The 50456-nt window shown below is 45.4% G+C and carries 51 protein-coding genes and 5 tRNA genes; 22 read left to right on the top strand and 34 right to left on the bottom strand.

Annotation, left to right across the window (positions count from 1 at the left end; translation table 11 throughout):
* From ACO1NU_RS08180 to ACO1NU_RS08090, 19 genes are all read right to left on the bottom strand, one after another.
* Nucleotides 1-485, bottom strand: a 485-nt coding sequence (locus tag ACO1NU_RS08180; RefSeq protein ID WP_448817986.1) for a GTP-binding protein, incomplete at its 3' end; no start/stop codon positions are given.
* A 158-nt stretch (nucleotides 486-643) separates the two neighbouring features.
* Nucleotides 644-715: transfer RNA gene (locus tag ACO1NU_RS08175), tRNA-Thr, on the bottom strand.
* Between the two features lie 82 nt (nucleotides 716-797).
* Nucleotides 798-873: transfer RNA gene (locus ACO1NU_RS08170), tRNA-Gly, on the bottom strand.
* 87 nt (nucleotides 874-960) lie between these two features.
* Nucleotides 961-1041: transfer RNA gene (locus tag ACO1NU_RS08165), tRNA-Tyr, on the bottom strand.
* 32 nt (nucleotides 1042-1073) lie between these two features.
* Nucleotides 1074-1149: transfer RNA gene (locus ACO1NU_RS08160), tRNA-Thr, on the bottom strand.
* A gap of 254 nt (nucleotides 1150-1403) precedes the next feature.
* A complete protein-coding gene (hpf, locus tag ACO1NU_RS08155) occupies nucleotides 1404-1754 on the bottom strand; it encodes a ribosome hibernation-promoting factor, HPF/YfiA family (protein ID WP_448817985.1) in 351 nt (116 codons plus the stop codon).
* Nucleotides 1755-1768: 14 nt separating this feature from the next.
* On the bottom strand, nucleotides 1769-2647 hold the full coding sequence (locus tag ACO1NU_RS08150; protein WP_448817984.1) for a tyrosine-type recombinase/integrase: 879 nt from the start codon (nucleotides 2645-2647) through the stop codon (nucleotides 1769-1771).
* A gap of 68 nt (nucleotides 2648-2715) precedes the next feature.
* On the bottom strand, nucleotides 2716-2907 hold the full coding sequence (rpsU, locus tag ACO1NU_RS08145; RefSeq protein WP_448817983.1) for a 30S ribosomal protein S21: 192 nt from the start codon (nucleotides 2905-2907) through the stop codon (nucleotides 2716-2718).
* A 422-nt stretch (nucleotides 2908-3329) separates the two neighbouring features.
* Entirely contained in the window at nucleotides 3330-4010 is a 681-nt protein-coding gene (locus ACO1NU_RS08140; protein WP_448817982.1) for an ABC transporter ATP-binding protein, read from the bottom strand.
* Nucleotides 4007-4612: a hypothetical protein gene (locus ACO1NU_RS08135; RefSeq protein WP_448817981.1), complete on the bottom strand. Its 606-nt coding sequence runs from the start codon at nucleotides 4610-4612 to the stop codon at nucleotides 4007-4009. Before ACO1NU_RS08135 ends, ACO1NU_RS08140 begins: the two co-directional genes overlap by 4 nt.
* Nucleotides 4613-4618: 6 nt before the next feature.
* The gene (locus ACO1NU_RS08130; protein WP_448817980.1) at nucleotides 4619-4891 is read right to left on the bottom strand and encodes a hypothetical protein; all 273 of its coding nucleotides are present in this window, start codon (nucleotides 4889-4891) and stop codon (nucleotides 4619-4621) included.
* A 135-nt stretch (nucleotides 4892-5026) separates the two neighbouring features.
* Nucleotides 5027-5554 (bottom strand): adenine phosphoribosyltransferase, encoded by a 528-nt coding sequence (locus ACO1NU_RS08125; protein WP_448817979.1) that lies wholly within the window; start codon nucleotides 5552-5554, stop codon nucleotides 5027-5029.
* Nucleotides 5547-6485: a ComEA family DNA-binding protein gene (locus tag ACO1NU_RS08120; protein ID WP_448817978.1), complete on the bottom strand. Its 939-nt coding sequence runs from the start codon at nucleotides 6483-6485 to the stop codon at nucleotides 5547-5549. Before ACO1NU_RS08120 ends, ACO1NU_RS08125 begins: the two co-directional genes overlap by 8 nt.
* 175 nt (nucleotides 6486-6660) lie before the next feature.
* Nucleotides 6661-7656, bottom strand: coding sequence for a GTPase ObgE (obgE, locus tag ACO1NU_RS08115; protein WP_448817977.1), 996 nt, complete (start codon nucleotides 7654-7656; stop codon nucleotides 6661-6663).
* 20 nt (nucleotides 7657-7676) lie between these two features.
* Entirely contained in the window at nucleotides 7677-8255 is a 579-nt protein-coding gene (locus ACO1NU_RS08110; protein ID WP_448817976.1) for an adenylate kinase, read from the bottom strand.
* A gap of 56 nt (nucleotides 8256-8311) precedes the next feature.
* Nucleotides 8312-8388 (bottom strand) — tRNA-Arg (locus ACO1NU_RS08105).
* Between the two features lie 142 nt (nucleotides 8389-8530).
* A complete protein-coding gene (gene floA / locus ACO1NU_RS08100) occupies nucleotides 8531-9514 on the bottom strand; it encodes a flotillin-like protein FloA (protein ID WP_448817975.1) in 984 nt (327 codons plus the stop codon).
* A 10-nt stretch (nucleotides 9515-9524) separates the two neighbouring features.
* On the bottom strand, nucleotides 9525-9986 hold the full coding sequence (locus ACO1NU_RS08095; protein WP_448817974.1) for a redoxin domain-containing protein: 462 nt from the start codon (nucleotides 9984-9986) through the stop codon (nucleotides 9525-9527).
* Nucleotides 9987-10104: 118 nt separating this feature from the next.
* Complete coding sequence (locus ACO1NU_RS08090) at nucleotides 10105-10356, bottom strand: hypothetical protein (RefSeq protein WP_448817973.1); 252 nt, start codon at nucleotides 10354-10356, stop codon at nucleotides 10105-10107.
* 204 nt (nucleotides 10357-10560) lie between these two features.
* On the opposite strand from ACO1NU_RS08090, the gene atpD reads away from it, so the two are divergent.
* The 12 genes from atpD (at nucleotide 10561) to ilvA (ending at nucleotide 26109) form a co-directional block, all read left to right on the top strand.
* A complete protein-coding gene (gene atpD / locus ACO1NU_RS08085) occupies nucleotides 10561-12066 on the top strand; it encodes a F0F1 ATP synthase subunit beta (RefSeq protein WP_448817972.1) in 1506 nt (501 codons plus the stop codon).
* A 6-nt stretch (nucleotides 12067-12072) separates the two neighbouring features.
* Complete coding sequence (gene atpC, locus ACO1NU_RS08080; protein ID WP_448817971.1) at nucleotides 12073-12318, top strand: ATP synthase F1 subunit epsilon; 246 nt, start codon at nucleotides 12073-12075, stop codon at nucleotides 12316-12318.
* A gap of 692 nt (nucleotides 12319-13010) precedes the next feature.
* Nucleotides 13011-14729, top strand: a complete 1719-nt coding sequence (ilvD, locus tag ACO1NU_RS08075) for a dihydroxy-acid dehydratase (RefSeq protein WP_448817970.1) — start codon at nucleotides 13011-13013, stop codon at nucleotides 14727-14729.
* A 64-nt stretch (nucleotides 14730-14793) separates the two neighbouring features.
* Nucleotides 14794-16533 carry a biosynthetic-type acetolactate synthase large subunit gene (gene ilvB, locus ACO1NU_RS08070; protein WP_448817969.1) on the top strand — a complete coding sequence of 580 codons (1740 nt, stop codon included), beginning with the start codon at nucleotides 14794-14796 and terminating at the stop codon, nucleotides 16531-16533.
* An 8-nt stretch (nucleotides 16534-16541) separates the two neighbouring features.
* Nucleotides 16542-17162, top strand: a complete 621-nt coding sequence (ilvN, locus tag ACO1NU_RS08065; protein ID WP_448817968.1) for an acetolactate synthase small subunit — start codon at nucleotides 16542-16544, stop codon at nucleotides 17160-17162.
* 57 nt (nucleotides 17163-17219) lie between these two features.
* A complete protein-coding gene (gene ilvC / locus ACO1NU_RS08060) occupies nucleotides 17220-18278 on the top strand; it encodes a ketol-acid reductoisomerase (RefSeq protein WP_448817967.1) in 1059 nt (352 codons plus the stop codon).
* A 145-nt stretch (nucleotides 18279-18423) separates the two neighbouring features.
* A complete protein-coding gene (locus ACO1NU_RS08055; protein ID WP_448817966.1) occupies nucleotides 18424-19932 on the top strand; it encodes a 2-isopropylmalate synthase in 1509 nt (502 codons plus the stop codon).
* 70 nt (nucleotides 19933-20002) lie between these two features.
* Complete coding sequence (gene leuC, locus ACO1NU_RS08050) at nucleotides 20003-21400, top strand: 3-isopropylmalate dehydratase large subunit (RefSeq protein ID WP_448817965.1); 1398 nt, start codon at nucleotides 20003-20005, stop codon at nucleotides 21398-21400.
* Nucleotides 21401-21439: 39 nt separating this feature from the next.
* Nucleotides 21440-22036: a 3-isopropylmalate dehydratase small subunit gene (gene leuD, locus ACO1NU_RS08045; protein ID WP_448817964.1), complete on the top strand. Its 597-nt coding sequence runs from the start codon at nucleotides 21440-21442 to the stop codon at nucleotides 22034-22036.
* A 102-nt stretch (nucleotides 22037-22138) separates the two neighbouring features.
* Nucleotides 22139-23656 carry an alpha-isopropylmalate synthase regulatory domain-containing protein gene (locus ACO1NU_RS08040; RefSeq protein ID WP_448817963.1) on the top strand — a complete coding sequence of 506 codons (1518 nt, stop codon included), beginning with the start codon at nucleotides 22139-22141 and terminating at the stop codon, nucleotides 23654-23656.
* Between the two features lie 36 nt (nucleotides 23657-23692).
* A complete protein-coding gene (gene leuB, locus ACO1NU_RS08035) occupies nucleotides 23693-24754 on the top strand; it encodes a 3-isopropylmalate dehydrogenase (RefSeq protein WP_448817962.1) in 1062 nt (353 codons plus the stop codon).
* 107 nt (nucleotides 24755-24861) lie between these two features.
* Nucleotides 24862-26109 carry a threonine ammonia-lyase IlvA gene (ilvA, locus tag ACO1NU_RS08030; RefSeq protein WP_448817961.1) on the top strand — a complete coding sequence of 416 codons (1248 nt, stop codon included), beginning with the start codon at nucleotides 24862-24864 and terminating at the stop codon, nucleotides 26107-26109.
* A 154-nt stretch (nucleotides 26110-26263) separates the two neighbouring features.
* Here ilvA and ACO1NU_RS08025 read toward each other — a convergent pair whose 3' ends face one another.
* The 14 genes from ACO1NU_RS08025 to hemA form a co-directional block, all read right to left on the bottom strand.
* Complete coding sequence (locus ACO1NU_RS08025) at nucleotides 26264-27253, bottom strand: ABC transporter ATP-binding protein (protein ID WP_448817960.1); 990 nt, start codon at nucleotides 27251-27253, stop codon at nucleotides 26264-26266.
* A gap of 112 nt (nucleotides 27254-27365) precedes the next feature.
* Entirely contained in the window at nucleotides 27366-28187 is an 822-nt protein-coding gene (locus ACO1NU_RS08020; RefSeq protein WP_448817959.1) for an outer membrane beta-barrel protein, read from the bottom strand.
* A gap of 12 nt (nucleotides 28188-28199) precedes the next feature.
* A complete protein-coding gene (locus ACO1NU_RS08015; RefSeq protein WP_448817958.1) occupies nucleotides 28200-28943 on the bottom strand; it encodes a hypothetical protein in 744 nt (247 codons plus the stop codon).
* Nucleotides 28933-29502 carry an RNA polymerase sigma factor gene (locus ACO1NU_RS08010; protein ID WP_448817957.1) on the bottom strand — a complete coding sequence of 190 codons (570 nt, stop codon included), beginning with the start codon at nucleotides 29500-29502 and terminating at the stop codon, nucleotides 28933-28935. Before ACO1NU_RS08010 ends, ACO1NU_RS08015 begins: the two co-directional genes overlap by 11 nt.
* A gap of 49 nt (nucleotides 29503-29551) precedes the next feature.
* The gene (locus tag ACO1NU_RS08005; protein WP_448817956.1) at nucleotides 29552-30679 is read right to left on the bottom strand and encodes a hypothetical protein; all 1128 of its coding nucleotides are present in this window, start codon (nucleotides 30677-30679) and stop codon (nucleotides 29552-29554) included.
* A 106-nt stretch (nucleotides 30680-30785) separates the two neighbouring features.
* The gene (locus ACO1NU_RS08000) at nucleotides 30786-31334 is read right to left on the bottom strand and encodes a CopD family protein (RefSeq protein ID WP_448817955.1); all 549 of its coding nucleotides are present in this window, start codon (nucleotides 31332-31334) and stop codon (nucleotides 30786-30788) included.
* A 10-nt stretch (nucleotides 31335-31344) separates the two neighbouring features.
* The gene (gene hemE / locus ACO1NU_RS07995; protein WP_448817954.1) at nucleotides 31345-32388 is read right to left on the bottom strand and encodes a uroporphyrinogen decarboxylase; all 1044 of its coding nucleotides are present in this window, start codon (nucleotides 32386-32388) and stop codon (nucleotides 31345-31347) included.
* A complete protein-coding gene (locus ACO1NU_RS07990; RefSeq protein WP_448817953.1) occupies nucleotides 32388-32903 on the bottom strand; it encodes a hypothetical protein in 516 nt (171 codons plus the stop codon). The genes hemE and ACO1NU_RS07990 overlap by 1 nt, the downstream gene beginning before the upstream one ends.
* A gap of 2 nt (nucleotides 32904-32905) precedes the next feature.
* The gene (locus ACO1NU_RS07985) at nucleotides 32906-33610 is read right to left on the bottom strand and encodes a response regulator transcription factor (protein WP_448817952.1); all 705 of its coding nucleotides are present in this window, start codon (nucleotides 33608-33610) and stop codon (nucleotides 32906-32908) included.
* Nucleotides 33600-34475 carry a sensor histidine kinase gene (locus tag ACO1NU_RS07980; RefSeq protein ID WP_448817951.1) on the bottom strand — a complete coding sequence of 292 codons (876 nt, stop codon included), beginning with the start codon at nucleotides 34473-34475 and terminating at the stop codon, nucleotides 33600-33602. The genes ACO1NU_RS07985 and ACO1NU_RS07980 overlap by 11 nt, the downstream gene beginning before the upstream one ends.
* Nucleotides 34468-35826, bottom strand: coding sequence for a glutamate-1-semialdehyde 2,1-aminomutase (gene hemL, locus ACO1NU_RS07975; RefSeq protein ID WP_448817950.1), 1359 nt, complete (start codon nucleotides 35824-35826; stop codon nucleotides 34468-34470). The genes ACO1NU_RS07980 and hemL overlap by 8 nt, the downstream gene beginning before the upstream one ends.
* Nucleotides 35827-35850: 24 nt before the next feature.
* A complete protein-coding gene (gene hemB, locus ACO1NU_RS07970; protein WP_448817949.1) occupies nucleotides 35851-36822 on the bottom strand; it encodes a porphobilinogen synthase in 972 nt (323 codons plus the stop codon).
* Between the two features lie 10 nt (nucleotides 36823-36832).
* Complete coding sequence (hemC, locus tag ACO1NU_RS07965) at nucleotides 36833-38413, bottom strand: hydroxymethylbilane synthase (protein ID WP_448817948.1); 1581 nt, start codon at nucleotides 38411-38413, stop codon at nucleotides 36833-36835.
* A gap of 63 nt (nucleotides 38414-38476) precedes the next feature.
* Nucleotides 38477-39703, bottom strand: coding sequence for a glutamyl-tRNA reductase (hemA, locus tag ACO1NU_RS07960; protein ID WP_448817947.1), 1227 nt, complete (start codon nucleotides 39701-39703; stop codon nucleotides 38477-38479).
* Between the two features lie 244 nt (nucleotides 39704-39947).
* Here hemA and ACO1NU_RS07955 point away from each other — a divergent pair, with 244 nt between their 5' ends.
* The 8 genes from ACO1NU_RS07955 to ACO1NU_RS07920 all read left to right on the top strand — a co-directional run bounded on the left by ACO1NU_RS07955 (nucleotide 39948) and on the right by ACO1NU_RS07920 (nucleotide 47266).
* Nucleotides 39948-40772 (top strand): alpha/beta hydrolase family protein, encoded by an 825-nt coding sequence (locus ACO1NU_RS07955; RefSeq protein ID WP_448817946.1) that lies wholly within the window; start codon nucleotides 39948-39950, stop codon nucleotides 40770-40772.
* Nucleotides 40773-40878: 106 nt separating this feature from the next.
* Complete coding sequence (locus tag ACO1NU_RS07950; RefSeq protein WP_448817987.1) at nucleotides 40879-41421, top strand: RNA polymerase sigma factor; 543 nt, start codon at nucleotides 40879-40881, stop codon at nucleotides 41419-41421.
* Nucleotides 41422-41453: 32 nt separating this feature from the next.
* Entirely contained in the window at nucleotides 41454-42083 is a 630-nt protein-coding gene (locus ACO1NU_RS07945; RefSeq protein WP_448817945.1) for a hypothetical protein, read from the top strand.
* A 7-nt stretch (nucleotides 42084-42090) separates the two neighbouring features.
* A complete protein-coding gene (locus ACO1NU_RS07940; protein WP_448817944.1) occupies nucleotides 42091-42519 on the top strand; it encodes a hypothetical protein in 429 nt (142 codons plus the stop codon).
* A 72-nt stretch (nucleotides 42520-42591) separates the two neighbouring features.
* Nucleotides 42592-43791, top strand: coding sequence for an aspartate aminotransferase family protein (locus tag ACO1NU_RS07935; RefSeq protein ID WP_448817943.1), 1200 nt, complete (start codon nucleotides 42592-42594; stop codon nucleotides 43789-43791).
* A 159-nt stretch (nucleotides 43792-43950) separates the two neighbouring features.
* The gene (locus ACO1NU_RS07930) at nucleotides 43951-45345 is read left to right on the top strand and encodes a circularly permuted type 2 ATP-grasp protein (protein ID WP_448817942.1); all 1395 of its coding nucleotides are present in this window, start codon (nucleotides 43951-43953) and stop codon (nucleotides 45343-45345) included.
* Nucleotides 45346-45360: 15 nt separating this feature from the next.
* Nucleotides 45361-46296 carry an alpha-E domain-containing protein gene (locus ACO1NU_RS07925; protein ID WP_448817941.1) on the top strand — a complete coding sequence of 312 codons (936 nt, stop codon included), beginning with the start codon at nucleotides 45361-45363 and terminating at the stop codon, nucleotides 46294-46296.
* A 16-nt stretch (nucleotides 46297-46312) separates the two neighbouring features.
* Entirely contained in the window at nucleotides 46313-47266 is a 954-nt protein-coding gene (locus ACO1NU_RS07920) for a transglutaminase family protein (protein WP_448817940.1), read from the top strand.
* A gap of 19 nt (nucleotides 47267-47285) precedes the next feature.
* Here ACO1NU_RS07920 and ACO1NU_RS07915 read toward each other — a convergent pair whose 3' ends face one another.
* Nucleotides 47286-48269 carry an acyl-ACP desaturase gene (locus ACO1NU_RS07915; protein WP_448817939.1) on the bottom strand — a complete coding sequence of 328 codons (984 nt, stop codon included), beginning with the start codon at nucleotides 48267-48269 and terminating at the stop codon, nucleotides 47286-47288.
* 308 nt (nucleotides 48270-48577) lie between these two features.
* Here ACO1NU_RS07915 and ACO1NU_RS07910 point away from each other — a divergent pair, with 308 nt between their 5' ends.
* Together ACO1NU_RS07910 and ACO1NU_RS07905 are read left to right on the top strand one after the other, a co-directional pair.
* The gene (locus ACO1NU_RS07910) at nucleotides 48578-49708 is read left to right on the top strand and encodes a hypothetical protein (protein WP_448817938.1); all 1131 of its coding nucleotides are present in this window, start codon (nucleotides 48578-48580) and stop codon (nucleotides 49706-49708) included.
* A 10-nt stretch (nucleotides 49709-49718) separates the two neighbouring features.
* Nucleotides 49719-50261 (top strand): acyltransferase, encoded by a 543-nt coding sequence (locus ACO1NU_RS07905; RefSeq protein WP_448817937.1) that lies wholly within the window; start codon nucleotides 49719-49721, stop codon nucleotides 50259-50261.
* The last annotated feature ends 195 nt before the right edge of the window (nucleotides 50262-50456 follow it).

The raw sequence follows: 50456 nt of genomic DNA, 5'->3' as shown, positions 1-50456 counted from the left end.
TTGTACTTCGAGAGCAGCTCGCGGACCTCGAGCTCGACGAGGTCGAGGAGCTCCGGGTCGTCGACGAGGTCGCACTTGTTCAGGAACACCACCAGCGCCGGCACGCCGACCTGGCGGGCGAGCAGGATGTGCTCGCGCGTCTGCGGCATCGGGCCGTCCGCCGCCGACACGGCGAGGATCGCCCCGTCCATCTGCGCCGCACCCGTGATCATGTTCTTCACGTAGTCCGCGTGGCCCGGGCAGTCCACGTGCGCGTAGTGGCGGTTGTCGCTCTGGTATTCCACGTGCGACGTCGCGATCGTGATGCCGCGCTCGCGCTCTTCCGGGGCGTTGTCAATCGAGGAGAAGTCCCGAATTGCGGCCAGACCCTTTTCGGCCAGCACTTTCGTAATGGCAGCCGTCAGCGTCGTTTTACCGTGGTCAACGTGACCAATCGTACCGATGTTTACGTGCGGTTTCGAGCGGTCAAAATTCTCTTTTGCCATGTTTTTTTAAAACGCTATTGTGAACTGTTGTTAGTTATTGAATGAATTCGCTGAACAAAATTAAACCCAGCGAAATCATACCATTTGAGGTCTGACGCCATTTGGGCTTAAAACCGCTTGGGCGGTCCCATCAAAAAGGTTTCCCGAAGGAAGCCTTGAGCCGTTACGGGGACTTGAACCCCGGACCTCTTCCTTACCAAGGAAGTGCTCTACCGCTGAGCTACATCGCCTTATCAGTCAGTCCGCAGCCTGTTCCGTAACCCTGAAACACAAAACTGCAAACGGCATACTGCCGACTGCTTATTTTTAAAATGGAGCGGAAGACGAGGTTCGAACTCGCGACCTATAGCTTGGAAGGCTATCGCTCTACCAACTGAGCTACTTCCGCTTATTTTAATTTTCCAAATTTTCCCTCTTTCGATTTTAAAGTTCCGATTCCCGAAAGAAACGCAAACTTCAAAATCTAAGATTTCGGTGGGGGGAGAAGGATTCGAACCTTCGTAGCCGAAGCAACGGATTTACAGTCCGTCCCATTTGACCGCTCTGGTATCCCCCCAGCCTGATCGGCGATCGTTACAATCTCCAACCTGGAGCCTCCTATCGGGATCGAACCAATGACCTACTGATTACAAGTCAGTTGCTCTACCAGCTGAGCTAAGGAGGCTTATTTTATTCTTGTTCTTCACAAGCATTAACTTCAATCGTTAATGGGCTGCAAAGATATGAATACTTTTTAAATTCAAAAATAAAATTTAAACTTTTAAAGAACTACCTTTTCGTGTGTGATTCTCTACGTTTAGAGCCTCTCGGAAAGGTTTGCAAATCTACATAAAATACACACGCGTCAAAATTTTTTTGAAAAAAAAATCCGGCAATTTTATAACTGCCGGATCCTTACTAATTTAGCTCTCACCAAATCTATTCCTCTTCAATCTCAAGGATCTCTTTCTCCGATTTCCTGTTATGTAAATGCGGTTTTAACTTGACTTTATTTTTATCGATTTGGCGTTTTAAGGACTCTATTGCCAGATCTGTTGCCTCCTCAAATGTCTTACACTGCTCCTTCGCAAATAGCTGCGCACCCGGTATAATCAGTTTAATCTCTGTAATCTTATTCTCTTCTCCAACCGAATTCTTCTCAAGCTTCAAATAAATTTCGCCACTGATGATCTGGTCGGACATCTGGTCGAGCTTGTCTGCTTTCTTCTGAATAAAATCCAATAACTTCTTGTCTGCGTCAAAGTGGATTGACTGAATACTGATTTTCATTTGACCTCCTTTTTTTAAGCCTTTGGATGGGCCTGTTTATAAATTGTTTTTAACTTCTCAACTGAGTTATGGGTGTAAACCTGCGTAGACGCGAGACTGGAGTGGCCAAGCAACTCTTTAACCGCGTTTAGATCGGCTCCATTATCAAGCAGATTGGTAGCAAACGAGTGACGCAAAATATGCGGGCTCTTTTTCTCCCTACTGGTGATATAGGATAAGTGTTTGGTAACAATCCTATAAATTAACCCCGGATACGCTTGCTTTCCCTTTTCAGTTAAGATCAACATATCAGAACTACAATTGAAATCCTGGTTCTGTTTTTCTTTCTGATATCGTTTTATTAACTCAACCAATATCTTATTTAACGGAATCAGTCGTTGTTTATTTCTTTTTCCGCAAACTAAGATTGTTTCTTCGTACAGGTTAATATCCTTCTCTCTGATACCCAGCAACTCCGATAACCGGATTCCAGTACCAAAAAGAAGTTCGATGACGAGCTTATCCCGCAGCCCCCCAAAATCGCTCGAAAAATAGTCGCACTGGTCAAGCAGTTTGTTCAGATCATTCTGATGCAAGGCTACCGGCAGGCGCTTGGGAGTTTTTAATGCTTTTATCTGAATCAGGGGATTGACCGAAGAAAGGCCTTCCCTATTGAGGAATTTATAAAAAGCCCGTAATGACGAAAGCTTTCTGTTGACGGTACGCGGCCCTGAGCTGGCCATCAAATCAACCAACCAGGCTCTTATATCATGATGGCCGACCGAACCAAAATCCAGATCTCTTGAAGAAAGGAAAGATTCGAATTGCGCCAGGTCCTGCAAATAAGCCGAGATGGTGTGTTTGGAGAACCTCTTTTCGTATTCGATATGATGGCTAAACCTGGTTATAAACATCAAAAACTATTTGCGTATTACAAAAATGCAATATACAAATAGTTTCTGGGTTAAAATTTATAAAGAAATTAAACTACATCCTGGTTAAGGGTTTGCTTGTATACTGCACGTTTAACGGTAGTACGACGGGTAATTGATTTCTTCTCGAATGCCTGACGGCTACGTAGTTCTCTTAAAACTCCGGTCTTCTCGAATTTCTTCTTGAATCGTTTTAGGGCTTTATCCAAAGACTCGCCATCTTTTACGTTGATAATAATCATCTGCTAATATACCTCCTTTCGCTTTTTAAAGGATTGCAAAGTTAAGGAAATTATTAAAAACTAAAACCTTGAAGTTAAATAAATGAGTATTCGGTTTATCTCATTAAAATTTACAATGTGATTTCAATCGTGGGCAATCATGACGGGAGTCATTCCTCGCATCCAAAAACCGCCGTACCTTTGATGTACAATCAGAGAGAGAGATAGTATCTTATAGATCAGCCAGCAATCTGACTATAAGTTTTAAAAAGTTTGTTTTGAGTTTGAGTTTGTTGATAAGGGGCCGATACTGTACAGTAGCGGCTTTCCTTTTTATACCCCCTGCTCATTCAATCCGGATCACATCTGATAAGGTGAGTAATCCGAAATCCCTGTTGTGCCACCTGCTTTAAGCAATCAACCATCTGAATACTTGATATTGATTATCTGAGGCCCAGCCTTTCTATTTTTCCCTCCACAAATCCTTCTTTCATTTCTGTCTCTAACGCTGAAAAGCACCCCTTCAGCGCCGATTGGACAAAGCAGCCATGCCTTAACAGATGTATTTCATCACAGGTTTCCCTCAAAGTGGAAAAAATATGAGATGAGATAATAATCGTTTTGCCCAGTTCACACAGTTTATGTATTATCTCAGTAATTATAATATTACTTTGGATATCCACGCCATTAAACGGCTCATCTAAAATAAGGTACTCGTTGTTCTGCAAAAGGATGGCAGTAAGAGCCAATTTCTTTTTCATCCCGGTGGAATATACAGAAGCATATGTATCCAGAGGTAGATCAAAAATGTTTTTACCCTCTACGTCAGCACATGTTACGTTTCTTGCATTGCATAGTAACTGAATGTATTCCCTGCCTGTAATCTTTTGAAAGAAGTAAGGTTCAGTAAACAAGAAGCCCAGATAATTTTTGATCGGATTAAACCCCGCATTTATCTCACCTTCATAGCTCTCCAAGCCTGCTATGCATCTGAATAAGGTCGTCTTTCCTGCTCCGTTCTCTCCGATAATCCCATACACCTTCCCGCGCCCGAATTGTATGTTAACATTTTTCAGAACTTCGTTAGTTCCATATTTCTTGCATACGTTGTTGAGGGTTATCATTTCAATAATGAGCTAAGACGATTCTGTGATTTATCGAAAAAATAAGGTATTAACAGAATAAGCAGGAAGGGGAACAAGAGACATAGCGCGGATAGAACTACATGAGCAACACTCAACTCTGCAGGATATACCGCATACTTACTGAGGATCATATAGACTAAAAACGCCCAGCCTGCCAGAAAAAGAAGTAATACTATACCAATATGTGAAGGAAAAACAACCGCAGTCAGGAAGGCTATCGGAAATGTGAGATAAAAAGATAGCAACAATGCTGTCCTTAATTTGCCAAATAGAAATTGCTTAACATTTAGATTGTATACCCATACGTAATATTCGTTTTCCTGTTTAATGTAATAGCTGAGTGTAACGGCGAAAACCAGCAGTATCGCAAAAACACAGAGATTAAAATTCCCCACCGCAACGCCGGCAAAAGCCAGGCAGTATGCCGGTAAAATCAAATAGTACGTATTTCTGAAACCTTCACTAAATTCAAATGGCCTTTTCGAGAATGGGGTCCACAGGGCAAAATTTGAAGACGTCTTAAACTTAAGCACAGCTAAGATCATCGTCCCTGTAAGCAGCAGGATGGCTGGCAAAAACATTTGCTTTTAAAGCAGAAAAGCAAAGAATGGAACAGATGCTAAAATATTCTCCGCAACGCGAACTTTCCTGAGTTGACCCTGCCCAAAACACAGTCCCAGAAAATCATTTCTCCGCATTTCTGAAAGCCCACCTACAATCGTCAACGCAAAGGCAGTATAGATATATTCTGCATATCCCACCTTGTTAAATAAGATAACAGATAGTCCAAAAAACAGAAATGACAAAACACTATATGCGAGCAAAGGGTAAACTCCTCCATCCCTGAATTTTCGGTTCACAAGTCTATATTGGAGCTTGAAATAGTAGTTCACCCTTTGTCTTATGTGCTTAGATTTCGGCTTTATCGTAAATATAGAACATATCCTTATCTATTACAAGGAAGTTAAATCCATAGCTTCTATCCCCGGGAAGCACTAATAATCTGCCAAACTCACGATATTTGGAGAGAAGGTCCTTAGTCGCTCACTTCCCTTCAAAAAGTCGAGGTTGATCACAAAGGCATATCCCGCAACGATACCGCCCAGCTCCTGAATCAACTCAGATGCCGCAGCTGCTGTTCCTCCCGTGGCAAGCAGATCATCATGCACCAACACCCTGTTACCCGGCTTGATGGCATCCGTGTGCATTTCAATTGTGGCCGAACCATATTCGAGTTCATACGACTTCTTTACAATGCTGAAGGGCAGCTTTCCTGGCTTCCTTACCGGTACAAACGGAATATTCATCCTGGCAGCAAGCATCAGTCCGAATAAAAACCCTCTGCTTTCCACACCCGCAATTACATCAATCTCCAAACCCGAAAGCCTCTCCGCAAACGCATCCACAATCTCCACGCATAATCCGGCATCTTTGAAAATCGGAGTAACATCCTTAAAAATAATACCGGGCTTTGGGAAGTCGTGAATATCCCTTATAACAGACTGTATCTTTGTGCTAATCATCAAAAACTAAATAAGGTGCAATTTTACGCAAAATTTCAGTATCCAGGATATTGATCTTCGTCAGGTCTTCCACACAAGCGTATCTCCCGTGCTGCTTGCGGTACTGAACAATAGCATTTATCTGCTTATACCGAAGGTAGGGAAACTGCTTTAACTCGTCAAAACCGACACGGTTGATATAGATTTTTTTCGATAGAGTGCTGTCTACTCTCAGTTGCCCACTGATCTCCACATACCTCGACGAGTCAATCCCATATACTTCGCGCAACTGGGCAACATTCATGAACCCGCCGAGCCTGCTCCGGTACTGTAGAATTCTTAATGCAAGAACAGGGCCGATCCCCCTCACTTCTACCAGTGCAGCCGAGTCCGCGGTATTCAACTCAACAGAAGGACGCGCCTTCCTAACCGACCGCAAGATTTCGGCTGATCGCCGCTCCTGCTCTTTCTCGAAAAAGGGTTTGCTTGGTTCGGGTATCTGGACATAGGGAGCCAGTTCCTGATATTTCGATTCACTAATGGAGTACATCTTTTGCAAATCTTCTTTTCGCCTGAATGTACCGCCCTTGTCTTCATAGTGATGAATGACTTGAATCTGCCTGTCCGACAAACCCAGCCTTCTCCATTCAGATGCGGGAAGGCGGTTCGGATTAAAAGGGAAAAGCTCGGACACTATGGCAGAAGCCGGGCGCCTACCCCGATCATCTTTCCGGCTATCCTCCAGGCTTCTGTAATTCCTCTCCTGCAATACATACTCCTCTTGCTGAAGAGCCCCGCCTGCAGGCAGCTCAACCACATAAACATCCGGCGGATAACACACCTTATATATAGCAGGTAGAAATACCACAATACAGATCAGAATGCATAAAACGATTAACCCATTCTGCTCTTTTTTTCTGAAGGCAAATATCCGGTTTAACCAATTGTTCATGACATCGTGCGGTTTGCCGGTGCATACCCCGGTTACTCAAACATATAAACAATATAGCACGAGGAAAAAAAGCGCGAAAATATTTCACGCCCATCCTTTCACAAGACAGAAGTCTTATAGGCATCAGCACATGGGGTGCTGCTGCTTCAAAACGTTAGAAAAAATCAGCAGACTTTTATACGATCGATTTCCACAGAAGGTCTTTCAACTCCTGCAAACCTTTTTGGGCTACAGAAGATATGAAAACATAAGGTACTCCCGCAGGAAGCTCCTGTTTCATTTCCTCTGTTAACTCTTCATCAAGCACATCCGACTTACTGATCGCCAGGATGCGTGGCTTGTGCATTAGTTCCGGATTGTAGTCTTCCAGCTCTGAAAGCAGAATGTTGTACTCCTGCTCAATCGTCCTGTTTGTATCTGCAGGAACCATAAAAAGCAGAACAGAGTTACGCTCAATGTGACGCAGGAAGCGAAGTCCAAGCCCTTTTCCCTGTGATGCACCTTCGATGATACCCGGAATATCGGCCATCACAAAAGAGCGGTTATCACGGTAAGAAACAATCCCCAGATTGGGGACAAGTGTCGTAAATGCGTAGTCGGCAATTTCAGGCTTAGCAGCCGAAACAACAGACAGGAGTGTCGACTTTCCAGCATTAGGGAATCCAACCAGACCCACATCTGCCAGCACCTTCAGCTCCAGCACCATCCAATGCTCCTGCCCTGACTCACCCGGCTGTGCAAACCTCGGGGTTTGCTGCGTGGATGATTTGAAATGCCAGTTGCCCAGGCCACCGCGACCGCCACTCGTCAGGATTTCGGTTTGTCCGTCGTCTGTAATCTCAAACAAAACCTCACCGGTTTCCCCATCTTTGGCGATAGTTCCCAGAGGAACCTCCAGGATCTCATCCCTTCCGGTCTTCCCGCTACGCAGTGAGCTTCCGCCCGACTCGCCGTCGCCGGCAATAACATGCTTACGGTATTTCAAATGCAGCAAGGTCCAGAGCTGACTGTTACCTTTCAGGATAACATGTCCGCCCCGTCCGCCGTCTCCTCCATCCGGACCACCTTTAGAGGTCAGGATGTCACGGTGTAAATGAGCAGAACCTGCACCACCACGACCAGAGCGACAACATATCTTCACATAATCAACAAAGTTGGAACCCTGGGACATACCGAATTATTTGAGTAAAATTATTTGCTAAAGCTATCGGTCACCTGGCTGATAGAGGCAAAAATGTCCTCAATGCTTCCGATACCGTTAACACTCTGATATTTATTCTGAGCCTTGTAGAAATTAGCTACAGGAGCAGTCTTGTCATTATATTCCTGAATACGTTTGCTGATAATTTCAGGGTTCGCATCATCAGGTCTGCCAGAATCTTTTCCACGAAGCAATAAACGCTTCTGAAGCTCATCGTTATCCACGATCAATGCAATCATTCCGGAAATGGCTGTATTTTTAGATTCCAGTAAGCTATCCAAAGCCTCTGCCTGTGCTACTGTACGCGGAAAACCGTCGAAGATAAAGCCATTCGCATCCTTATTTGAATCCAGCTTGTTGCTGATCATTCCGATAACGACTGCATCAGGCACAAGTAAACCCTGGTCCATCAGCTTCTTCGCCTCTGTTCCAAGTTCGGTACCATTTGAAATTTCATTTCTGAGAATGTCTCCTGTGGAGAGGTGTACAAGCTTGTATTTTTCAATTAGCTTTTGGGATTGGGTCCCTTTACCGGCTCCCGGAGGGCCAAATAGAACGAGATTTAGCATCTGGGTTATTTTTAAATTTTAAAAGCCTTCCCGTTTGTCGGGAAGGCTTTTTAAGATGGTGGACTTAGAGGGAGTCGAACCCCCAACCTCCTGATCCGTAGTCAGGTGCTCTATCCAATTAAGCTATAAGTCCCTTCGCTAATGGAATGCAAAGATAGAAAGTGTTTCGATATTTTCTAAATAAAATCGAAAAAAAACGGCCAAAAATCAATAATGGCCGCTATTTCATTAACTATCAATAATTTAAAATTACGCTATTTTTCACCCTAAGGGCTTTATGGATTATTAGAAGGTCCCTTACCCGGTTTAGATATCGATTCTCTCATATCCGTATCTGATTTCAGGTTCTCCATTTTATAATAATCCATTATTCCAAGGTTTCCCGAGCGGAATGCCTCTGCCATAGCAAGCGGAAGCTGCGCTTCTGCCTCGATCACCTTGGCACGTGCTTCCTGGGCCTTAGATCTCATCTCCTGCTCAGAAGCTACAGCCATTGCCCGTCTTTCTTCTGCTCTGGCATTCGCCACTTTCAGATCTGCCTCGGCCTGATCTGTCTGTAGTTTCGCACCGATGTTTTCGCCGATATCGATATCCGCAATATCAATAGATAAGATCTCGAACGCCGTACCACTATCCAGACCTTTCTCCAGAACGGTCTTCGATATTCTGTCCGGATTCTCCAGCACTTCCTTATGATTTACTGCAGAACCGATTGTGGTTACGATACCCTCCCCTACACGGGCCAGGATCGTTTCTTCTCCGGCACCACCTACCAGCTGGTTGATATTGGCACGTACGGTTACTCTCGCCTTTGCGATCAACTGAATACCATCTTTTGCTACAGCAGCAACAGGCGGCGTATTGATCACGCGGGGATTTACCGATAGCTGGACAGCGTCAAACACGTCACGTCCAGCCAGGTCAATAGCCGTCGCCAGTTTAAACGTGAGCGGAATGTTCGCTTTGTCGGCGGAAATAAGCGCCTTAATTACATTATTAACATTACCTCCTGCCAGGTAGTGTGTTTCTATGTCGTTCGATGTTATATTCAGACCTGCCTTCGTAGAAGTGATCATCGCGTTGGTCACCAAAGATGGCGGAACCTTCCGCAGTCGCATCAGAAACAGGTTCAACAGCGAAATCCTCACTCCCGAGAGCTGAGCGGTGAACCAAAGGTTAACCGGCAGCAGGTACAGGAAGAAGAACAGGGCAATGATCGCACCTACTACGATCAAAATTAATTGTACATTGTTATCCATTCGTTTGTATTTATTTTAAACTGTTTTTAATCGCATCAAAATCCGGCAGATCGGAAGCATTTTCAAGGACCTGTGAATAGCGGATACGCTGATCCTCGCCGATCACAAACGCAGCGCGCTTTGACACGCCCTTCAAGCCGAATACGAAATCCTCGTAAAACGCGCCATATAACTGCGATACTTCCTTATTAAAGTCGGATAAAAGTTGAAAAGGGTAATGATGCTCTTCCCGGAATTTTGCAAGTGTAAAGGGCGAATCGACAGATATACCCAATACATCCGTATTCAGACCTGAATAAAAGGAAAATTCATCACGGGTGCTGCACAGCTGTTCGGTACAGACCACGGTAAAGGCCATCGGAAAAAAGTGAATAACAAGCTTCCTGGATTTGAAGTCGCTTAGCGACACCTCCTTCAACTCAGAGCTGTATAAGGTAAAATCCGGGGCTTTTTGTCCTGGAAGTAAAGCCATAAATGATTCTTAATGTTAATAACTTAGGATCACTGGCTAATATAGGTAATAATAATATCGGTTTAGTTAAAAACAGAAATCTGTCTAAAAAGATACACAGGAAAAAAACCGTAAAGAATTAGTTGCTCTTCACGCGTCCGGGTTCTTTCACCCTGCCGTTAAGCGCTACAAGCAAGATCAGCACGGCGGTAAGAACGGCCCAGATCCAGGGTTCATTGTACCACTGATTGTTCTTGGGAGACATCATTCCGTAATCAACCTCAGGGGACTTGGAATATGCTTCCAGATGGAAGATCACGATGCCTAAAAACAGGTAAAAACAAGTTATCAACCGGAAGGACTTGTCTCTTAAAATATCTCTGATTTTCATTGAGCGAACAATTTCACATTGCTCCAATAACATTGTCCCTTTAGATTAGTTTTAAGAATATACTATTTCTATGTTATTTTATTGAAAATCTTTTGAATTAACCCATTTTTTTTTCAAAGATAAAGCGTATTATTGCAGACCCAAAAAAGTGACCTAAAATGGGGCTTAAACATTGATTAATATCGCATTTTATTTCAAGATCATATGCCAAGCACTGGAAAAATAACGCAGATCATCGGAGCCGTAGTTGACGTCAGCTTCTCCAATGATGCTAAACTCCCACAAATTTACAATGCACTGGAAATCACAAGGGAGAACGGAAAGAAAATCATTCTTGAAGTTCAACAACACCTTGGAGAGGATCGTGTACGTGCCATCGCGATGGATTCCACAGACGGATTATTGCGTGGTATGCCTGTTGTTGATACAGGATTCCCAATCAGAATGCCAATCGGCGAAAGCGTAAAAGGTAGAGTATTCAACGTTGTTGGCGACGCTATCGACGGTATCGCTGACCTGGACAAATCAACTGGTCGCCCTATCCACGCACACCCTCCCCGTTTCGAAGATCTTTCTACTGAAACTGAGGTTCTTTTCACAGGTATCAAAGTAATCGACTTACTTGAGCCATATTCAAAAGGTGGAAAGATCGGTTTGTTCGGTGGTGCCGGTGTAGGTAAAACCGTATTGATCCAGGAGCTGATCAACAACATCGCGAAAGCGTATGAAGGTCTATCTGTGTTTGCAGGTGTAGGAGAGCGTACCCGTGAAGGAAATGACTTACTTCGTGAAATGCTTGAATCAGGTATCATCAAATACGGTGAAGAATTCATGCATGGAATGGAAAAAGGCGAATGGCCTTTAGATAAGGTAGATCACAACGAATTGAAAGATTCTAAGTGTACTTTCGTATTCGGACAGATGAACGAGCCTCCAGGTGCACGTGCGCGTGTTGCCTTGTCAGGTCTTACTGTTGCTGAGTACTTCCGTGACGGTGATGGTCAGGGTCAGGGACGTGATATCCTTTTCTTCATTGACAACATCTTCCGTTTCACTCAGGCAGGTTCTGAGGTATCCGCTCTTTTAGGCCGTATGCCTTCAGCGGTAGGTTACCAGCCAACCCTGGCTACTGAGATGGGTCTGATGCAGGAGCGTATTACATCTACTAAACGTGGATCAATCACATCTGTACAGGCTGTATATGTACCTGCGGATGACTTGACTGACCCGGCGCCGGCTACAACTTTCGCCCACTTAGATGCAACAACCGTATTATCACGTAAAATCGCTGAGCTCGGTATATACCCTGCGGTGGATCCTCTGGATTCTACTTCCAGAATTCTGAGCCCAATGATCCTTGGTGATGAGCACTACAATACTGCACAACGTGTTAAGGAGATCCTTCAACGTTATAAAGAACTTCAGGATATCATCGCCATCTTAGGTATGGACGAGCTTTCTGAAGAAGATAAGTTAGTTGTAGCGCGCGCTCGTCGTGTTCAACGTTTCTTATCTCAGCCATTCCACGTAGCAGAGCAGTTCACTGGCCTTAAAGGCGTATTGGTTGACATTAAAGATACCATCAAAGGATTCAATATGATCATGGACGGAGAAGTGGATGAGTATCCTGAAGCTGCTTTCAACCTTGTTGGTAATATTGAAGATGCCATCGCAAAAGGCAAGAAAATATTAGCTGAAGCAAGTAACTAATTCACTATGACGTTAGAAATCTTAACACCCGATAAAACCGTGTACCAGGGAGAGGTTACTTCGGTAACAGTACCCGGTGTGCTTGGTTCTTTCGAAGTACTGAACAATCACGCTCCTATCATTTCTATTCTGGATGATGGAAAGGTAATTATCCGCAAGGACAAGGTCGAAGAAAGCATCCTGATCAAGGGCGGCGTGGTCGAAGTTTTAAACAACAAGATCACCGTTCTGGCTGAAGGAGTGGTAAGCTAAGTTTTCTTCAAAAATATTAAAAGGGGCTGTCTCAGGTAACACTGAGTACAGCCTCTTTTTTTTTAGCCCGGCCCCCTCCCTCTCCCGATCAGGAAGGTCCAAGGGCAAAGAATCACCAGGTTCTCATCCTGTTACCTGAGAAAGCATATACATTCCATGTTGAGTCCATGTCGAGTCCATGTTTCTCTTAAAATACATGGACTCAACATGGAGAAACTACGTACTGAAACCGGATTCTTAAGTACGCAGGGGGGGCGACTTGTAGCGTCATTTTGGTAAACAAAAGCAAGTGCAATTTTCAAGGATGCTGTGCGTGTTGAAACTACATTGTAGCCGGAGAAAAAGGGAGTACGAACACACCTCCCGAAAGGCAGGTTTTCCACAATATTTTAGTGAGTTGGAGCGATTTTGCGAAGAAATTCACGAATTCCTGGCCCGAAGACAAAACCGAAAACCGTATACCAAAAACAGTTTTGGTATATCGACTCCAAATTATTGTAACTACGAATAGTAATATTATAGTTTTTTATTCCGTTAAAATACATTTTTCCGATTTTTATTCTTATTTCAAAATACACCATAGTCCTATTGACTATCATTCAAGTTGTTCTTACCTTAAAGAAATACAAATATTCGGGCATTTGCAGGTAGTCCTTGAGATGACTTCCGTTGCTCCGGATTGAATAAAGATTATGACGACTTTAACAAATACAACTGAGAACGCAACCGAGACTGGAGAATTAAACCGCTACAGTAAAACTCTTACACAGGACCCTACCCAGCCTGCAGCGCAGGCGATGCTATACGGAATAGGCCTGACAGAAGAGGATATGCAAAAGGCGCAGGTTGGTATTGTCAGCATGGGCTATGACGGCAATACCTGCAATATGCACCTGAACGGACTAGCTGCTGTTGTGAAAGAGGGTGTCTGGAAAGAAGACCTGGTGGGTTTGATCTTCCATACCATTGGTGTGAGTGACGGAATGAGCAACGGTACTGAAGGCATGCGCTATTCGCTGGTAAGCCGTGATGTAATCGCGGACTCGATCGAAGCGGTATGCGGAGCACAATACTATGACGGACTGATCGCTTTACCTGGGTGCGACAAAAACATGCCGGGTTCAGTGATGGCTATGGGTCGTTTAAACAGACCAGCTATCATGGTCTATGGAGGAACCATCCATCCGGGACATTATAAAGGAGAAGACCTGAACATCGTTTCGGCGTTTGAGGCATTGGGCAAAAAGATTGCCGGCCAGATCGACGAGATCGACTTTAAAGAGATTATCAAAAATGCCTGCCCTTCTGCAGGTGCCTGCGGCGGGATATATACAGCTAATACGATGGCTGCTGCCATCGAGGCTTTAGGAATGAGCTTGCCTTATTCTTCGTCAAACCCTGCATTGAGCGAAGCGAAGAACCAGGAGTGCCGAGATGCGGGCAAAGCGATCAAGCTTTTGCTTGAACGGGATATTAAGCCGAAGGACATCATGACGAAAGAGGCATTCGAAAATGCCATTGTCACGCTGATGGTTCTGGGTGGTTCTACCAATGCGGTTCTGCACCTGATCGCGATGGCGAAGAGTGTAGACGTAGAACTTACGCAGGATGACTTCCAGGCAGTAAGTAACAGAATTCCGGTATTGGCGGATATGAAGCCAAGCGGACGCTATATGATGGAAGACCTGCACAACATCGGTGGGGTTCCTGCAGTAATGAAGTACCTGCTCGAAAAGGGTTGGCTGCATGGCGAGTGCCTGACTTGCACAGGTAATACACTTGCTGAAAACCTGGCTGATGTTCCATCTCTGGACTTCGAAGCGCAAAAAGTGATCCTTCCTGTGGAGACGCCGGTGAAAGCAACTGGTCACCTGCAGATCCTGTACGGAAACCTGGCGGAAGGCGGAAGCGTGGCGAAGATCAGCGGCAAGGAAGGAGAGCGTTTTGAGGGACCTGCCCGTGTATTCGACGGAGAGTTTGAACTCATCAACGGAATCAGCACGGGACGTGTACAACATGGCGACGTGGTTGTGATCCGTAACGTAGGTCCGAAAGGCGCGCCGGGTATGCCGGAAATGCTGAAACCAACATCGGCACTAATCGGCGCAGGCCTGGGCAAGACAATCGCACTGATCACCGACGGACGTTTCAGTGGTGGTACGCACGGTTTCGTGGTAGGCCACATCACTCCAGAAGCCTTTGAAGGTGGTTTGATTGGTCTGGTACAGGACAACGACACCATCGAGGTGAATGCCATTACCAACAGCATCACATTGAAAGTATCTGAAGAAGAGATTGCAAAAAGGAAGGCAGCATGGAAGCAGCCTGAATTAAGAGTAAAAAAGGGCTTGTTATATAAATACGCCAAGCAGGTAAGCAATGCTGCTGAAGGTTGCGTAACGGATTTATAAAGCAAAAAACACAATAGATTATCAACAACACTGAAATGTCCTAAGGACCTGAAAGGATTTAACTATGGAAACAGCACAACAGGAAGTATTGACCGAGCAGGAAGCCAGTTCGGGAATTGAAATGACGGGGTCAGCTGCTTTACTTGAGGGCCTTCTTGTAGAAGGAGTAGATACCATCTTTGGTTATCCGGGAGGTGCCATCATGCCCATTTATGATGCCCTTTACGATTATAAAGAGAAGTTGAACCATATCCTGGTCCGCCATGAGCAGGGTGGCATTCACGCTGGTCAGGGCTACGCCCGTACTTCCGGCAAGGTGGGTGTTGTATTTGCAACAAGCGGCCCGGGTGCAACCAACCTGGTTACCGGATTAGCAGATGCACAAATCGACAGCACTCCCCTGGTATGTATCACGGGACAGGTTTTTGCACACCTGCTGGGTACTGATGCGTTCCAGGAAATTGACGTGATCAATATCACTGCGCCCGTAACCAAATGGAACTATCAGGTGACCGATGCAACGGAGATCCCGGAAATACTGGCCAAAGCGTTTTATATTGCCATAAGCGGCAGACCAGGCCCGGTATTAATAGACATTACCAAAAACGCGCAAATACAGAAATTCAACTTCCAGGGTTATAAGCCCTGCAATCATATCAGAAGCTACAGACCAAAGCCAATCGTTAGAAAAGAATTCATCGAGCAGGCTGCGGAACTGATCAATGCGGCTAAGAAACCGTTTGTATTATGGGGACAGGGTGTTTTGCTCGGAAGCGCTGAGCAGGAGTTCAGAACGTTCATCGAGAAAACAGGGATACCATCTGCCTGGACTATCCTGGGTGCAGGTGCAATCGAGAGCGACCACGAACTGAATGTGGGTATGTTGGGTATGCATGGAAACTACGGACCTAACGTACTGACAAACGAGTGCGATGTATTGATCGCTATCGGAATGCGCTTTGATGACCGGGTAACCGGACGTCTGGATAAGTACGCCAAACAGGCGAAGGTGATCCACCTGGATATTGACCCTGCAGAAATCGATAAGAACGTACAAACAACGGTTCCGGTATGGGGCGACTGTAAGGAAACCTTACCTATCCTGACCGAGCTTTGCGAAGCTAAGCAGCATACAGAATGGCTGGAGAAATTCAGAAGCTATCAGAAAGAAGAGCAGACGCAGCTGATCACGAATGAACTGTTCCCAACCAGCGAAGAGTTGACCATGGGAGAAGTAATCCAGATCCTGAATGAAATGACCAAAGGTGAAGCGGTTATGGTGACTGACGTAGGTCAGCACCAGATGGTTACCTGCAGGTATGCGAAGTTCAACAAAACGCGCAGCAATGTAACGAGCGGCGGATTAGGTACCATGGGTTTTGCCCTGCCCGCAGCCATCGGAGCTAAATATGGCGCACCCGATCGGACGGTATTTGCCATCATCGGAGACGGTGGGGTGCAGATGACGATTCAGGAGTTGGGTACGATCATGCAGTTCGGTGTTGACGTGAAGATCATTGTGCTGAACAACCAGTTCCTTGGAATGGTTCGCCAATGGCAGGAGCTGTTCAATGACAGAAGATATTCTTTCGTTGATATCACCAGTCCGAATTTCGTTAAAGTAGCCGAAGCATACGGCATTCCGGGAACATCCGTATCGAAAAGAGAAGATCTGCGTACCGCTATAGAGAGCATGCTGAACACGCAGGGATCTTTCTTCCTTGAAGTGATGGTAACGAAGGAAAATAATGTATTCCCGATGGTACCACAGGGTTGCAGCGTAAGTGAAATCAGACTTAAATAATGAGCATCATGAGTGATCAGAATCAAAAAGAAACAACTCCTGAAAAGCAGGAATATAATATCACTGTATATACGGAGAACCAGATCGGTCTTTTAAGTCGCATAGCTATTATATTTACGCGCAGAAAGATCAATATAGACAGCCTGAACACCTCTCCTTCTGAGATCGAGAGCATCCATCGCTTCAATATCGTAATTAACGAAACCGAAGATGTAGTAAGAAAGGTGACTCGTCAGATCGAGAAGCAGGTAGAGGTGTTAAAGGTGTACTACCATACCAACGAAGATGTTATCTGGCAGGAAATGGCCTTGTATAAAGTGCCTACCGATACTATTGCCGAGAAAGCACTTGTAGAACGCCTGCTGAGAGAGAACGGCGCACGTGCCGTACTGATCCGCAAAGATTACACGGTGTTTGAAACCACAGGTCACCGTTCGGAGACAGACAGCCTGATTGCTGCGCTGCAGCCTTTTGGCCTGATCGAGTTCGTGCGCAGTGCGAGGATCGCCATCATTAAAGACAGCGATGGATTTAACCGTAAGCTGAGAGAGTTCGAGCGGATAGAGCCGGGACAGGAACCGGTAGAGAACGAGTACCTGAATGACAGGGACAAAGTTTTCAGCATGTAATAACTATAGTTAACAATCACTTATCATATAATAAGCTTTAAGCTAAACAACAAAATCATGGCAAAATTAAATTTCGGCGGTGTAGAAGAAAATGTAGTAACCCGCGAAGAGTTTCCATTATCTAAAGCACAGGAAGTACTCAAAAATGAAACAGTAGCTGTAATCGGTTACGGAGTACAAGGTCCGGGACAAGCACTTAACCAGAAAGACAACGGAATCAACGTGATCGTTGGTCAACGTAAGAATTCAAAATCATGGGATAAAGCGGTAAGCGATGGCTTCGTACCGGGTGAGACGCTTTTCGAAATCGAAGAAGCACTTGAAAAAGGTACTATCATCTGTTACCTTTTGAGTGATGCTGCTCAGATTGAGCTTTGGCCAACTGTTAAAAAGAATCTTACTGCAGGTAAAGCATTGTATTTCTCTCATGGTTTCGGTATCACGTTCAACGAGCAGACCGGCATCATCCCTCCTGCTGATGTAGACGTATTCCTGGTAGCTCCAAAAGGTTCAGGCACTTCTTTACGCAGAATGTTCCTTGAAGGCCGTGGATTAAACTCCAGCTATGCAATCTTCCAGGATGCTACGGGAAAAGCTTTCGAGCGTGTTGTTGCTTTAGGTATTGCTGTAGGTAGTGGTTACCTGTTTGAAACAGATTTCAAAAAAGAAGTATTCAGTGACCTTACAGGTGAGCGTGGTACTTTGATGGGATGTATCCAGGGAATCTTCGCTGCTCAGTACGAAGTATTAAGAAAGAACGGTCACAGCCCTTCTGAAGCTTTCAACGAAACTGTTGAAGAGCTGACTCAGTCTCTGATGCCTTTGGTTGCAGAGAACGGAATGGACTGGATGTATGCAAACTGCTCTACAACTGCTCAGCGTGGTGCGCTTGACTGGTGGAAGAAGTTCAGAGATGCTACTAAGCCTGTTTTCGAAGAATTATATGACAGCGTAGCTACAGGTAAAGAATCTCAGCGTTCTATCGACCTGAACAGCCAGCCTGATTACCGTGTGAAGTTAGATGCTGAACTGACCGAACTTCGCGAAAGCGAATTATGGCAGGCAGGTAAAACTGTAAGAAGCCTACGTCCGGAAAACCAGTCTGTAGAAGCTTAATCTATATTTTTTTAAAGCATTAGCTGCTCCTGAGGGGCAGCTAATGCTTTCATTTTAGGTTTATCCAAGCGGATAAACAATTTAACCACAAAACATACAAAGCACTCAAAGCCAACGCTCAAGCGCTGGTCATAAAGCAAAACTAATGTTACACGATCCTAACCGCATATTTATTTTTGACACCACGCTTCGTGATGGAGAACAGGTACCCGGTTCACAATTAACAACTCCTGAGAAGATTATTATCGGTGAGGCCCTTCAGTCTCTGGGTGTTGATGTGATCGAAGCAGGCTTCCCTATTTCAAGTCCTGGTGACTTTCAAAGTGTGGTAGAACTCTCAAAGGCTATTCGTGAACCGATTATTTGTGCATTAACCCGCGCAAACAAAGGGGATATCGATTGTGCTGTAGAGGCATTAAAATACGCCAAGCATCCGCGTATCCATACCGGTATTGGCGCTTCAGACATGCATATTAAATATAAATTCAACAGTACCCGCGAAGCTATTGTGGAGCGTGCGGTTGAAGCCGTTAAGTATGCGAAAAAGTTTGTTGAAGACATTGAATTCTATGCAGAGGATGCAGGCAGGGCTGACAATCAGTTCCTGGCTCAGATGATCGAAGCGGTAATCGCGGCAGGTGCGACAGTAGTTAATATCCCGGACACGAACGGATATTGCCTTCCCGAGCAATACGGAGCTAAGATCCTTTATCTGAAAGAAAACGTAAAGAATATAGATCAGGCAATCATTTCGGTGCATTGCCACAATGACCTGGGTCTGGCTACGGCTAATTCTATCGCGGGACTGCAAAATGGCGCCCGTCAGGTTGAGTGTACCATCAACGGGATTGGTGAGCGCGCAGGTAACACTTCTCTGGAAGAAGTGGTCATGATCCTGAAGACCCACCACTCGCTGGGCTTTCACAATAACATCAACACCAAACACATATACGAGCTTTCAGGCATGGTTAGCCGCATGATGCGCATGCCGGTCCAGCCGAATAAAGCAATTGTAGGAAAAAATGCATTTGCGCATAGTTCAGGTATTCACCAGGATGGTGTATTGAAGCACCGTGAGAACTACGAGATCATCAATCCTGAAGATGTAGGCATTGATCAGTCGGAAATTATCCTGACTGCACGCAGCGGCCGGGCTGCACTTAAGCATCACCTGGCACGATTGGGTTATGCCGACGAGCGACTGGATCTGGATCAGGTCTATGAGCGCTTCCTGACGCTGGCTGACTCCAAGAAGGAGATCAAAGACGATGACTTGCTATTGTTAATGGGTAATGAGGCAGAGACCAACTTTAAGAACGGCGTTAAGATCAACTCACTGGAAGTAGTTTGCGGCGACGAGAAAGATCCGTCTGCTTCTATCCACCTGAACTATAAAGGTGAAGATCATCACGCCACTGCTCAGGGAAATGGGCCTGTAAGTGCGACCATCAACGCGATTCAGCGGATCATTACAAAGCCTGTGGAAATTAAGGAATTCAACATCCATTCCATACATGGTGGCAGTGATGATGTGAGCAAGGTAGATATGAGAGTGATGTTTGAAGAGAAATCATACATGGGATATGGATTCAGCACAGACATTGTAAGAGCATCTGCGAATGCATATCTCGACGCTCTGAACAAATTTGTATAATAGCAGGGCTGCGGCCCAGATGATATAGAAGAGCCCGACAAGGGTTTAAAGAGTATAAAAGATCAAAAAGATGAGTAAGACGTTATTTGACAAAGTGTGGGATGCACACGTTGTACGTAAGATTGAAGGCGGGCCGGATGTATTGTTCATAGACCGCCACCTGATCCACGAAGTGACCAGTCCGGTTGCATTCCTCGGATTGAAGAGCCGTGGTATTAAAGTGCTGTATCCGGAGCGTACCTTCGCTACGGCTGACCATAATACCCCAACAATAAATCAGCACCTTCCGGTTGCGGATCCCCTTTCAGCTAATCAGCTGAAGGCTCTGGAAACCAACTCCAACGAATATGGCATCAGCCACTGGGGCTTGGGTCACCAGAAAAACGGAATCGTACACGTAGTAGGTCCTGAATATGGAATTACACAGCCAGGTTCTACAATCGTATGTGGAGACTCACATACCTCTACTCACGGAGCTTTTGGTGCCATCGCGTTCGGTATCGGTACGTCTGAAGTAGAGATGGTTCTTTCTACGCAGTGTATCATGCAGCCTAAGCCAAAGAAAATGAGGATCAACGTTAACGGAAGCCTTGGAAGAGGTGTTACGCCTAAAGACGTTGCTCTGTTCATCATTTCCAAGCTGACGACTTCAGGTGCTACAGGATACTTTGTGGAGTATGCCGGCGAAGTATTCGAGAACATGACCATGGAAGGCCGTATGACGGTTTGTAACCTGAGTATTGAAATGGGTGCCCGCGGAGGGATGATCGCTCCAGACGAAACCACTTTCAACTATGTTGAGGGCCGTGAGTTCAGTCCGAAAGGTGAAGCATGGGATAAAGCCATGGAATACTGGAAGACGCTGAAGACAGATGAGGATGCAGTATTTGATAAAGAACTGACTTTTGACGGGTCGAGCATCGAGCCAATGATCACCTACGGTACCAACCCAGGTATGGGTATGGGTATCTCTAACCCTATTCCAGATGCGGAGCAGGTAGAAGGTGGCGCGGCGACTTACGAAAAGTCACTGAAATATATGGGCTTTTCTGAGGGCCAGACCATGGTTGGCAAGAAGGTGGACTATGTGTTTGTAGGTAGCTGTACCAACGGCCGCATAGAAGATTTCCGTGCATTTGCATCTGTAGTTAAAGGAAAGAAAAAAGCGGATGATGTAACGGTATGGCTGGTTCCTGGATCACATATCGTTGAAGCGCAGATAAAGGAAGAAGGCTTACTGGATATCTTCACAGATGCAGGCTTTACGCTACGTCAGCCTGGATGTTCTGCTTGTCTGGCAATGAACGACGATAAGATCCCTGCAGGTAAGTATGCTGTTAGTACCTCTAACAGAAACTTCGAAGGACGCCAGGGCCCTGGTGCAAGAACCATGCTGGCGAGTCCTCTTGTTGCGGCAGCTGCTGCCGTTACAGGTGTGGTAACAGATCCAAGAACATTATTACAATAAGAAATTCAAAAGATTTCTTCATACATCAGAATAAATAAAATGGCATACGATAAATTCAACATATTAACCAGTACTGCGGTTCCTCTACCCATTGAGAACGTGGATACTGACCAGCTAATCCCTGCCCGCTTTTTGAAAGCCACTGAGCGTGTAGGATTTGGAGACAATCTTTTCCGCGACTGGAGATACAATCCGGATAATACGCCGAAAGAAGACTTCGTACTGAACAATCCCGTTTATACCGGTAAAATACTGGTAGGTGGAAAGAACTTCGGTTCAGGCTCGTCAAGAGAGCATGCTGCCTGGGCAGTTTACGATTATGGATTCAGATGCGTAGTATCCAGCTTCTTTGCAGATATTTTCAGGAACAACTGTCTGAACATTGGTGTACTGCCGGTTCAGGTGAGCCCTGAGTTCCTGGAGAAGATCTTCGCAGCTGTGTTTGCAGATCCGAAGGCTGAGCTGGAGGTTAACCTTCCTGAGCAAACGATCACTCTTCTGGCAACCGGAGAGAAAGAAAGCTTCGATATCAGCAGCTACAAGAAAGACAATATGATGAATGGCTTTGATGATATTGACTATCTTCAGAACATTAAGTCAGAGATACAGGAGTTTGCTTTGCAGCTTCCTCTATAAATCGATACGCACAAATCATACATAGTTTTAAAAGCGTTTCGCATTCTTTGCTGAAACGCTTTTTATGCATTCAAAGGTCTGCATGACCGAACGAGCTATCACATGGAAAAAAGGAAAATAGAAATAATGGACACGACGCTGAGGGATGGCGAACAGACCTCCGGCGTGTCGTTTTCTACTTCAGAAAAGCTAACGATCTGTCAGCTGCTGCTGGAGGAACTCGCCGTTGACCGCGTGGAGGTAGCATCGGCGCGTGTATCTGCCGGCGAGCTGGATGCCGTAAAGGCAATATCCAGATGGGCCAGAGAGAACAACTACCTCGAAAAGGTGGAGGTTTTAACCTTCGTAGATAAGGGCGCTTCGATCAGATGGATGCTGGAAGCCGGTGTAAAGGTGCAGAACCTGCTGACAAAAGGATCGTTAAACCACCTCACGCATCAGCTGAAGAAGACTCCGGAGCAACATTTTTCGGAGATCTCCGACGTTATTAACATGGGACTGGAGAACGATATCACGACCAACGTTTACCTGGAAGACTGGAGCAACGGGATGCGCAACTCGAAGGAGTATGTGCTGCAGTTCCTCGACTTCCTGTCGACGCAGGAGATTAGCAGGGTGTTGCTGCCCGATACGCTGGGCATCTTATCGCCCGCCGAGTCGTACAGCTTCATCTCCGAGTTGCGCTTGCGATATCCACAGTTTCACATCGACTTCCATGCGCATAACGACTACGACCTCGGAAATGCGAACGTGCTGGAAGCGTTGAAAGCAGGGGCCGATGGATTGCACCTGACAGTAAACGGGATGGGTGAGCGTGCCGGCAATGCTTCTATTGCGAGTGCAGTAGCGGTGATCAAGGACTTCCTGCCGGGGATTGAAACTTCCATTCAGGAGGCTTCGATATACAAGGTGAGCAAGCTGGTGGAGACATTCTCAGGCATCCGGATCCCTGCTAACAAGCCTATCGTTGGAGAAAACGTATTTACGCAGACCGCGGGAATCCATGCCGACGGCGACAATAAGAATAACCTGTATTGCAGTGACCTGATCCCCGAGCGCTTCGGCAGAAAGCGCAAGTACGCGCTTGGAAAGACTTCCGGCAAGGCCAATATCGCCAAGAACCTGCAGGAGTTGGGTTTGAAGCTGAATGATGAAGACCTGAAGAAGGTGACGCAACGCGTGATCGAGTTAGGTGACCGCAAGGAAACGGTTACTACGGAAGATCTACCGTATATCATCTCTGACGTGTTGGATAGCAATACGTATCAGGATAAGGTAGTTGTCGAGTCGTACGTGCTGACCAACTCAAAAGGCCTGAGGCCTTCGGCCACTATCTCTGTCAGAATAGATGGAGAAAGCTATGAAGAACATGCGCAAGGTGACGGGCAGTTTGATGCGTTCATGACCGCCCTGACCAAAGTGTATGAGAGCAAGGGTCTCAGCCTTCCGGCACTGGTGGATTACGCGGTACGGATTGCTCCAGGCAGCGACTCGGATGCCTTGTGCGAAACCATCATCACCTGGGAGATGCCACACAAGACATTCATCACGAGGGGGCTTGATTCCGACCAAACGGTATGCGCTATCAAGGCTACTCAAAAAATGTTAAACATTATCTGATCATATAATCAATCAATAACACATAGTACAAAAAGCATGAAATTAAATATCGCTCTTTTAGCAGGAGATGGAATAGGCCCGGAGGTAATAGACCAGGCAGTTAAAGTTGTTAACGCTGTTGCAAGTAAGTTCAATCACGAGGTAAACTGGACATCTGCCCTTACCGGTGCTGCTGCAATTGATGCAGTGGGTGAGCCTTATCCTGACGAGACGCATGAAGTTTGCATGGCTGCTGATGCGGTATTGTTTGGCGCTATCGGTCATCCGCGCTTTGATAATGACCCCAAGGCGAAGGTGCGTCCGGAGCAGGGCCTGTTGAAGATGCGTCAGAAGCTGGGTCTGTTTGCTAACGTAAGACCTACTTTTACATTCCCATCCCTGATCGACAACTCTCCATTAAAAAGAGAGCGTATTGAAGGAACAGACCTGGTCATCCTACGTGAGCTAACCGGCGGTATTTACTTCGGTGAAAGAGGGCGCAAGGATGATGGCAATACCGCTTTCGATACCTGTACCTACACCCGCGCAGAAATACAACGTCTGGCTAAGCTTGGCTTTGAAATGGCAAGAACCCGCAGCAAGAAGCTTTGCTGTGTGGATAAAGCAAACGTTCTTGAATCTTCACGCTTGTGGAGAGAAACGGTTCAGGATATGGAAAAAGACTATCCGGATGTGCAGGTGAGCTACGAGTTCGTGGATGCTGTTGCCATGCGTCTGGTACAATGGCCAAGCTCTTATGATGTGATCATCACCGAGAACTTGTTCGGAGATATCCTGACTGATGAAGCTTCAGTTATTTCAGGCTCTATGGGTCTGATGCCTTCATCATCTATCGGTTTGCATACTTCATTGTTTGAACCTATCCACGGTTCTTATCCGCAGGCTGCAGGTAAGGATATCGCGAATCCACTGGCGACTGTTTTATCTGCTGCCATGATGTTTGAGGATGGATTCGGACTAAAAGACGAGGCTGAGTTGATCAGATCTGTTGTTAACAAATCGTTGGCAGAGGGCGTAGTTACAGAAGATCTTGCCGGAAAAGACAAAAAAGCTTACAAGACGAGTGAAGTAGGCGATTGGTTAGCCGCAAACATTTAATATAAGCATAGCATTTAGTGGAGGGCTGCATCAGATACTGGTGCAGCCCTTCTTTTTTAATCAGCCTGAGAGTCTTAGATTTGTATTGACTCACATATTATTGATCCATGTCGTATACTGAAGAATCCCTCAACCCGCAGGCTGCTGCTGAACGTTTAAAGTTAGTTATCAACCGTACTCCTCTGCAATATAACGCGCGGCTTTCTGCCAAATACGATGCGGAGATCTACCTGAAGCGTGAAGACCTGCAGGTGGTGCGTTCGTATAAGCTTCGCGGGGCCTACAATATGATCGTTCAGCTGACTGAAGCGCAGCTGTTGCGCGGAGTTGTTTGTGCCAGCGCGGGGAACCATGCTCAGGGTGTTGCTTTCTCATGCCGCAAGCTGAATACCCGTGGGGTGATCTTCATGCCAGAGATTACGCCTAAGCAGAAGATTGACCAGACGAGAATGTTTGGCGACGGGATGGTGGATATCATCCTGGTCGGTGACACCTTCGACGATTGTTTGCGGGAGGCGCTTCTGTACACCGAGAAGAACAACATGACTTTCATTCCTCCTTTCGACAATCAGCATGTTATTGAGGGACAGGGAACCGTGGGCGTAGAGATCATGGAGGACTTACCGGAGTTGGATGTGATCATTGTGCCCATGGGTGGCGGTGGACTGGCAGCCGGTGCGGGCAGCTACCTGAAGAAGGCGAGGCAGGGTTTGAACATCATCGGGGTGGAGCCCCTGGGTGCGCCTTCTATGACAAAGGCAATCGAGAACGGCGGTCCCGTTACACTTGAGACGGTCAATTCATTTATTGATGGTGCCGCAGTAAAGCGCATGGGAGAGCTCACCTTTTCGATATGCAAAGATATCGTGGACAGGGTTGTGCTGGTTCCGGAGGGGAAGGTATGTACCAGCATCCTTCAGTTGTATAATCAGGAAGCGATAGTGGCAGAGCCGGCGGGTGCACTGTCTGTAGCTGCGCTGGACTTCTGCATGGATGAGATCAGAGGTAAGAAGGTGGTTTTAGTGATCAGCGGCGGCAATAATGATATCGAGCGTATGCAGGAGATCAAGGAACTCTCCTTATTATATGAAAATCTGAAGCACTATTTCGTGGTTCGCTTTCCGCAAAGACCCGGTGCATTAAAGATGTTTGTGAATAATGTGCTGGGACCGACGGATGATATTACCCGCTTCGAGTTTATTAAGAAGACGCAGCGGGAGTATGGACCGGCGCTGGTAGGTATCGAATTGAAGTCTGCTGATGATTATGCATCGCTGATCCAGCGGATGGAAGCTCATCGCTTTGACTACAAGGAGATCAACCGGGATAAGACATTATTCGAGTACCTGGTTTAATTGTACATGTGCCCATGTAAACTCCTCCGGAAATAGCGGGCATCATGTATGCGCCTAAAGCGGCACGGATGAGTGATTGATTGCTGCAGTTACAGCGCAGAATGAGGACTCATCTAACAGACAGCAGATCTTCCTGAGAATATCTTGATGGTGCTTAGTATTCCCTGAACTGACGGATTTCTGCCCGTATAGCAACGCCCTTTTTGTAGGCCCCTGGTTTAATATTTAATGCGCGAAGCTGTACATCACCATGTTCTAACAGGAGTTCTTCGTAGAAGCCTTTGAACAGGCACTCCTTAACACGCCACTCCTGCCCTTTTTCGCCTATTTCAACCCACTCAGGATAGATTGCAACGCTTTCCTTGTAGGTATGGATCTGCAGGGTAAGTGCCTCTTCTCTGCTCAATACATTACAGTTGGTTAACAGTGTGGCTGTGTACAGATCCTTAGGATGGTGATAGAGCGATTCCGGACTCCCCTCTTCTACCAGCCGACCATCTTTGATAATCATCATCTTATCGGCCATAGAAAGCCCATCTACAGGATCATGGGATACGAGAATGACAGTAATACCCAGATAGGTCGCCATGCGGCGGATATCCGCTCTGAGTTCATTCTTGAACATGGCATCCACCTGACTAAAAGGCTCATCAAGCAGGAGTACCTTGGGACCGGTGATAATGGCCCTGGCTATAGCTACCCGCTGTTGCTCACCGCCACTCAGGTCTACCGCACGTTTCTGTGCGAGATGGTCTATCCGCAAGAACTCCATTACTTCGAGAGTCTTGCGTTGTTTACCTTTTAGATCGGTATTGGAAAGAAGTCCGGCTATATTATCATAAACCTTGGCATAAATGTTTAGGTTGAAATCCTGGGCGACCACCTTCATCGCTTCATGTCCCGGAATAAGTTTCTCCGAAGGACCTAAGATGCGTTTCCCTGCATAGCGTACTTCGCCTGAATCGGGACTAAGTAATCCGGCTATAAGCTTCAGCAGGGTACTCTTGCCGCTTCCGCTTGCACCGGCAATAACGGTTATGGTTCCCTTCTCAATGTTAAAAGAAATGGAATCCACACCTGAGCGCGGTTGCGTTTGGTATATTCGGGTTACTTGCTCGAGTTCTATAACAGGAGGGTTGTTCATGCACAATATTAAATAAAAAACCCTGCAGTTCCATATAAGAGAAAAGCAGGGTTAGGTTAACCGGAATTTATCTAGTGTGTAATTAATAGATAACAAATTAAAAAAGGTGTACTTAAAACCCGAAGGATACACCGAAAGACATATTCTGCAGACCTTCCTGGGCAGGGCTGTTTTCAAACATGTCGTTGAGATAATACTTAGCGAACAGACCCGTAGAACCGTAGCCCAGACGAACAAATCCTCCGTATCTGAACTTGGTAAAATGGTAGTTGTCATTGAACTTCTGCTTGCCATTCTCATCACTCTTTTGCTTTACCTTGCCGTTGATCAGAAAGCCAAAGTCAGGTCCTGCAATGATCCGGAACTTCTTACCATTATCGTCGTCCTTTGACCGCCACTCAAAAGAAAGAGGGAGACGGATATAAGTAGAGGAGAATCTATTTTTGTCAAAATCTATATCCGATTCATCATACTGCAATGTCGGAGCATCTTTACGGATGGTGATATCTCTTCTGAGACGGATGTGCGTCCAGTCGAACCCTCCAGATAAATAAATCTTGAAGTTGCTGTTGAAGCGATAACCGAACTGAAGGATATCAAACCCGACAGTACTGGTCTTCCAGCCGTGGTAGTCAAGAAAGCTGTTCTGGTCAGACAGCGTAAAGCTTCCGTTGTCAACCAACTTAGAAAAGCCCAGGTCAAACCTCGAGAGGGTGAGTCCATATGAAACACCCGGTGCTTTAGACCTGGTGCGCGTGCTATCCTTCGACGATCTTTCTTCTTTTCCCCAGGTAAAGGTCACATCTGTCTTCTTCGATTTTGTCGAGCGGATAGAGTCGGCGCCGGAAGAGTGAGCTGCAGGTTCTTCGGTTATTGAGGCCTGAGTAAATTGGAATCCCGCAAGCAGGATGAGAGATAAAAATAATTGCTTCATGATATCGTATCCTTAATTCAATTTGGGGTCGTTTTGTTTGGTCCTAATTTTAAGAACACCAAGATTTATAGAAGAGACGGAAGTTCCGTCATCATCACTGGTAAACTCGATGATCTTTTCCTTTCTTGGATCAACTTGTCTGACAACAAAGTTGACAATATCTCCAACAGATCTGATCTTCCCTTTCCGTTCGGCTTCTTCCTGCTGCTCCGGTGCGGCAAGAGCCAGCACAGGTGCTGTTTTCACCTGTTTTGCCGCGGGCTTAGAGGAGGCAACAACGGTTTGTAAGTCAGTCGCAGGAGCTTCAGCCGCTACTGGGAGTTCAACATATTCTGCATGGCTTTGTGAGATACTGGCGATATTCTCCGAAATCACTCTGCTGCTTTCTCTATATTTCTTCACCTGTTTACCACCCTCTATCTTCATAGAGGCCAGACGCTCCAGAAACAAGACGCTTTTTGCTTCGCGGTGCTTTACAGGAGTCTCTTCAACCGGTTCTGCGGCAACTGCTGGCTGTACCGTGTTAGTTTGGGAGGCCTGGAGCTTCACAGGAGGTTTCCCTGGTAGCAGAAGAAGACCAAGAGAAACACACACGACCACACTTGCAGCTGCCATCCAGATACGTCGTTGAATATTGCCCGAAGATTTGCGGGGCTGCAGATCCATAGCAATGTTCTGCCATGTCCGGGATGAGGGCTTAGCCTCATACGACTGGAGTTTCTCCCGAAACAACCGGTCTAATTCTTCATCTGACATTGCTTGCATATTTCTTACCCTCCAATTTGGCTAACTTTTCTTTAAGTACAACTCTTGCTCTGGACAACTGTGATTTAGACGCACCCTCGGTGATGCCCAACTGCTGAGCGATTTCCTTGTGCGAATATCCTTCGATAGCATACAGATTGAACACCAGGCGATACCCTGCAGATAGTTCCTGTACAATGGCCAGGAGGTCTTTTACTTCCAGGCCTTCCATGTCGAACATCTGTTGAGGAGCGTCGTGCACATCATCAAGGTCTACCAGGTTAAGCGACTTCTGCGCCTTCCGGTACACCTCTATGGCGGTGTTCACCATTACCCTCCGTATCCAGCCTTCGAAAGATCCATCACCGCGAAAGTCATTGACCTTTCTGAATACCTTGATGAATCCCAGCTGCAACATTTCTTCCGCTTCGTATGAATCTCTGGCATATCGGGTGCAAACACCCAACATCTTAGAGGAAAGCGCCTTGTAAAGAAGTTCCTGTGTCTTCGGATCTCCCCTCCGGCATCCATCCAGCAAATCGGCAACGAGCACTTTACGACTTGAATTCATATTAATTAGTAGGAAGATGAAATTTAGGCAACAATGGTTGCATTAAATTCTATTTTCTTTTAAATAATCTAAACTCCTGCTTGTAAACGAGGAAAAGAGAGTGGTGAAAGTCGAAAGACTTGGAGGCATTGCTACCGAGATCAAATACGGGTTCAACGCGGAAATCAAGGTAGAAGTTGGGAATAAGCGCTTTCTGATAAGCGTAGCGTACAATCAGGAGCTCACGGTTCTTCTCGGTGTAACCTTCGTCGCCGATTCTGTATGAGACAGATTGGTACAAGGGCATCCCTACTGAAGAAATATAAGAGTCAGCATTCCAATACGAGAAGATCAGGTCTCCGTATTTACTTCTCACACCTGCATTCAGGTACAGTCCGCTTCCTTTATTGTAGGCCTGCATTTGTGTACTGGAGTTATCGGTATAGCCAACAAAGTAGTTCTCTGTGAAGACCGACTTAACAGAGGTACCAGGTGAATAGTTGAGCTTGAATCCCGCAGCACCGTTGATGATTGTTTTCAGTGGTTTATCGACGGTGTCGATCTGACCTCCCTGATGAAAGGCAAGAACCTGTAAGGGTAGCGACAAGGTGGTTTTACCTGACTTAAAAAGCCTGATGTCTGCAGAGCCTCCTGCAAACAGTTGTTCCTGTTCAGAAGAGGGCTTATAGATCATCTTATTCCAGTTAAGAAACACGTCGAGGAAATAGCCGGGCTTTGTTACCTGCAACTGCGTTCCATACTCCACCGGATTGGTGATCTTCCTCTCCATATCAAAAACAGGCTCAATGAAGCGATGTTGGATATTTCCTTCAAGTACGCCATTGATCAAAGCAAGCCCTTTATGTTGATACTTGATGCTAAACAGCGGATAGGTCTTATAGAGACCTTCTTCGCCGAAATCTTTACGTAGATGTATTCCTGCGCTTATCGCAAGACGCGGATGTGCGTAGTAAACAAGCTGAGGCTCAAACTGGGTTCCGTACAAGGTATACCCATCCTGAAACTTACTAAAGAACTCATAGTTCCGCAGATAGTTGAAGTTATGAACGCTCAGGTGAAGTTCTCCCACCCTGGCACTATCGGGACGAATCCTGTACTCCAGACTGTCATTCGCTATCTGAGCACTGACAACCAGTACAGCATGCATAAACAGGGCGAGAAGGATAAACTTTTTCATTCAGGATTAATTGTATTTTAAGTACCTTTTTCGGGAGAGACCAGTGACAAACCTAAGAAGAGTGCTCGTACACGAGCCAACTATCGCCGGTTAGAAAATAATTAAACTAGTGCTTTTCTTCTCTTTTCAACCGGTAGCGCTTATACGCCTTGATCCCGATCATCAGGAGTATCATAATACCGAACAGGCCCAGCAGACCGTATATCCAGTTCAAGGCACTTTTAAGGATCACGACGAATACGATAGCAAACAGCAGTAATGTAGCTACCTCATTCCACATCCGTAGCTGCATAGAGGTCCACTTACATGTACCTTGTTTAAGCTGGGAGATCATCTTCTGGCATATAAAATGGTATACCAGCAGACCTATTACAAATCCTATTTTGACCCACATCCAGTTCATGTCGAGCAGATAAGGATTCAGGTACAGCATATAGGCTCCCGCAAGGAAACTCAGTACCATTGCGGGAGTTGTAATCACATTCCACAGACGGCTTTCCATAAGCTCATACTGCGGCTTCAGAATATTACGCTCTACTTCAGTTTTGTCATTCGCTTCAATATGGTAGATAAAGAGCCTTACGATATAAAAAAGGCCTGCCATCCAGCAAATGACGAAGATGATATGAATCGCTTTGACGTAGAGGTATAACACAATTAAGCTATTAAGCGTTTACGAGTTCGTTCTGGATCACTTCCACTGCGTACTTTACGTTATCAAATGGAATATCAGGCATAATACCGTGTCCTAAGTTGAATATGAATCCATTTTCTTCTTTCATACGGTCATGCAGTCTGATGATGCGTTCTCTGATAACTTTCTTATCAGCATAAAGGATATGAGGATCCAGGTTACCCTGAACAGCAATACCCGCAGGAAGGCTTTTCTTAATGTTCAACAGGTCGGCATTCCAGTCCACAGAAACCACATCCGGCTTTGCTTCTGCCATAATGGGTGCGAATACTGAACTACCCTTGCAGAAAGAAATAACTGGTATATCCTGACGCTTCAATCCGGCGATAATCCTTGCATTATACTGATGCGAGAATTCCTTGTAATCATCCCAGGAAAGCGCTAAAGCCCAGCTATCGAAAAGCTGCAGTGCGTTCACTCCCGCATCGATCTGCATATTGAGATAGGTGATGGTCACATCCGCGATCTTATTCAGCAGCTGATGAGCAAGCTCGGGCTGATTATGGATCATCAGCTTGGTCAGCTTGAAATCTTTAGAAGACCCTCCCTCAACGAGATAGCTCATTACGGTGAATGGAGCACCCGCAAAACCGATCAGAGGTATCTTGCCATTCAGTCTTTGCTGGATAACTTTGATCGCATCGGGAACATACTGAAGCTTCTCTTCCACATCGATGGTCAGATTGTCTACGTCCTGTTGCGTGCGAACAGGATTCGCATACTTGGGACCAATACCTTGCGTGAAACTCAGATCGCCACCCATGGCCTCGCCTGTAACCAGGATATCGGAGAACAGGATCGCCGCGTCTATGCCCAATAAATCAACAGGTAGCATAGTCACATCGGCAGCAATTTCAGGGGTTTTGCACATTTCAAGGAACGAATACTTGTTTTTGATTTCCCAGTACTCTTTCATAAAACGTCCGGCCTGACGCATCATCCATATAGGTGGACGCTCGGTAGGCTGAGAAAATGCTGCTCTGATAAATAAAGAATCTTTTTGGTTATTGCTCACTATGCTTTTTGTATTTCTGTTTCTATTTTTTCTATAATATTCTGAACCCTGGCACTGGTTTTAAGCTCCCGGGCTTTCTCCAGATAGGCTTCTACCCTGTCCATCTGCTTCTTCCTCAAATTGAGGTTGGCCAGATGTACGAAGACCAGGGCTTTGTCATTTTCATTCCTCAAGGGATACCGGCTGGCTATCTGAAAATGCCTTTCCGCTTCTTCATAATTCATACGCTGCAACTCTATGTTGCCATATATAAATTCATAGTATCCGCGTCTGGCTTTTCGTAATCGTTCCGGATGAGTAATCTCCTTCAGTAAGCGCTCCGTTTTCTCGTAGTTCTTATCCTGAAAAGACCGGGCTGCAAGTACAACCGTTCCATCGCGGAAATAGCTGACGATTAACAGCACAATACCCAGTGCTACTAAGGCTGCCGCCTGATATTCCTCCCGGGTTATCGTAAAGGCAAGCAATACGGTAGCGAGTGCTATCAGCACAAAGCGGACATTGCGCGTGATCATGATTAATGATTGTCAGTAAACTTGTAGCCAACCCCCCGGATGGAGTGGAAATAAACCGGGTTCTTCTGATCTGGCTCAAAGTACTTCCTGAAGGTCAGAATGAAGTTATCTATCGTTCTTGTTGAAGGATATACGTCGTAGTTCCATACTGTTTCCAGGATCTGCTCTCTAGACACGGCTTCATTTCTTCGCTCGATCAGCAGTTTCAGGAGCATCGTCTCTTTCTTGGTTAACGGTGTAACCGAGCCGTCTTCGTTTCTTAATTCAAAAGAATTGAAGTATATGGTTTTATCTCCTATTTTATATGTATTAAGCTCTTTCTTCTCCTCGCCTGAAAGTCCACGTTTCACGAGGTTGTTCACGCGTAAGATAAGCTCTTCAAGATTGAATGGCTTCACAAGATAATCATCAGCACCTTTCTTCAGTCCGGTAACCTTGTCTTCGCTTGTGTTCTTAGCCGTAAGGAACATAATCGGCACTTCGGTATTCTCCAGACGAATGGTCTCTGCAACCTGAAAACCATCTATTTCCGGGAGCATGACATCAAGAATAATTAAATTGAACCGTTCTTCCTTAAATACCTTCAGCGCTTTTTTACCATCATTTGCTGTGGTTACTTTATAACCTTCCAGCTCCAGGTTAAGCTTGATCGCTTCCAGAAGATGTTCTTCATCTTCAACTAGTAAAATTCGTTGTTTAGTGGCCATTGGAGTTAAATGTTACTTCGAAAATACTTCCGGCAGGCCGGTTGTTTTTCACTTTGATTAATGCAAGATGCTTGTCAAGCACCTGCTTGACAATGTATAAACCCAGTCCGGTTCCTTTAGTTTTACGTGTATCCTCGCTTCCAACCCTATAAAACTTCTCGAAAATACGAGCTTTCTCTTCGTCCTTGATACCGATCCCCTTATCAGCAACCGTAAAGCATATCCCACTCGGCGACTTTGTCAGCCCCACTTTAATCTCTTCACAGGGCGGGGAATACTTCACCGCATTTTCAATCAGATTAGACACAACGAGCGTCAATGCAAATTTATCTCCTGTAACGTAGACCTCCGGCTCCAGATCAAGCTTAATGATCTGAGAACTGCAGGTATGGATCTGTAATCGGCTCGCCACTTTCGAGATCAATTCTGATAGATTAAACTCTTCTTTCGGAAAGCTGTAAGAGCGATTGTCTATGCGGGTAGCGATGAGCATGTTTTCAACAAGATCATCCAGCCGCTCAATATCTTTTAGTGAGTTATTTAGAAAAGAGTGCATCTGCTCTTTGTCCAGACTTCTCTTTAAAATGGTTTGCAGATATAACTTGATGGATGCTAAGGGTGATTTTAGCTCATGCGTAACAGAAAGAAGGAAGTTCCGCTGTTGCTCATGAAGCTTTTGCTCCTTATGCAAAGTCTTTTGCAATTGGTATGCTCCGGTAAAGAAAAGCAGGATAAAAACTGCACCTTCACCCAGGATCATCGTTTTACGCTCAGGCTGCACTTCAATAAGCAACATGCCCCACCAGATTAGCTCGGCGAAAGCATATATAACCAAAGCATAAAATATAACCAGAGATTTACGCATGATCTTTTGAGAATACAATATCAAGACTGTCAAAGATAGCCTTTTTTGCAATGTCAAGTTCAACCTCCGAATGAGCAGCAGACACGAAGCCTACCTCATATCCAGACGGGCCGATATAAATGCCGCGATTTAGCAGTTCACGATGAAGAACCTTGAAATATTGCATACTGGAAGCGTCGATCGCTGCAGCAGTTTGAATATGCTGATCAGTAAAGGCAAACCAGAATAAAGAACCTATCGTAAAAATCTTAAACCCATATCCGCGTTCATCAGCAAAGTTCTGTATGTCGCCTACAAAGCTTGTTGTCTTCGATAAAAGATCTTCATAGAAGCCTGGCTTTAGCAGTTGAGATAGCTGACCAATACCGGCCGACATGGCAACAGGGTTACCTGATAAAGTACCCGCTTGGTAAACCGAGCCTTCCGGAGATATGTTACTCATGATTTCAGCTGATGCTCCATAGGCACCAACTGGCATACCTCCACCGATGATTTTACCGTAGGTAATGATATCCGGATTAATATCGTAATAGGCTGCAGCACCTTCGAAACCAAGGCGGAAACCAGTTATCACCTCATCGAAGATCAGGAGAGATCCATTCTCTTTCGTGATATCACGCAGGAAGTGTACGAAATCTTTGTCCTGAATCAACAGCCCATTGTTGGCGGGAACTCCTTCAATGATGATCGCTGCAACCTCACCTTTAAACTGTTCGAATGCTGCTTTTACTGCATCTTTATCGTTTAGCGGAATCACCACGGTCTCTTCCGCAAAGCTCTGTGGAACACCTGCTGATGATGTCTCACCAAATGTGACGAGTCCTGAACCAGCTTTAACCAGTAAGGAATCCACATGCCCATGGTAACAACCATCAAACTTAAGAATCTTGTCGCGTTTGGTATACCCTCTCGCCAGACGGATAGCAGACATTACTGCTTCCGTACCGGAGCTCACGAAACGGATCTTCTCAATCTTCTTGTTATTGGAAAGAATCAGTGATGCCAGTTCATTTTCAAGCGCTGTTGGCGCCCCAAAGCTCATGCCGTTATCGATAGCCTTCAATACATGCTCTTTCACCACCGGGTTATTGTGACCCAGGATCAGCGGTCCCCATGAACAGCAGAAGTCGATAAACCTATTGCCATCGGCATCCCACACGAAGCATCCATCGCCCTTTTCGATAAATAGAGGCGAGCCATACACAGACTTGAATGCTCTCACAGGTGAGTTTACACCGCCGGGAAAGTATCCCTTCGCGACTTCATACAAGGCTGAAGATTTCGCTCTGCTGATATCTGGCAGGCTCACTGTATTAACGGCTGAAGTATTTGAATTCTGATGATCTGACATGGTTATAAAAAGCTATAGGATAGTTTAGATCCACTTGTTAAGAAGTACTTCTTTGGAGTGGTAAGATAAAATTGCTGTGGCACCTGCGCGACGGATACTGGTAAGAACCTCGGTAATCGTACGCTGCTCATCCAGCCAGCCTTTCTGTGCGGCTGCTTTGATCATGGAGTATTCACCGCTGACATTGTATGCCGCTATTGGCAGATCTGTATGATCTTTCAGCAGCTTAATAACATCCAGGTAAGACAAGGCTGGTTTAACCATCAGGAAGTCTGCACCTTCCTGTTCATCCAAAGATGCTTCAATCAGCGCTTCGCGCTGATTAGCAGGGTCCATCTGGTAAGTCTTCTTGTCGCCTGCCTTTGGAGCAGAGCCCAGGGCATCACGGAAAGGTCCGTAGAAAGCACTTGCGTACTTCGCACAATAAGACATCAGCGATACGTGCTGGAAGCCGTTGTCGTCAAGAACCTGACGGATATAGCCAATCCTGCCATCCATCATATCCGAAGGAGCAACGATATCAGCACCCGACTGTGCATGTGCCAGGGCCATCTTGCCTAAGACCTCCAGAGTTTCATCGTTCAGGATAACGCCATTTTCAACAATGCCGTCATGGCCGTCAGAGTTATATGGATCCATCGCCACGTCAGTGATGACGCAGGCTTCAGGAAAATTACGCTTCACTTCAGCAATAGCGCGGAGGTATAAAGATCCCTCGCGGTAGCTTTCCGTAGCATATTTATCTTTTAATGATTCTTCGATATAAGGGAAGAGATCGAAAGACTTAAGACCGAGATTCATGCAACTCTCCACCTCTCTCAGCAAGTTATCGATCGAATAGCGGTAGATCCCAGGCATGGAACCGACCTCTGTTTTCTGATTTTGCCCATCTACGATAAAGAGTGGAAAGATCAGATTTGACGCTGTCAGATGAGTTTCTTTAACCATCTGACGGATAACTTCACTTTTTCTATTTCTTCTTGGTCTTTGTAACATAATATAATGATTAAAGTCCGTACACAGCCTCAGCCAGACCGATTTCATCCGGTGAGTAAGGCAGCGTATAGTGTACGCCCATCTCGTCAAATTTCTTACCTGTAGATCTGCCTATGCAAATCACCTTTTGACCCGGCTCAAGTAAGTTACTCTCAAAATACGCCTCTACGTTTGATGGGCTTGTAAAAATTAAAACATCTGCAAGCGACTGCTCTACGTTCGTCTCCTGCACCGTTTCATATATCGGAAGATCGATGATCTTTGTTTGCTCTGACAACATCTGCTGCACAGTACGCAGGGAGCCTTTAGCACCCGGGAACAACACCTTGGTTCCGCTTGCGATCGTGGCAAATTCTTTAGCGATTTCAACAGTATCAATACCCTCGTCTTCACCGCTAAAATCAGGTATCCTGCCGAAGCGTCTTAGAGTCTCCTCAGAAGCACGACCCAGAACACCGAACTTGGTGCGCTTGGCAATCTGCGGATCAAGTTTAAAAAAGTACTCAATCGCATTCTTGCTGCTGAAGAAAATCCAGTCAAGATCACGGAGGATATAAGAATCAAGCTTGTTGATGATCGGGAAAGTCCGGATCAGTGATCGCCCTTCGATAGCGATACCATTCGCAGCCATTGCTTTATAGAAATAGCTGAATTCCGATATCTCACGTGTAATAAACACTTTCGACGGCAGACTACGTTCTTTGGAGAATTTCGCTACGATGCGTTCTGCAAGACCCTCAATACTATCGGCCTCTGTATATAACCTCGTTGGGAACATATCGCCCTCGTCGGCTTTCGCTGTCCAAACATGGTACTTTCCGTCTTCTTTACGGCAATAGCAACCCAAAGGCATATGACATCCTCCGTTGAAAAGGTTAAGGACCTTTCTTTCTACGGATATCACATCAGCTACTTCCTTGTTGTGGATGCGCTGAAGCAATTCATACAAGTCCTGATTACCTTCCCGAATCTGGATGGCCAGAACACCTTGCGCAGGCGCCGGAATAAGTTCGATAGGCTCAAGCTCTTCTACGTGAAACTCACTTAGATCAAGACCCAGACGTGCAACGCCGGCCTTTGCCAGGATGATCGCATCGTAATCTTCATCACGCAGCTTTTGAATCCTCGTAAGTACATTGCCCCGCAGGTCTTCTATCTCGAAATCCGGACGGAATGCAAGTAACTGCGACTTTCTGCGGTTAGATGAGGTTCCAACCATTCCGCCGAATTTCACAGAAAGCTTCTGCTTCACATCTACACAATCCTTCAGAATTAACAGAAGTTCATGCGGATCCTCGCGCTCAGAAACTGCCGCTATAATCAATCCTTCAGGATGTTGAGTTGGTAAATCTTTATGAGAATGGACAGCTATATCGATGGAGTTATCCAGAAGACCCTCCTCTAATTCCTTGGTAAAAAAGCCTTTACCTTCCAGCTTGTCTAAGCGGAGATTCAGAATTTTATCTCCCTGAGTTTTTATAATTTTCAGCTCGGCATCAACGCCAAGTTCCGAAAGTCTATCTTTTACGAAGTTTGCCTGCCAGAGAGCAAGCTCGCTCCCACGTGTTCCAATGATAAGTTTTCTATCCAAAATAAAATATAGCCTTTTTGCAAAAATAACGAATCTCGCATCTCATGCATAGGGTAGAGGAAATTAACTGTTATTAACGAGTATTTCCTTCGCCATAACCATAGGAACACTGATATATTTCTTCTCCATATAGTTAATAACCCGTTCCAGCACCTCCCGCGAATTTTCGTCCAACTGCTCAATATCTTCAGCAAAAACAGAATTCAGCGCCATACTCTTAATTTCCTTTATTTTCAGGGGCACTTCCCGCATAGCCAATTCAATACGACGCTGCTTTAGCAAGGGTCTGAATTCATCAATCGTCTGCTCAATAATCACCTCAGCATGAACCTGCTCCTGGTACCGTTCCTGCATGTTCCGGCTGGCAACTTCCTGAAGACTTTTCACTTCGATATAATGAACGGGATTTTTCTCTAATACCTCTGCATCTGTATCGTTCGGAATAGCCAGATCAACAATGACCTTTTTATCTGTCTCTCCATTAAGCAATGACTGATAAATGGTATTGGTAATGATCGGTTCCGTGGCGCTTGTACAGGTAATAATCACATCAAAACCTTTATTGTAGGTCTTCAGATCCTCAAGCTGATAGGCTTCACCCCTCAGGTCCTTCGCCAGTTCCTCCGCTTTCGCAAGCGTACGGTTAAAAACTGCAAAGTTTGAATATTTATGTTTTTGAAGATACTTCGATATCGTCTTGTTGGTTTCTCCCGCTCCTACGATAAGGATACGCGAATTGGAGCACATATTCAATTCTCTTAACTTACGGTAAGCTAAGGAGACCACAGATATCGGATTCTTTGAAATCTTCGTTTCTGTATAAACACGCTTGGCGGCTTTCACCACCTGGTTCATAATCATCCTCAAATAATCACCTGTAAAGCCGGCTTCCCTGCACATCTCGTATGACTTGCGCACCTGTGCAAGTATCTCCTTTTCGCCAACTACCAGGCTCTCCAGAGAGCATGAGATCCGAAGCAAATGATTAAGTGCTTCCTCATCTTCATACCATTTCACCCGGTTAACAAAGTCATCTACCTTATCTTGCTCAATACAAAAATCAAGAGAAAGGAAAAACTCCCTGATAAAGGCATGATTAATTTGCTGAGATGCGCAAAAGACAAACTCAACCCGGTTACATGTGCCGATGTAAAAAATTTCAGCAATGCCAAACTGTTGCTTAACAGCACTTAATCTGCTAACCAACGATTGATTACAGATTACCAATTTCCCTAAATCCTTAAGATCAATCTGCTGATGCGTAAATGCTAAAACTTTTAATTGTTTCAACTCTGAGTATGTTTAAAAAAAACCTCAACAAAGGTACCAATACACCAAAGCACCGCTGTCATTCCTTTGTCAAACACTACTATTTAGATTTTATATAAATAAGCTTAAGGTGTTAATTTGTAAACGAATATATTTAGAAAAAAACACTCCCGGCGCCGTTAATGCAGCTGTTCAAGACCTTGATTTAAAATTTTAAAAACTTATCTTCATTTACATAGATTACCCTCTCGAAACACTTCGCATCATGCATAGCAACAAGACACAAATCCCAGGCAGCGAAAAAAAGCCTGTATATATCGACTATTTACTTGCAAGCGTTCCAGACGCTCCCATGGCCATATTCGTGCACGGCTTCAAGGGATTTAAAGACTGGGGAACGCACCAGCTGGTAGCGGAATACTTTGTCGACGCGGGCTTTAGCTTTTTGAAGTTTAACTTTTCTCATAACGGGATGAGCCATGACCAGACGGACATATTTGATGATCTGGAATCATTCGCCAAAAATACATTCAGCAAAGAACTGTATGACCTGAACGAAGTGATCACCTATGCCAAAAGCGGACAAGACTTCCCTCCTCCTTCCAGTATTACCCTGGTGGGACATAGTCTCGGAGGGGGCATCAGCATCCTTCAAGCCAATAGCGACCTGCGTGTCAACAAGCTGGTAACCTGGGCTTCTATAAGCAACTTTAGGGGATTGTGGAATGCAGACTACGAAGACTATTGGAGGAAAGAAGGCGTGATATACATGTCAAATTCCAGAACCAACCAGCAGATGCCTCTTTACCTGGAAGTACTGACGGATCTGGAATCCAACGCCGCTAAGCTCGATATTCTGGAAGCTGCAGGTTCGCTAAAGCAACCCTGGCTCATTCTACACGGCGACGCCGATACCACCGTTACTGTGGAACAGGCAAAACTACTAAACCGCCAGCAGCCACATAGCTACCTGGTAGTACTTGAAAATGCTGACCACGTGTTCAATGCACGGCATCCCTGGACCGATGACTCATTGCCATCAGCCCTCAAACAAGCCTGCGATAGCACACTCTCTTTCATTAGAGGTTAAACAATTAAATTTTCTGAAATTAGCGTGCGCATTAAACCTCAGGCATTAACCTGAGTCGAAGATACAGCGGCTAATTTCCGGGCACTAAGCAACAAAAATGCAACAAATTGAAGACGCAGTAATACTCGAAAAATTCGCAAACGAGCGCACTAAAGAAGAGGCATTCACGCTGCTATTGAAGAAATATCAACAGAAAATATACTGGCATGTCAGAAGGCTGGTATTAAACCATGACGATGCGGATGACCTTGTTCAAGACGCCTTTATCAAGGTTTGGAAAAATCTGGGAACGTTCAGAAGTGACTCCCAGCTGTATACCTGGATCTACAGGATCGCGACGAATGAATGCCTTACATTTTTAAATAAAAAGAAGCAGCAAAACAACATTCCGCTGGATGAAGTCTCGTATGACCTTGCCGACTCACTTAAAGAAGGATCGTACTTTAATGGCAACCATGCAGAACTGAGACTCCAACAGGCATTACTCACACTGCCTGAAAAGCAGCGTCTGGTGTTCAACATGAAGTATTTCGACGACTTGAAATATGAAGAAATCTCCGAAATACTCGGCACGAGTGTTGGTGGCTTAAAAGCTTCCTTCCACCATGCAGTGAAAAAGATAGAAAGTTTTTTGTTAAATAAGGATTAAACCTTCATGTGTAGAATTAATCTTAAAAGTATATGGATGTAAATAACATGGACGAGGGATGGGAAAAGCAGTCACCGCTGCTTAACGCAGCAGGGAAGAGAAATCCGTTCAATGTACCCGACGGTTATTTTGATGAGATGCAACAGCAGATCACCAGCAGAATCGCGATTGAATCTGTAGTATCAAGTGATTTGAACCAGAACCTGAGTGTGCCTGAGGGTTATTTTGACACGCTTGAAGATCAGATCATGTCTTCCATCAAAGTGGAGAAACTCAGAAGCCTCACGAATGATGATGGTTTCACTGTACCTGAAGGTTACTTCAATTCATTGGAAGAGTCGATCAAACAAAAAGCCGGAATACAGGAGAAGCGGGAAGAAGCTAAGGTACGCAGTCTGATGCCTTCCTGGTTAAAGTATGCAGCTGCTGCATGTATCATGATTGCCAGTGCAACAGGTGTTTACTTCTACCAGAAATCCGATTCTATAGATGCCAAACTTGCTTACATCCCAGACGAGGCCATTGTTGATTACCTGCTCATTAACAGCGATTCAGGAGACATGCCTGTCATCATCGAGAACTTAAATAATACAACAAGCGTGGATTCGGCCATTGAACTATCCGATCAGGAAATTGAACAATATCTGGAGACAACACTTTAACACTGACATGAAACAATTATTATTCACCATATTGCTCGGCCTCTTTCTGGCAACAAGCACCTTTGCCCAACCAGGAGGACCTTCCAAGCACGAACGCATTGAAGCACTTAATGCTGAGTTCCTGACAAAGAGCCTCAACCTGAATAAAGAGGAAGCTCAAAGCTTTTGGCCTGTTTATAACAACTATCGCCAGGAGATGAACAAGCTTTTTCGTGAAAGACACCAGGCCCGCAAGACTGCCAAAGAACAAGGCAACACTTCTGCGGTAGACGGATTAAACTTTGAAACGCGTATGCTTGAAACCAAAAAACGCTACCTGACCCAATTTTATCAGGTATTACCTAAGAGTAAGGCAGAACAAGTGTATCCGGCCGAACGCGAATTCAGAGAGCACCTCATTAATCAGTTGAAGGAGAGGCGCGAGAAAAAAGACTAGTTGATTTAGTAGTTTTATTTTTTATAATAGTTTGAGCCTGCGGTTGTCCCGCGGGCTTTTGTATTTTTGTACATGTTAAGTTTACGTCAGTTATTTCTTCTAAATAACGCTCAAACATCCTTCACTCCGCGAATGCTTCACATTGAACGGGCTGAAGGAGTATATCTATACGGCCCCGATAATAAAGCTTATATCGACTTTGTCTCAGGATTTGCAGTAAGCAACGTCGGCCACCGCCATCCCAAAGTAGTGCAGGCCATCAAAGATCAGGTCGACCGCTATATGCATCTGGCCGTTTATGGAGAGTATATCCAGTCTCCTCAGGTGCTCTATGCAACGAAGATCACCTCGGTACTTCCGGAAAGCATCAACTCGGTTTATTTTGTTAACTCAGGAGCCGAAGCCACCGAAGGCGCTTTGAAGCTCGCCAAGAGATATACCGGAAGAAGCAAGATTATCTCATGCAACAGCGCCTATCATGGCAGTACCCATGGTGCATTGAGCGTAATGGGCAATGAATATTATAAAGAAGCCTATCGTCCTCTTTTACCGGATGTGCACTTCATCAACTTCAACGAGGAAGCCGACCTGCACACGATCGATGAGCAGACAGCCTGTGTGATCATGGAAACCATCCAGGGAGAAGCAGGTGTGCGTGTAGCTGACACTTCATACATGCAAGCTCTCCGAAAACGCTGTACGGAAACAGGAACACTGTTGATCTTTGATGAGATCCAAACCGGCTTTGGAAGAACAGGGAAACTTTTCGCCTTCGAGCATTATGATATAGCTCCCGATATTCTCTTGCTGGCAAAGGGAATAGGAGGTGGCATGCCGATCGGCGCCTTCTGCGCAAACCGTGATATCATGAGTGTGCTTGCAGACAATCCAATTCTTGGGCATATTACGACTTTCGGAGGTCACCCGGTATGCTGTGCTGCAGGTCTGGCTACCCTGAACGCCATTCTGGAAGAAAACATGATGGCTGGCGTGGACGAAAAAGAGGCCTTGCTCAGAAAAGAGCTTCAACACCCCGCTATAAAAGAGATTCGTGGAAAAGGATTGATGCTATGCATACAGCTTGACTCCTTCAAACAGGTTGAGGAGGTAAGTAAGCTCTGCATCGCTAATGGCGTAATCGTCGACTGGTTCCTTCACTGCGATACAGCGATCCGCATTGCCCCTCCCCTCATTACCACTGATGAAGAAATTATTAAAGCCTGCGAGGTGATTAAAAACGCACTAACAGAGTACAACAACAAGGCGAAATAAAACTATTTCACATTTTAGTGGACATTTCGCTTTGATTTATGCGTTTTCTATAAAAATATGCCAATTAATTTGATATTTTTATAGAAAACGCATAAATAACTAATGGGCGAACTGGACTTTTTAAATCATTATCCTCAAACTCCCAATACTTGGGACGAAATGTTCAGCTCTGACAATCAGATAAGGACCCCCTATCAGAAAGTAATTGAGTATTTATCCACGGAATCTGCTGAAGGACTGGCTAAAAAAGAAGATCTGGCCAAAAACCTGTTCATGAGCCAGGGTATTACCTTCACCGTGTATAACAGCGGCGAAGGAATTGAAAAGATATTTCCTTTTGATATCATTCCGCGTATTATTACCGCTCAGGACTGGAACTTTATTGAAAAAGGAATCAAGCAGCGTCTTAAAGCGTTAAACACCTTCCTGAAAGACATATACAGCAACATGTTCATCGTCAAAGATGGCATAGTGCCTGCGGATATCATCTATTCATGCCCGCATTTCCTGCGGGAGATGTACAAAGTGAAGGTCCCGTATGACATCTACGTCCACATTGCGGGCATAGACCTGATCCGCGACTTCGATGGGACGTTTTATGTGCTGGAAGATAATCTCCGCACACCATCGGGCGTGAGCTATATGCTTGAAAACCGCGAAATTACCAAGCGCCTCTTCCCCGACCTTCTGCCACAATGCAAAGTAAGAAGCGTCACCGAATACCCTGAGATTCTGTACAAGAACCTGAAGGCGATCTCGCCGAGGCAGATTTCAAACCCGACCATTGTATTGCTAAGTCCCGGAAGTTATAACTCGGCCTATTTCGAACATACTACGCTGGCCCGTCTTATGGGTGTAGAGCTCGTTGAAGGCCGTGACCTGCTGGTGGAGAACCAGACCGTTTACATGAAGACAACAAACGGCCGTCAACAGGTCGATGTGATCTATCGTCGTGTAGACGACGAATACCTGGATCCGCTCGTCTTTAATCCGGAAAGTATTCTGGGAGTAGCAGGTATCATGAGCGCGTATAAGAAAGGCAATGTGGCGATCGTTAACGCTGTCGGAAACGGCGTTGCAGATGATAAAGCCATCTATACCTACGTGCCGCAAATGATCCGGTATTACCTTAACGAAGAACCCCTGCTTAAAAACGTTCCTACTTACCAGCTCGGGAATCGGGAAGAAAAAGAATATGTATTCGCCAATTTGAACTCCATGGTTGTTAAACGCACCAATGGAAGCGGTGGCTATGGTATGCTGATGGGGCACGTTGCTTCGGATGAAGAGATTCACCAGTACAAGCAGGAGATCAATAAGGATCCCCGCCAGTTTATCGCTCAACCAACCATCAGTCTGTCAGCAGCGCCCTGCTTTATCAACAAAGCATTGCACCCTCGCCGTATTGACCTTCGCCCCTTCGCATTATGCGGCCCGGATGGCATTCAAATTGTACCGGGCGGACTGACGCGAGTTGCATTGAACGAAGGCTCCCTGGTAGTAAATAGCTCACAGGGTGGGGGCAGCAAAGACACCTGGGTATTGGCATCATAATTTAAAAACGTACATATGTTAAGCAGAGTTGCTTCGAACTTATATTGGTTGAGTCGCTATATGGAAAGGAGCGATGGTATTTTGCGCATTTTGAAGATCAACTATGCCTCTTCACAGGATGCCCTGAATGAATTTTCATGGCGCCCGGTCATTCGCATCTATAACAGTCCTGATGAAGCCGTCATCCGCAATATCGAGTTTAAAAGCCGCGATGTACTGCAATATATGATCACCGGAAAAGATAATCCGAACTCCATCATCAACATCATTACCCTTGCCCGGGAGAATGCCCGCAGCGTTCAGGATCATCTCACCAAAGATCTATGGCAGTGTCTCAACGAGTACTACCACCTGGTTAATGATAAGCGGCTCATCAGCTCCCTGAAAAAAGGAGACCCCGTGTCAGTACTCGATGAGCTTATCAAGCAAGTCATGCTATACTATGGCATCGGTGAAGTGACCATGGAACGTGGCGAGGGCCGCAGCTTCATGAATATAGGCAAGTATCTGGAGCGTAGCATACAATCCACCGACATACTCGACATCAAGTTTAACAAGGCCAACAGTGACCCCGATCTGCTCACAGGAACTACCTACCTGCGTTATCTGCTTCTCTCATTGGGAGCTTACGACTTGTATCTCAAAACCTACAGACAGGGATTTGATCCTGAAAACGTATTGGAACTGGTTGTTTTGAACAACGACTTTCCGCGATCGGTACTTTATTCTGTGAACAACATCTACCGCTATTTTGAGCGACTAAAACAGAATAATGACATCGTGGAATCAAAGGAATTGTCGTTCATGATCGGCAGGCTGCAGAGCACCATAAAATACAGCACCGTGGAAACAATCACCGACCAGGGATTGCATACTTACCTCGGTCAGGTCAAAAAAGATTTATACAGTATAGGCAATGCGCTCAATCAAAACTATTTCGCCTACGCTTAACCATTAAGTTTCGAAGATGCCAGAATTTAAGATAAAGCACCTGACACAGTACACCTACCAGGCGCCCGTAAGAGACAGTGCGAATCAGATTATCTTGTTTCCGATAAATGATGATTATCAGGAAGTTCAGACGCACGAGCTTTCTATTACAGGGGATCCTTCCGTTTACGTTTCAAAAGACTATTATGGAAATGAAGTAGGCAACTTCAGCTTCAGCAGTCCGCATACCGAACTGAGCATCTTATCCACAACAGTTGTCAACACCCGCAATAAGCCTTTGCCTAAAAATGATCTTCCCATCGATGTACAATGGCAACGCTTGCAAGCGTTAAAGAGCGATATCGGTTTCATTGATTTCCTCTGGCAGGAGCATATCGAAGGCTTAGAGGAATTGCAGCAGATCTTGAACGAACAGAATCACTATGCAAGCAGTCCGTACGAGATAGCCCTGAGATATTGCAAATACGTTTACGAGAACTTCAGCTACATTCCCGGAATCACCACTGTGGAAACAACAACAGATGTCATCTGGCAGCTAAAAGCGGGAGTATGTCAGGACTTTGCTCATATTCTTCTGGTGATGCTTCGAACCGCCACCATCCCAGCCCGTTATGTGAGCGGATACATCTGTCCCCATAAAAACGGTATGCGGGGTGAAGGTGCAACGCATGCATGGGTGGAAGCTTACCTGCCTGACTATGGATGGCTGGGACTCGATCCTACCAATAACTGCATCGCCAATGAAACACACGTGAGACTTGCGGTTGGAAGAAACTTCAGCGATTGCTCACCCGTGAAGGGCGTATACAAGGGTCTACCACAACACAAGCTGGAAGTGTCTGTAAGTGTCTCTTATGAAGATGATGAGGACTTCAAACTAGAGTTACCCAATATCGTCATTGAAAAGGCGATTGAAGATATATCCAATAACAGTTACAGACGTTACGAAGAGATGCAGCAACAGCAGTAGCTGATGACCGGGTAACTGATTATACAGAGTGTATCCAGCTGAACTGATAATCCAGCGACGGATTCTTCATTCGTTCTGCAATCCTGATCAGACGATCAGGCAGCTTCATCACGTAATCTCTTGCTTTTTCACCTTGTTCGTTGAGGCCTTTCAGGCTGGCCAGCTCCCACTCAGCTGTCAGCTGCTTCAATATATCCACATAATCAACTGCAGTGTACACACCCAAACGTTGTGCCGCGTCGGCAAAATGGGTAAACGTTTCGCCAGCCTTCTTACCCAGTTCACGAAGGAAATGAGCAGGCATGACAATCTTTTTCCGCATCATGTCTTCAAACGCGATCATCACCTCATTGGGATCAACCTTAATGATCTGGTAAATGAAATCAGTATAAGCTCTAGCGTGCCTTGCCTCATCAGCTGCAATCACACCGCACATTTTTGAAAGTAATGTATCGCCGTTCTTTTTCGCCTGAGATGCTACTCTCCGGTGAGAGATGTTGGTTGCGAGTTCCTGGAAGCTGGTGTAAATAAAATTGCGATAGGGGTCCTGATCCGTGCCAATGTCGAAACCATCAGCCAGGAGGTATTGTGTGGAAACTTCCAGCTGGCGCATGTTTACACGTCCCGACAAATAAAGATACTTGTTAAGGAGATCACCATGACGATTCTCTTCCGAGGTCCAGTGGCGAAGCCATTTCATCCAGCCCCCCTCTTCATCTTTCGAAACCCCGTCAACCATAGCCAACCAGGACTCATAGGTAGGCAAAGCCTCTTCAGTAATCGTATCGCCTATCAGAACCGCCACCAGATCATATGGAAGGCCTTCCGCACTTTGACGCAGTTCTTTAACTTTGTCAAAGAAATCGTCCTGAGTTGAATCAGGTAAAAAGTCAGACGGCTGCCAGATAGTTTCAACGGGTTTCAGATAATTGAACATATTATCCAGCATATACTTTTCGATATGCTGCATGACTTCTCTCCTTGCGCCAACGTTGATATCCATGGGGTCGTATTGTTATAGAGGTATTGTATTATAGACTGAGGTGTAAAGATAATAATAATAGATGTCTCAACACAGGTGTATATAACAGTCCGAAGTGGTAGAAGTTTCTTCGTACAGAAATTATTTCGGGTATAAGACGTAAAGCACACTGGCGTACTACCTGCCGACAAAAGAACTTTCCGGGCAACTAAAGCCTTGTCTATAGTCAGCAAGCATATCGTCATGAAATTTCACAATAGCTGACCAGATATTCCCGAAGAGGGGTTGACATACTGGATCTCTGGCGCAAAAGCTTTAAGATTGTTCCTATGGAGGCAACAGGTGCAAAGACAAGACTACTCTCTTTCCAACCATTTTCCCTCTATCGGAATGGCGGAGGAAGTCGGGTGCTCAGGCGTTTATATATGACGCATGAATCTGAGATTCATTCAATTGTGGTGGAAGACACACCCGGTAAAATACGATCTGGTGAGATACCTGAAACCTTTATCTATGCGACCCCTGTCCGCAAACCCTGGATGCGCTGGAAGATCAACGATGTAGCAATATGGTTGAGAGAACACTTTTTCAAAACCCGGACTGAAAAGAAGATTCGCGAAGCAGCAGCAGCGATACCATTCGAGATCGTACATATTGTCAGCCACGGACCGTTTTCTAATGCACTTTGCAAGAACGGCTTTCTAGAAAACAAAGATGTTTGGATTTCATTCCACGACCATTACTCAACGTGTAGCACCTATCGTGACGCAAAGACGCTGTGGCATACTGCAGACAGGAGATTTGTTATCTCCGAGGAACTAGGGAAAGAATACCAGCAGGCATTCGGAGCCTTGAAATATGAACTGATCACCGATGGAGTCAGTAAACATGAAGTTTCGGAACCAAAGATCCATACGAACGATCCTATAACCGTGTATTTTGCCGGACTACTTCACTGGGATTATATTCCATTGTTCAAAGTACTTGCTGACGCACTCGATCAATTAAGCCGTATCGAAACAGGAAGCCAATACAGATTAATTTTACGCGGTACCGAACCACTTACGTTCCTAAATAACCGGAATATCACTGTGGAATACAGAACAGACTTTGTTTCAGATGAGCAGGTTAAAGCCGAACTTGATGATGCTGACATACTATACTTACCCATCAAATTTAGTCAACGGGACTTTTTCCTATACAGCCTTTCTACCAAAATGATTAGTTATCTGGGAGCGAGAGGAGCTATTTTGTACCATGGACCCGAGGAAAGTGCTGCCTGCAAGTTGCTCCAAAAGACTCAATCCGGAGCTACCTGCACAAGTACAGATCCGGACGAAATGAGCAAGGAGATCAGCTCATTATCAAATCGAATACATGAATTCTCGACAAATGCAAAATCAGTCGTATCCGAAAAATTTGATCTAAAAAAGATCCAGGATAAGATTTGGAACCCCTAAACCTTTTCGCATGACTAGCCCCCGAGTATTCATTTCTGAGCTGCGGATCTACCTCTGCAACCACCTCATCTCCAAAATTCCAAGCCATACCATCCGACTTTGGATATATAAGCATATGATGAGATTTAAGATCGGAAGAAACACGTCTGTTCTGCTGAATTGTAGCTTCGATACTACTACCCAATTAGATATCGGAAACAACACCGTTATTAACTCCCGGTGCAGATTAGATAACCGGGGCGGCATTACCATCGGCAATAATGTGTCTATCTCCCAGGAAGTTGTAATCCTGACGGCTGATCACAATATGGACTGTCCCTTATTCGAAGGCCGGACGGAAGCAGTTATCATCTCAGATTATGTTTGGATAGGAACACGGGCCACCATCCTTCCCGGAGTGAGCATTGGAAAAGGGGCTGTCATCGCAGCAGGCGCAGTCGTCACTAAAGATGTAGCCAGCTACGCAGTTGTAGCAGGTGTTCCTGCAAAGGAAATTGGAACAAGAAATCCAGATCTACAGTATACCTTAAAATACAGACGACTATTTCATTAAGGCATCGTGGACTTAAGAGCAAGTCGATCGATCAGCACGAACTGTGGACTATCCGATTTTTGAGCAATAGAAGCTAAAGGCAAGAAAGCCGACAACAAGAGCACTTTACTAAATATATTCATTTGAGAATGGTTCCTTTCTGACTGTATACGCAATTATATGTCGCGATTTGTATATGTGTGTGTGATTTCCGCA

Source organism: Arcticibacter sp. (assembly GCF_053551015.1).
Note: the sequence above shows the minus strand (reverse complement) of the source record. Positions and strands in the feature narration are given on the sequence as shown.

Coding starts and splice junctions, on each gene's coding strand:
- hpf (WP_448817985.1), bottom strand. CDS start 1,754: ATGAAAATCAGTATTCAGTCAATCCACTTTGACGCAGACAAGAAGTTA.
- ACO1NU_RS08150 (WP_448817984.1), bottom strand. CDS start 2,647: ATGTTTATAACCAGGTTTAGCCATCATATCGAATACGAAAAGAGGTTC.
- rpsU (WP_448817983.1), bottom strand. CDS start 2,907: ATGATTATTATCAACGTAAAAGATGGCGAGTCTTTGGATAAAGCCCTA.
- ACO1NU_RS08140 (WP_448817982.1), bottom strand. CDS start 4,010: ATGATAACCCTCAACAACGTATGCAAGAAATATGGAACTAACGAAGTT.
- ACO1NU_RS08135 (WP_448817981.1), bottom strand. CDS start 4,612: ATGTTTTTGCCAGCCATCCTGCTGCTTACAGGGACGATGATCTTAGCT.
- ACO1NU_RS08125 (WP_448817979.1), bottom strand. CDS start 5,554: ATGATTAGCACAAAGATACAGTCTGTTATAAGGGATATTCACGACTTC.
- ACO1NU_RS08120 (WP_448817978.1), bottom strand. CDS start 6,485: ATGAACAATTGGTTAAACCGGATATTTGCCTTCAGAAAAAAAGAGCAG.
- obgE (WP_448817977.1), bottom strand. CDS start 7,656: ATGTCCCAGGGTTCCAACTTTGTTGATTATGTGAAGATATGTTGTCGC.
- ACO1NU_RS08110 (WP_448817976.1), bottom strand. CDS start 8,255: ATGCTAAATCTCGTTCTATTTGGCCCTCCGGGAGCCGGTAAAGGGACC.
- floA (WP_448817975.1), bottom strand. CDS start 9,514: ATGGATAACAATGTACAATTAATTTTGATCGTAGTAGGTGCGATCATT.
- ACO1NU_RS08095 (WP_448817974.1), bottom strand. CDS start 9,986: ATGGCTTTACTTCCAGGACAAAAAGCCCCGGATTTTACCTTATACAGC.
- ACO1NU_RS08090 (WP_448817973.1), bottom strand. CDS start 10,356: ATGAAAATCAGAGATATTTTAAGAGACAAGTCCTTCCGGTTGATAACT.
- atpD (WP_448817972.1), top strand. CDS start 10,561: ATGCCAAGCACTGGAAAAATAACGCAGATCATCGGAGCCGTAGTTGAC.
- atpC (WP_448817971.1), top strand. CDS start 12,073: ATGACGTTAGAAATCTTAACACCCGATAAAACCGTGTACCAGGGAGAG.
- ilvD (WP_448817970.1), top strand. CDS start 13,011: ATGACGACTTTAACAAATACAACTGAGAACGCAACCGAGACTGGAGAA.
- ilvB (WP_448817969.1), top strand. CDS start 14,794: ATGGAAACAGCACAACAGGAAGTATTGACCGAGCAGGAAGCCAGTTCG.
- ilvN (WP_448817968.1), top strand. CDS start 16,542: ATGAGTGATCAGAATCAAAAAGAAACAACTCCTGAAAAGCAGGAATAT.
- ilvC (WP_448817967.1), top strand. CDS start 17,220: ATGGCAAAATTAAATTTCGGCGGTGTAGAAGAAAATGTAGTAACCCGC.
- ACO1NU_RS08055 (WP_448817966.1), top strand. CDS start 18,424: ATGTTACACGATCCTAACCGCATATTTATTTTTGACACCACGCTTCGT.
- leuC (WP_448817965.1), top strand. CDS start 20,003: ATGAGTAAGACGTTATTTGACAAAGTGTGGGATGCACACGTTGTACGT.
- leuD (WP_448817964.1), top strand. CDS start 21,440: ATGGCATACGATAAATTCAACATATTAACCAGTACTGCGGTTCCTCTA.
- ACO1NU_RS08040 (WP_448817963.1), top strand. CDS start 22,139: ATGGAAAAAAGGAAAATAGAAATAATGGACACGACGCTGAGGGATGGC.
- leuB (WP_448817962.1), top strand. CDS start 23,693: ATGAAATTAAATATCGCTCTTTTAGCAGGAGATGGAATAGGCCCGGAG.
- ilvA (WP_448817961.1), top strand. CDS start 24,862: ATGTCGTATACTGAAGAATCCCTCAACCCGCAGGCTGCTGCTGAACGT.
- ACO1NU_RS08025 (WP_448817960.1), bottom strand. CDS start 27,253: ATGAACAACCCTCCTGTTATAGAACTCGAGCAAGTAACCCGAATATAC.
- ACO1NU_RS08020 (WP_448817959.1), bottom strand. CDS start 28,187: ATGAAGCAATTATTTTTATCTCTCATCCTGCTTGCGGGATTCCAATTT.
- ACO1NU_RS08015 (WP_448817958.1), bottom strand. CDS start 28,943: ATGTCAGATGAAGAATTAGACCGGTTGTTTCGGGAGAAACTCCAGTCG.
- ACO1NU_RS08010 (WP_448817957.1), bottom strand. CDS start 29,502: ATGAATTCAAGTCGTAAAGTGCTCGTTGCCGATTTGCTGGATGGATGC.
- ACO1NU_RS08005 (WP_448817956.1), bottom strand. CDS start 30,679: ATGAAAAAGTTTATCCTTCTCGCCCTGTTTATGCATGCTGTACTGGTT.
- ACO1NU_RS07990 (WP_448817953.1), bottom strand. CDS start 32,903: ATGATCACGCGCAATGTCCGCTTTGTGCTGATAGCACTCGCTACCGTA.
- ACO1NU_RS07985 (WP_448817952.1), bottom strand. CDS start 33,610: ATGGCCACTAAACAACGAATTTTACTAGTTGAAGATGAAGAACATCTT.
- ACO1NU_RS07980 (WP_448817951.1), bottom strand. CDS start 34,475: ATGCGTAAATCTCTGGTTATATTTTATGCTTTGGTTATATATGCTTTC.
- hemL (WP_448817950.1), bottom strand. CDS start 35,826: ATGTCAGATCATCAGAATTCAAATACTTCAGCCGTTAATACAGTGAGC.
- hemB (WP_448817949.1), bottom strand. CDS start 36,822: ATGTTACAAAGACCAAGAAGAAATAGAAAAAGTGAAGTTATCCGTCAG.
- ACO1NU_RS07955 (WP_448817946.1), top strand. CDS start 39,948: ATGCATAGCAACAAGACACAAATCCCAGGCAGCGAAAAAAAGCCTGTA.
- ACO1NU_RS07945 (WP_448817945.1), top strand. CDS start 41,454: ATGGATGTAAATAACATGGACGAGGGATGGGAAAAGCAGTCACCGCTG.
- ACO1NU_RS07940 (WP_448817944.1), top strand. CDS start 42,091: ATGAAACAATTATTATTCACCATATTGCTCGGCCTCTTTCTGGCAACA.
- ACO1NU_RS07935 (WP_448817943.1), top strand. CDS start 42,592: ATGTTAAGTTTACGTCAGTTATTTCTTCTAAATAACGCTCAAACATCC.
- ACO1NU_RS07930 (WP_448817942.1), top strand. CDS start 43,951: ATGTTCAGCTCTGACAATCAGATAAGGACCCCCTATCAGAAAGTAATT.
- ACO1NU_RS07925 (WP_448817941.1), top strand. CDS start 45,361: ATGTTAAGCAGAGTTGCTTCGAACTTATATTGGTTGAGTCGCTATATG.
- ACO1NU_RS07920 (WP_448817940.1), top strand. CDS start 46,313: ATGCCAGAATTTAAGATAAAGCACCTGACACAGTACACCTACCAGGCG.
- ACO1NU_RS07915 (WP_448817939.1), bottom strand. CDS start 48,269: ATGGATATCAACGTTGGCGCAAGGAGAGAAGTCATGCAGCATATCGAA.
- ACO1NU_RS07910 (WP_448817938.1), top strand. CDS start 48,578: ATGGAGGCAACAGGTGCAAAGACAAGACTACTCTCTTTCCAACCATTT.
- ACO1NU_RS07905 (WP_448817937.1), top strand. CDS start 49,719: ATGACTAGCCCCCGAGTATTCATTTCTGAGCTGCGGATCTACCTCTGC.